We start from the raw sequence: 55,397 nt of genomic DNA on the forward strand, positions 1-55,397 counted from the left end.
AATACTTGTTTTTCGTTCCGATTGTATCTCTATAAATTTTGTAGGCACCTTCATGATTCGGCTCTAATCGTATTGCAGTTTCAGCTAGCATTCTTGCTTTTTTAAAATTCCCTTTTTCTCTTGCTACATTTGCAAAAGAGACTAGATTTGTTACATTTTCCGGATTCAGCTCTAAAGCACGTTTTTCCGCCTTTATACCCTCTTCTATTCGTTTCGGATAATAACTCAAAAGAATAAAAGCATATCTTCCTACATACATATCATTTTCAGGTTCTAATTCTATCGCTTTGTTATAGTAAGTAATACCTTTATTTAGCGATTCGATATGTATTTTTGCCTCGCCCACATAAAAGTAATATACGCCTTCTTCCGGATAATTTTTTATCCCTATTTCTGCTATCTCTTTTAATCTCTCAAAATTTTCTTGCGCATAAAAAATATCTAGTGCTGTTAACAAAACATTTTCATCTAAGTGATCTATTTTTAGTGCTTCTTCTAAATATTTACTCGCTTCATCAATTTGACGAAAACCAAAGTAGTACACATGACTTAAACAAATATAACCAGTAGCATCTTCTGGATCTTCTTTAATCATCCATTCCGCTTCTTCTTTTGCGAGCTCAACATCACCAAGCTTCAATAAGTGCGAAATTCTCCTAAGTTGCTCTTCCATCTATTCCTTTCCCCCAATCTAATATCATTTACTTCAATTGGTGTTCTTCCATATACTCTAATACTTTGTCAAAATCTTTATTTACATCACTAAACGTTGCATAATTTTTTGCGGTTGAGAACCAGTCTAAAGTTGTCGGTTGTCGCTTTTTCATTGCTGTTAATAAATCTTCATTAGATAAGGGTTGTAACTGTCCTGTTTCAAATGAACGCTGAATAGCTTCATTAATAGCATCTTCCACTAAATACGTTAAATCGGCCCCTGAAAAATGCTCTGCATACTTCGAAACAAAATCTAACTGCAATTCCATTCTCGGTTTATCCTTTGTTTTCAACTCTAGTATTGTCAGTCTTTCCTCGTTATTTGGTGGTGCCACAAAAACAAGTGAATTAAAACGGCCTGGTCGTCGTAACGCTGGATCAATATACCATGGTGTATTTGTTGCCCCAATTATATAAACACCTTCATTAAAAGAATTGCTTCCGTCCATCTCCACTAGCAATTGATTAACTAGCGTTCTTTGATGATGAGCGCCCATCTTCTGTCTATTCCCCCCATATGCGTCTAATTCATCTATAAATAAAATACAAGGCTTTGTTTTTCTTGCCTCTTCGAACACTTCATGTAAATTTTTCTCTGCTTCTCCTGACCACATCGAGAGTATTACTTGCAGCTCTAAATGAATAAAATTAGCATTTATCTCGCCTGCAACTGCTCGCGCTAAAAATGTCTTACCACATCCAGGTGGCCCATAAAATAATAAACTGCCTCCTACTTTCTTACCAAAAGCCTGAAAATACTCCGGATTCTTAATCGGCATAATAAAGTCCATATTGATTTTCTTTTTAATATCTTCCATTCCGCCAACATCATCAAAAGTTATTTTACTCTCTTCCACTTCAACCATTTGATTTTTTTCTCTATCAAAAGAAATCACTTTAATTTTCTCACGATATTTCTCCATGTCGTTCATTCTTGTATTTATCCCCCTATAAAACCCTTTAATTTAGAATACATGTATCCCTATTGCTATAAAACCTTAAACAAAATATTCCAAAAAAAATTATAACAAAGTTCTACAGATTTTTTTGTCAAATTTTGTCACATGACAAAAAAGAGACCCTTACCTATAGTAAGAGCCTCTTCTAACATTATTTCGGCTGTAAAGTTAACACTTTCCCTTCTATCCCATTCGTATTCAATGTAGTCGTATGATACGTTCCATTTACCCAATCATCTATTTGATCATGATACCAATCACTTCTAAAATGTCCTGATTGTCCTGGCCCTACGATATGATAACCGTTTGACATATCTTTCGTATCAATCACGAATCGCCAAGATGCACCGTGGTTTACAATACCGTTATCTCCGTAACTCGCTGCTTGAACGGTAACTTGACTTCCGCCAATTGGAACTGGTTTTTCACGATTAAATGCAAGTAGTGCTAACATACTAGATGATTTTGAAATTGGATGTGTAAAAGCAAGCTGATGGTAGTCGCCCCACTTCCACTCCGCAACATCGGGTCCATATTCCTTCTGTAATTTCTTCATTACATTCTCGTACGATGTATGCACAACTTTCGTGAAACCTCCGTACTTCGTAAACCAAGCGCTATTTTCTCCCGCTACTTCTTTTCGAATCAATTCGTCAACAACTTGTGACTTCCCTTCAAATAACTCCATCACATCTTTCGGTATTTCTTTTGAAAATAACGTATTTGAGATCTCTTTCATTAACAAATGGAATAGTAATGGTGCCGCTTCATCTTTACTATCGTAAAAATTCCACTTTGTTAATTGTTTTACGCCTTCTTTCTCTACTTCATTTAAAGATGCTTTATTTAACTCTTTTAAAAATATAGGAGCAAACTCTTTCCCATATAAATTTTTTTGATCCATCTGTAAATTTTCTAAATCTTTCACCGTATACTTTTCCTTCTCTTGTAAAAACTCTTGAATACGCATTTGCCTATATGGCTGCGCCCATGTATTACTAATATGGTACGGATAATTATCATCAACAATTTTATTATTCGCAGTTGAAATAAACCCTTGTTTTGGATTTATTACTTTTGGAAGCTGATCAAACGGGATATACCCTTCCCATTCATATTCATCTGTCCATCCCGGCACTGGTAAACTACCATCTCCTTTTTTACGCACTGGTATATTTCCATTCGCTTTATAAGCAATTGTGCCGTCGTTTGATGCAAACACAAAGTTTTGAGTTGGTGTATGAAAATCTTGAAGTGCAGTTTCAAACTCATTCCAATCTTTCGCCTTATTCATATTTAATACAGCCTTTAATTCAGCGGACGGTTCCAAAGCAGTCCATTTCAAAGCGAATACTGTTTTCGTTTTCTCTTTCCCTTTATCCGCAAACTCTGAAATAACTGGCCCATGCCTCGTAACCGTAACGTTATACGGAATTGTTTTCCCGCCTTTTACTTTAATAGATTCATCAACAACGGTAGCTTTTTCCCACTTATCGTTATACAGAAATTCATTTTCATTATTAGGATTTCGCTTCTCAATATATAAATCTTGCACATCAGGACCTGTATTCGTAACGCCCCATGCTATTTTGTCATTGTGTCCTAATATAACGCCTGGTACTCCAGCGAAAATAACGCCACTCACATGCAAATCTTTCATTTCAAGTTTTGATTGATACCAAATAGAAGGCGTCGCAAGAGATAAATGAGGATCATCTGCTAAAATTGGCTTACCAGACGTACTCTTCTCACCGCTTATAACCCAGTTATTACTTCCATTAAACTCTGGTGGAATGATCGTTTTTGCAAATCTTTGTGCTACATTCACATTTGTATTTTCCAGTTCAGCTAGCAATCTAGGCGCATCTTTCGGATATGTAGGAAATAGCTCATTTGCTTGCTCTTTCGGTAGATTTTTCAGCGCCCAATATCGAAACGCCTGTCCGTGCCAATGTCCTCCTAAATCAAACGCCATATACTTTCCAATCGTCAAAGAATCCACGATTGACCATTCAGCAGGCTCATAGCCTAATACAGTAAACTCAACTGGCAATTTCTTTTCCTCTTTTGCCTCGCGTATAAAAGCGTTCACCCCATCAGCAAATGACTGCAGGGCATACTTCGCGTCTCCTTCATATTGACTAACAGACGCTTCTGCCGCGCGCCGTAAACCGAGCGTTCGAAACAACTTATCTCGATCAACTGCTGCTTCCCCTACAACTTCACTCAACATCCCAGAAGCTTGCCTCCTACTTAAATCCATTTGAAACAAACGATCTTGCGCTTGTACATACCCTTGCGAAAAATATAAATCATGTGCATTTTCCGCTTTAATATGCGGTACCCCTTTACTATCCCGCTTTACCTGAACAGCATGTTGTAAATCCTCTAGCTTAATCGTTCCATCTATCTTTGGCACAGATCTAAGCGTATATATGTTCAAAAAAATCGCTATACAAATAACTAACAAAAGAACGATGCTACTAGACCAAATAAAAATTTTCTTCCCTCTAGTTCGTTTCTTCTTTATGACGACTTCCATATAACCCCTCCTTTCTCAAACAATTCGCTTCTATTTAAGGAAGAACCTTTTAGAAAAGTTGAAAAACCCATACTTTCTCATACTATGGATCATACAAACTACATACATCTCCCTTTTGTACACCTTCCTTTCCCTCAAGGAAATCTACTTGCCCTTTCTTACACCAATTCCTCAAAATCCCCTTCACATAAGCCAGCGTTCTCTTATTCTGTTCAAACGCAATTTTAAGTGCCTCTAGTACTGTCTCTCCTGAAACTATTTGTATCCATTCCTTCAATTCCTTCACGATATATGGAGATAGATTACTTATATGTCGTTCGTAAAACTTATAAACTTCACTATGCGACGTATCTTCTTCTATCTCTTCCTCCTCAGCAACTTCTTGTAAACTACTATTATCCTCTTCTTTCGGCATACCAAAATGCTGCAATAACAATGGAATCTTCCATTCTTCTTCAAGACATGTACGTAAAAACATATGTATGAATTCTTTACTTTTTACAGTCTTTAGCTCACGTAACACACACTTCTCTACATTCGTATTTAAAATAGGGTTATAATGTAGCCAATTTATTATGTATAACTCTTTCGTTTCTGCATCGTATAAAATCTTTCCATATTCAACAAACCTATTTAACAGCTTTTCAACAGTTTCCATACTGTAACCTGTTTCCAGTTCTGCTAAACGTTTCGGTAATATGTAAATTCCACATTGCTTCGTTTTCGTACCAGTTAACAAATATATGTAAAAATAACGCTCCTCTGGCGTTAAATCTAATATGAATTCATCTTGCCAAAAGTTCACCTGCACATTACGGTACACGGCCATATGTTTACCTCCCCCTTGCAATCATAAAGTGAAACTTTAATCAGTGGGGTTTTGTTCCTCCCCCACTGATTATTAGTTGAACCAATCGGGCTTTTACGGGCAGTTGATCCCCCACCTAAGTTCTTTGCTTTTGCTGAATTTTGAGGTGGGGATCTTACTACCCGTTAATGCGGGATAAAAAGGCAGATTTTAATCCTTCAATATATAAATAAGACTGAGGGCTTAGTTTTTGCATTTGAATTCAAAATTTTTTTAACTACTACAACGACGGTTTTATTTTCTCGCGCCTTTTGTTCTTGTAGTTGTTTTTGTTTTGTATTGTTTTTTCTTAGTGATTTATTACTTGGTAGGTGCTTATAAGGGGCTTGGAAGGGGCTTGGAAGGGGCTTAATAGTGGCTAATATAAAAAGGAGCTGTTCCATTTGAATAGCTCCTTTAAAATCCTTATTACTTTTTCTTGTACCAGTACCAACTACTACATACAATTCATTTATTTCTGCATAGAGTCTAACATCTTCACTAAAAAGGCAGCTGCTTCACCACGAGTTGTTGTACCTTTAGGGTTAAACTCATTATTTCCAACACCTGTTACTACCTGTAAACTGTATAATCGTTGAACAGGCTGTTTGTATGTGATCAAATGTTGATCTGTAAATGGTAATGCGACTAATTCACCTGTAACGCCTTTATACTGTAATGCCTTGTCAATCATAACCGATGCTTCTTCACGAGTGATTGGGGCATTCGGGTCAAAAATACCCCCACCACGACCGCTAATAATTCCTGCACTTGCACTACGTTTCATACCATTATGAAGTGACGGATGCGCTTTGTTAATATCTACAAATGACTTATTTCCTTCTGGTAGCTTTAGAGCATTTGAGATTAATGTCGCAAACTCAGCTCTTGTTATATTTCGATAAGGCGCAAATACACCATTACCTTCCCCATGCATAATTCCTAGGCTGTTCAGCTTACGAATATGCCCTTCAAACCATTTACCTGTAATATCATCTTTTGGTTTTTGTACTTCTTTATTTGGCACATTGTAGTTTATCTTAATCCAGCTTGGGTTATAGAAAATCCACTCATCGTTACCTACTTTATACCAACCGTTTTTAACCGCTAACACTTTGTAACGGTCTCCTTTTGAAGCTTTACGAACGGTACGATGTTCCAGTCCTGCACCACTACGTACGTTTATACCGTCACCATTCACTACAAGTTCCATGTTAGGTTCAGCTGGATTATATTCATTTGAATCAAATAGCTCGTTTCTTTCTTGTAAAGGCGAATCAATTTGTGCGTTAACATTTGCATACCATTGAACACCTTGTACAAAGCCAGTCCAATTTCCACGAGAAATTAAAATATCAGGACAGTTTTTACCGCTCCATTGTTGGTGCCTGTAGATATGGTCTGCACTAATTCCTTCTTTGTTCATTAAATAACCTGCAAGTCGCTTTGCATTCTCTAATGCTTTATTGTAATCTCCATCTTGGTTAACTGAAATTTCGATACCGATAGACTCTCTATTTCCTGAGCCATCCCCATCTCCTGCATGCCAACCGTTTTCGTTTGTTGGTAAGTGCTGATAGATTTGTTTATCGTCTACAGTAAAATGCCATGAAGCTGTTCGGAACGTACCTTCCGTTGCTTGTTTATACAAATATTTCGCATGATTTTCAGCATTCGCACCGCGAGCTGTGTTTGCAGTCTCGTGAATTGTAATATATCGTGCTTTCATCGGATTAGCAGGGCGAATATCAGGGTTTTCTGCTGGAACAATCCACTCTACAAACGGTACACCTGCAAGTGTTCCATATTTCTTTGTAGTCATCGATGCACTATACTGAATAGCTCTTGGCTTTTCAACCGGCTTCATCTCGCGAGTAGAACCATCATTTCGACCGTCTACATGTTCAAATGCCTTTTCAATATTTGAAATCGCTTCTTCATCCGCTACTTGACCTTTTTTCGCTTCTTTCATTTTATTTAGTTCTTCTGTTTCAGAATGTTTATGCTTATATTCTTCCAAAAGTATTTTCTCGTTTTCTGATACTTCCGCTTCGTTAATTTGCATGTGATCTGGAGTTTCTAGATTGAAATCAGAATAACTTAATCCGTTCGTTCCACGTTCCCCTTGTGCGATACGAAGTTGATCAGTTTTACTCTCTTCTGCTGATATCGCTATAGGTGCGCTCCCTAACATTACTAAACTTGTTGATAGTGCAATTACTCTTTTTTTTATGATTGTATTCATTGCTGTAATCGATATCTACACTGTTCGTGCAGTATCTCAACCTCCCTTTATATTCTCATTAGTGAAAAACTATGAATCTACTATGTACTTTTAACAAAACTTTCATCACCTATGTATATTCACCCTTTTATACATACTTTCATTTTATCCCCAGCAGGTGAATGATAGTTTCTATAAAATTCCTTAACAGACATTATTTTATAACCAATTGCAATTGTCGTCAAAAGCACTTATCCCCCTTACACGCCACTGCTTCTCAAAAAATAGATTAGGATACCTTTTACTCATTTTCTTCAACTAGAAGGACCTTTACGTTTTTTCATAACTACTATGTATCTATTAATTAGATCCTGATTTAATGTAATTTCTCTATTTGAAAATACTTACATTTTTCAATTTTCCACTATAATATAGTTATCATCTTTTTACATTGAAAGGAGTTTTTATATGGAAGAAATTGCTCATATTTTACTCACTAATATTGATACATGAAATGAAGAAAACCAAAAAATTGTAAAGAAACTAGCTAGTAAGTTAAAATCTTTTGCTCATGCACCACTACATAAAAATCACTGCTGTTGAAATATTAAAACAAACAGTACGAGTTTATGAGATAATACGTTAAAGGGGATGAACGAATTGTTAGATACGATAGTTTATGATAAAGCCAAGTACCATTATCAAGGTGATTTTCCTGAGGACTTACCAATCGATCAAGCTTTTGTACATACTGGCATGTTTTTAGGATGGATAATTGAACGTAATTTATGTAGTCAAGAATTTGAAGAAGAGTCTCAAGACGAAATCAACCAGTTTAAACTTAGACAAATGACTAGCACAGAAATTTATATGAACTGGGATGGCGTTTTAGCAGACGACATGTTAAATGATGAGGGCAACCAATTCACAATGTACTACTTTAACCATGACGAGGACTGGAAATATATAAATGATTACAGTAATGTTTTTATAGATGAAGGCGAAACCCTCTACCATGTGCAAGATACTTGGGACAACTATTTTAAATTAAAAGAAGTTATTGATAATAGCTATAATTTTTGGAAAGACAACTTACAAAATAAATAAGTATAAAAAGTCGATTTCTTATGTTAATAAGGAATCGACTTTCTTAATAGTAAACTTAAATATTTTTTCATTCTAGCCTCTATTACAAATTCCCTTTAACGTTTTCGACAATCTCATTTATTGTATTTCGATCAAACTTATCACTAATTTCGTATGTATCACGATCTCTTACTAATTGCACCCCTACGATATCGTTGCGATCCTTACCATATTGCACTTCTATAATAGACCCACGCTCTATTTGCTTCCAAACGAGACCTGCTTCATCTTTATTATCTAAAATAATACAGTCCGCAATATTTTCATCAATCCCTACTAACTTGTTGTCATCTATAAACCCAACCTCGTATTGTTGACGTTCTTTCGCTTTACTGCTTACTAATATACCTTTGCTACCATATGAGTAATCCATATAATCCTTTTTCTCAGATTGTACCGCTTTCGTCTCTTGTACTTTAGTCTTTTCAGCAGTTCCACAACCTGTAATAAGAACGATTGGTATAACTACAGTTAATACTAATCTCGTAAATTTCTTTATCATTTGTAACCAATCCCATATATTTAATGTGAAACTCCATTTATTACTTTATTAAAGAATAACATGATACTAAGTAGACAAAACCAAAGATAACATATTATTTACATACTCACACTTTAATTAAGGACCAGGCCATTTAAACCTAGTCCTACATAACTTTATCTTTGCTTCACATACTGAATTGTATTGAATGAAGTCTCATTAAATAATCGCAAGTTTTCTCCATCATAATCTTGAACTTTATATGCTATTTTCTTTTTTTGAATTGTATCTTCTACACCGTCTACTAAACGTTTATTGAGATGTAAATAGATTGTAAAAGCTTCCTTATCATACTCCCAAGTGCCTTCAATATAATTCTTTTTATTTGGATACTCACCTTTACCATACGTTTCAAATGTCTTATCACCTTTTAGAATAAGTGACATAATGAAACCGTCTGTTCCTTTGAATCCCCAATTACCGATTAATTCCGTACCATCTTTCACATTCTTCATAACGTTATCCGTATTAATTCCAGCATTCTTATCTAACTCTTTCAAATCTTTCATAGATACTGTACCGTCACCGATTTTAATATCCCTTTCAAGATCTTTGAATGCCTTAAGCCAGTAAATATCTCCTTCTTTCACTAACTTTTCGGATTTCTCGATTAACTCTTTATCAGTCTTATCGCCTTTTTCTCTTTTTTCTTTTCGGGTGAATACTTCATTTATTAAAGAAAAAGACTCTCTAAAATAACCAATTGCTTTTTCAAAATCCTTTTGTTGATTTACATACTCTGCAGGGGGATCTATCGACTCGAATTTATCTAACATTTTATTTAATTCTTTCACACTATCTACTACATCTGATTTCTTTTTCTTACCGTCAAAAACCTCTCTTGTAATATTGTTATGCTCCGCAAACAACTTATCAAACTCTACCCCTAATGTATACACTTTATTAGGATAGTCTTCCTTTGAAACCTTTTCTTTCTTACTATTAGACTTCGATTCTTTTACTTTAGACTCTTCCGTTTTCTCCTGTTTAGAAGTGTTCGTTTTCTCAGACACTCCACAACCAAATAACAACATGACCGGAACTGCTACCCCTAGTAGTTTCTTTGCATTCATGACTGATTTCCCCTTTTACTTGAATAAATTACTCTTACTATAGCCATCCTCTTTTTTATCTTGTAATTAAAGTTACAATCGCAATAACTCCTAGAATCGGTCCCCAATATTCCATTTTTATAAAAAATAGTGAGTGTTTTTTGTTAAACATAACTTTTTCACCAGTTTCAGCATCTATATAAACTTTCCCATCTGGTTTATTAATATATTTACCCAAATACCAAGACATAACCCCTGATATAATAAACATTACCGCCATTGGCCAACTATGGTCTTGAAAATATGTAGCGTCTCCCGTTATAGATCCAAAGATAACCTTACCTAAAAGAGCATTAATAATTACAATAATTGCGACTAAAAAACCCCAACCAGACCAAATAATCATCTATTTCTCCTCCTAGAACATACAACTTTGTACTTTATTTTAATTTGAACTGCAAACGAAAACGTTCAAAAAACCGAATATTCAGACGTAAACAATTATATTTAGCCTACATTCGATTCTAACTTTAATGTTCTAAATGCAAATGAACCAGACATAATTTGTAATATTGTTGGAATAAGTAAAAAGAATAATGACATAAATAACATAACTATAGGAATCACAATCATACAAACTCCATAAACTTTATTATTAACCTTGTTTACTAAACACGATAAAATAAGCAACCCTATTTGAACCGTTAAAATAATAGAGTAATAAGCTAAAAGTTCGTAATCAAAACCTTCCATAATATTGAACGCTACAACTATTAATAGTATGGAAATAATCATTCCCAAAATGCCACCAATTAAACCTAGTACGAATTCAAGCGTTCTTTTCAATACTATCCTCCTTTTATGAGCCACTAACAACTTGTATATTTTTCCCATTCACCATCATACCAAATATTCATTGGAAAAACTATACAAATGTATTTTTTATTCTACTGTAATTTGCTCGTAACTATAGATAACTTATAACAGTTACAAAATCAAATCCTTCAAAATCACTAACCGAATTGTCATACTGAAAATTATAAATTAAAACAATAGAATTATAGGATTTCTTTACTTTAACTACTTCCTTAATTCGAGATAGTATTTTATCATCATATGAACATCCCGTTAATAACATAGAAATGTCATCACTTGCTTCTTCTAACACTTCCTTTTCAATAAAATCCTCATCTACATCAATCATCTCTATATTAAAATCAACAAAAAACCTTGCTGGTATAGCGTCTCCTTCTTCATCATACGTAACATCCATATATGTATCCAACTGATCTTGCGTTTTCATATTACCTAACCATATTGAAACCATTCCATGTACTTCCATTCATAGCGTCCTCCATTATGAATATATATTCTCATTCAACTTACGCTTTACATACTCTGCAATTTCCATCTCTCCTCTTTCAACAGCAAACGTATAAGCATCCATTTCTTTCATATTATTACCAGAATATTTTATCGTTATATCTATCCCATTCATAACTAGCAATTTAACAATTTCAAAATGCCCACTATATATGGCAGCAAACAGAGGATTTCGATCCGGCTCACTAGTATCCATTTCAACTTGATGTTTAATAAAGTACTCTGCAATATGTAAATGCCCTTTTGTAGCTGCTCTTTCAAGTGCATTTGTAGAAAAAGTCCCACACTTTGCATGAATATCTATCCCTGAATGGATTAAATACTCTATTATTTCTAAATTCCCATAGGTCGTCGCTACATGTAACCACGTACCAAATGGTGTGACATACGATAACATTTCTGGATTTTTGCCAAGCAAATCTCTTAACGTTTCCAATTGACCACTTTTTACAGACTCTCTAATCTTTTTCGCAAATTGAATCTTATCCATATTTTTACCGCCCACTTTTTTCTATATTATACCACCTTCTCAATAGGCTCTGTTTTCATTTACAATAAAATGCAATTTATTGTATTCAAAAATCAAACCAAGTTTCGATACCTTTAGAAAGTGGACATACCTCTTGAATACAATTAGTATTAACATTAGAAATATGAAAGACTGAAAAAGGCTCTTACATGAAGGAAGGAAGTGCACAGCTATGGATTTTAAAACAGTTATGCAAGAACTTGAAGCTCTAGGTAAGGAACGAACGAAAAAAATATACATATCTAACGGCGCCCACGAGCCAGTTTTTGGCGTAGCTACAGGTGCCATGAAACCAATCGCTAAAAAAATAAAATTAAATCAAGAATTAGCTGAAGAACTTTATGCCACAGGCAACTACGATGCTATGTACTTTGCAGGCATTATTGCCGACCCAAAAGCTATGAGTGAATCGGATTTTAATCGTTGGATAGATGGAGCTTATTTTTATATGCTATCTGATTATGTAGTAGCAGTAACTTTATCGGAGTCAAATATTGCACAAGACGTTGCTGATACATGGATTGCAAGTGGGGACGAGCCTAAAATGTCTGCAGGCTGGAGTTGCTACTGTTGGCTTTTAGGAAATCGCAAAGACAATGAGTTTTCCGAAAGTAAAATTTCCGATATGCTTGAAATGGTGAAAGATACAATTCATCATTCGCCAGAACGAACAAAATCCGCTATGAATAATTTCCTAAACACAGTGGCAATTTCATATGTACCACTACACGAAAAAGCAGTCGAAATTGCAAAAGAAGTTGGTATAGTTGAAGTCAAACGTGATAATAAAAAAAGCAGTTTGCTACATGCTACAGAAAGTATTCAGAAAGAACTTGATAGAGGAAGACTAGGTTTCAAACGTAAGTATGTAAGATGTTAAACAAATTCGTATCTGGGTGTCAATTCGAGAAAGATTGACACCTTTTTCATTTAGGTTATATAATCTCCACATTTACTTTTAACTTATATTAAAAAATAATATCCTGATAACCTACTTCCATTATCTTTTCATTTAATAAACGAACTCCTACACCATTTTCTATATCCCACGTACAATTAAATGTAATTCCAACCTCTCGTCCGTCCGTAATATCTGCATACGGAACAACAATACCATCTAAACTGATCATCTCTAGTATTTGATCAGTTGTTTCAACTAATGGATAATTTTCTCGCACTCCAATACCATATCCTAATTCACATCGCCTTTGTTTGTAATAGTCTAATATAGACTGTAATAAACTTATTTGTACCTCTTCCCAATTTTTTATTAATGATTGATACGCTACATACTGCCCTTCATCAAACATCCCATCTTCTTCACCATCTATCATCAAATCAATCTCAGTTACATTGCCTATAAAAGTTATAGGCATACACTTAGCCCAAGCATAATTATATTCAATCTCTCCAAAAACTGAATCGTTCACTCTCATTTATCCGTCATTCCTCTCGCACTTATTACTAAGGTGTCCCTGCTTATTGTTAACTCCCATCAACATTTAACATTTGAAATATTCTTTCAAAAACTTATAAAACGTTGGCCAACTCTCCTTTAATTCTCCATTTAAAAGTAATTCATCTCCACCTTCAAAATTCACTGAGTAAACTTTATCAGTTACACTATCAAGGACCAATGCAGCATTTGCTGTCATTTCCGTTAATACTAAATACTTATTAGGAAATCCATGTTCCTTTCGAGCAATAATTGTGTAGTATTCAATATTATTCTCTTCATCTATAATATCAAGTAGTTCATAAGGAACGTGCTCTTCCCAAAATGGTCCTGCAAATCGATAATAAAACTCTCTAAATGTATTAGACACTTTTACACCTAATCTATTCATTACTTCATTCACCTGATCTTTATCTTCCCGTTTATATATATCTTCTTCCAAAACTTCTTCTAAACGATTTGGCAAAGCATGCATTTGTATCCCTCCTTTACAAGGTTTATCTATGTGTTTATGAAATGAATTTGCAGCTCCCTGCAAACTACCTGTACGGCATAGAACCAATAAATGTAACCTCTAAACCATCAAACATATCTTCTCTTTTCGCTTCATTATATTTAAAATCATAAAGAACAATAGCAAAGTTAATATCGTTCGCTAAACTATCTCCATTTACTAGCTTTTTTATTTTAGGAATAATTCGTTCACTATAAGAAAAATCACTTAAAATATGTTCAACTTCCCTTTTATTATTCTCATAAAAACAAATTTCAATATTATCTTCATCAAAATAACCGAATTCAAAGCTCGTCCCAAACTTTGAATGAACTGAATCACCATCTATCGTGTAATCTATATCGACATAATCCTCAAGATTTTGGAGTGATTTAGAAATTCCAAACCAAACTGAAACCATTCCACTATATTCCACTTTCCCACCCCATCTAGCCGGTCTATAATTCATATAAACATTCTTCACTTTACTATTTTTGTAACCTCAAACTAGAAATTAACTCATTTAAACTATTCGAAACCTCTGTAAACGACCCGCGTTCAAATTCCTTCAATTGAGTCTTTCCACTTACATTATTTAAAACAACTAGTGAACCATTTCCTTCTACCCTTATCTAGTCCCTTAATAACTCGTAATTAAGTCTTCGCCTTCATATCTAGGGTCTTTCTCAACTTTACCATCTTTTGTTTTTATGACTTTTAGTCTACCTAACCACTCTGCTCCGTTATATGTCTCTTCACTTACCCATACATTATGCTTTTTACTGTCTACCTCAACTACTAAGGTTGGATGTGTAAACATGAATTCCTTCTCTACATGCCTACCTACAATTTCTGCATGTAATGATGTACCTTCTTCAACTAGTTTACTATTTTGATACCCTTCGATAATAGGTAATCCAATAAATACAAAGAATATCAGCCCAAATACGGTCACTTTCTTCTTTGTACTCCATTTATTCTTTTCTTTCAATTCCTTCTGTCTCGCTTCTCTTTCTTCGCGTTCATCCAAACTCTCATTTAAAGCGTCTTCCCATGCCTTAATTTCCGCTTCGATTTCTGCTTCAGCTCTTGCTAATTTTTCTAGTTGTTCATCGGTTGCTACCATCTCATATGAGTTATCTCCAACCACACGAATTTCAGCACCATTTTCTTTTACTTTCCGCAAGTCTTTTTCTGTACAATCAAACTCTCGAATGATTTCCCCTTGTGTGTTTACAAGTCTAACGTAAATGTTTTTTTCTCCTTCTTCTTAAACATCTAAACTCCCCCTTATTTGTTTCCTATCATAGATAACCCTACTGCAATTAAGAGAAAGAAAACGATAATAAGGAAAGTCTTCCCTTTGCTTAATTGTGTTGTACAACCTTCCAAGACAGCCCATATAAGAATTGGAAAAAGAAGAATACCTAGGAGAATATCGACCAACTTGTTGCTACTCTTCTTTAGTGGTTTTTCTTCTTCTACTATCGGTTTTATCCGAACAGCTTCTTTTCTTATTTGTTTCGGCTTCTTTTTCTTGCGTCTATGATTCACCCAACATACCCCTTTTAGAATAACTTTTTACAACTATAAAAATACCATCTATTATTATCTACACTTATTCACTAAAACTCCCTATTTCTTCTGTCCAAAAACATCCTTCCGTTAAAGCAACTGCATCAATTTTTCGAAGTGCATTAGAAATCCACTCCACCAAACCTTTAGGTATATTTTTTTCAATATAAGCCTTTCTTCCATTGGCAGCCTTTACTTCTTTTATAAATTCCACATAGACAAGTAAAGATTCTGCAAACTTCTCTATCGTACTATTTATAAGAACGACTTTATTTTCATTGTCATAATCTATATATACGAGTTGTGATTTAGATTCATCAATACAGATTGGATTTCCACTACCAGTAAATCCAAAGTATATAAACTTATCATACATCGTACCTAATTCATTTTGTATCTCGCTCAACCTTATCCCGCCACCGTTATCCGCAGATTCAAATGTAAGAAATGGAGGAGCAGACTCCGGAAAACCTGCTTTAATTAAAAAGTATTTCGTTTCTTTCGAGAAGGAAAACGAGTGAATGATTTTTTCATTATAATGAATTAAACCGTATATTTCTTCATTCCAATTCACTAAAAAATCTTGTGGTGAGATCATTTTATCCTCCTGCATATCATATTATTATCTCTGCTCCATTTTTAAATTACTTATCAACTCAACTAGGGAATTAGAAAGAAACTCTTTTTCTTCTGTTTCAAAGTTTTCTATTAATACTTCTCCTGTTTCATTGTCAAAAATGATAGCCCTATCTTCCGGAGAGACAAATCCTATCTGTATATACCTAAATTCTCTCCCTTCACTCTCCTCATACCGTTTCATTATTTGAATAAATTCTACTATAGATTTATTCGGTTCCACAGGTTCAAGGACAACTAATTTTGTACCGTAAAAGCCTTGTATGTCTAAGAACCAATAAGAATTAAAGTATTCTTTTATCGCATCGTGAATATTTACACTCAGTTCTTTCTCAATTTCTATAAAATTATCTATATTATTTTTCTCAAGAGGTTTCCAATATACATATCCTTCTTCATCTGGATTACTTAAATATAATAAAGAATCCACTTCTGCATCCCACGGTACTTTAGGATACGTTCCATATTTTTTCTCCCATACATTCATAAGTGCTTTAAAATACCGATCTAACGCTTTTTTTATTTCCATGTTTTCCCCTTCCCAATAACACCTAATAGGATTTCATTTCCTACTGAATTATTAATATTTGAAAAATAATTGGATTTCATATCCCACCTTCATACTAATAGTAAAGTTATATAGCGATTCTTATTACTTTTCCACTATAAATCTCTTCAATCGATCCTGCCTTATTTACACGTATTCTCTCGATTAAAGTCAAATGCTGCTTCAACACCATTTTTTAGTAATTTTTGTAATAACGTATCTAATCCTGCTTCGTAATAACATTGGATTTCTTCTTTATATAACGGTAATAGGGTATGAAAATAAACCGACCAGTCACCCTCTATTCTTTTACCATCTTCATGAAATTCCATTTTGAATGCCCCTGAACACTGTGGAATTGGTGGTACAATCATAACACCAGAAAATTCCGTCTCTTTACTATATGGATGAATTGACGCATTGCAATCTTCCTTACCTTCATCTAATTGATTCGGAAATATAAGCCATTGCTCTAATCCATATTCCCTTGTCGTTTCTCCAAATTCTTGTAAAAGACGCAAAGGCCAACTGTATTTCGAACTCGCCAAAGCGGTTAATGAAACATCCCAATCCTTCGGTAGATGCATGACAAGTTCTGAATAACCACTATCTACACTTGATGGAGCTGGCATACGGAAATAGCTATTCCGATATGTTACTACTGTATGGTAATCAACTATTTTATTTGGTCCAACATCATATAATTCTACATCGGTAATCCTTTTTGTATTTGCTTCTATATGATTCGTAATCAGTCCATAATGCTGCTGAATATGTGATTTAAAATCTTCTATTGAGGTTGGACGTATCACTGGGTTAGTTTCTATTTTTTGTTCATGATTTTTCTCATCGGATTCCCATACTAATTGAAAATTAAACCCCTTTAGTTCACTTTCCACAACACAATCTTTAAATTCATCTGATACAAATGTTTGTACAGATACAATTGGAAAATCTCCGTATTTATGCTTTGTGTTCATTGTACAAAAAATATGTTCTCCTTTAATTTCATCTGCAATAAAAGCAAATTTATCGAATCCACCAAAATCATCAGGTTTTGCATTTTTATAATCAATACATGCCAATATGTTTAATACATGTATTGCATAGCATTCGTATACTTCATGAACAAGCGGAAGAACTTCAACTTTCCCTTTTATTAAATCAAATACTACTTCTATCGCTGCTTTTGTAAAAACAAGTGGTATTTCACTTAATAAATCAGATACTTCTCCTTTATTTGATAATTTCATTTGCAATGGATTCCACGTATTAATTACTGATTGACCTTGAAAATAGTTATTAAAAATTTCTTGTCCTTCTTCATTCTCACACTCTAATTGATCAAACTGCGAATCTCCAATAATTTTCCATATTTTCATTATACTCCGCCTTTTACTCTATATAAAATACACATTTTCCCTGTCAACAACCATTTCTCATCTATTTTATCCTTTAATGCTTTTTATCGCCCACTGCTTATATGTATTTTTTATCTCACTATCTTCTTTACTATTTCTTTTTTACGATTTAACTTCTTCTAATCATGTAACTTATTTAAAAACTCCGTAAAATTATTAGCAATATAGAATACATTTTCTCTCGCTACTTCCTCTACTTCTTCAGCCGTAATCCCTTCACTTTCCATCAATATTCCCTTTTCCCATGCCCCTTCATGTTCCCAAAAGACGACAATTGGATCTTCTTCATGATTTTTATAATCAAAGCAAATTAAATTTCCTGCTGGATCAAATGCGAATGGCACCAATTCATTTGGCAGAGTAGAAATATACTGGTTATATACTTTAACGATATATTCACTACTATCTACATCATAAGAAAGTAAAGTTCCAAATACCTTTGTTATCGTATCTATTTCAAATTTATAGGGTAATACAGCTGAACCATTATTATTTGTAGCACATTCTACATAGTCACTTGGAAATATATACCCTATCTCTTTTCCCACATTGTTTATATATTCTGTTGAAACTGGCTCATCCGGTACTGGCCATGTTAAGTCTTTTCTCATTTAACTTCACCTCCTAACAAATCACATCACGTTTATCCGAAATAACTAATTGCATCATCAACCAACCATGCGAGTCGTATGTCTTCTTTTGTAATCGTTTCATTGTTATGGAAGTCTTTCCACGCAATCAAATCAATTGACGCAGTCCACAAAATGTTGTCACCGCCTTTTGATGCACCGATTCCTAATGCCCCTGTGACAGTTGCTATTTCAATCACATTTTCTGAGAATCTATTTTCAAATCTACTTATTTCACTTGATTTACTCAATTTCGAATACATTCCTTTCATAGCCCACAGGCATAAGTACTTTGTGAGTTTTCCTGTTTTATTATAATTGGTCATGGTAACGCCTATATAGAATTATAGCTATAATTCTATATAGGCTTTTTTTTCACCTGGAATTTTAAATTTATTTACATCATATTCTTTAATTATATATACTTTTATAGCTTCAAAATCTTTACCAAAAGCAAGAAATGGATTTTTTAAGAAATATATTATTTCTTCGTCGTCATAAATTCGGGCTTTAATTATTTCTTTGTCCGAGTGAAACGATAAATTGACTCCTTTGTAAAAATATTCGTAGTATCCTTCTTCATCCTGCTCACTCTTATCTTCAAAAGGAACAGATTCAATATAATATATATTCCCATTTACATTTATTGATTTCATACAGCATCACTCCCTTTTCAAGAATATTCATAAGAAATTAAATAATCTCTGTCAATCATACCAAAAATAAGGGATTTACTTTTAGAATTTATAAAAAATATATAGGATTAAATTAAAATCTTTATATTATTTTTCATATTACTTCATTATCTCTGTACAATTGTGTAATGTGTCACAGAAGTAGACATATTGCAATGAGTTGCAGTGAAGGGGAATATCCTTTGAGAATATAAAATAAGAAGATCAATCTAGAAAGACTATCTAGTTCGATCTTCTTTTATTGAATTTATAATTAATGCATTTTTACCCTTAAAATAATATAATCAACGGGTGGATTATTATTTACATCCTCAAAACTGGGTCTAATTTTAAAGTCAAATTCATTTGTTATATTTTTCAATGAATAAAGGTTTGTTCCATCTACACTTGTACGGGGGAGCAATGTATCCGAAAACGTAAAACGCATGAAGAATATGTTGCGGAACTATTAGAAAAATGCGGGTACGATATGCCGCAGAGGTTTTAGAAGTTCATGGCGATAATATCGAAGTTATAGGAACATACAAAGGCGCTAGAAATACCACAGAACACAAATGTAACTCATGTAAAAATATATGGGAGGCAGCACCAACAAATATTTTAAAAGGAAAGGGAGAGAAACATTATGTCAAAGTTATTACGTGAATTATCTAAACCGGATAGTGAGGCCCTGCGTTCCGAAGCACTAGAACAGTTGAAAGTTACTTCAGGTAAAATTGTTGTTTGTGATCCTCTTATTTTTAATGAAAATCACTTCGAACAAACAATTCAGCCAGGTACATATCCAATTGTTGCTTGGTGGCATAAGGAAGATGGAGTCATTGCTGGTGCTGAATTGAAATTGTCGGAGTCAAAAGCGGTAGGATGGAAGATGGCAACAAAACCAGGACAAAATGTAAGTGAACTGGAAGACGGATATATTTTTGGTTACCCAGTTGATACAGGCTTAGGGTGCTTTGCAGATGTTGAAGCAATTGGTAAGTTAGAAGAAATAGAAGACAGGTTACAACAAGAACTAGGAGAAGAATTTACTAGTTTGTATGATGATCTTATAGACGACATACTAACAGAACATGATGAAGATTGGGGAAATTGCGTGGTGTGTGAGGAAACAGGAAGTAATATCATTATATTCCGTTCAGGTTATGGAGATGGATTTTATCCTTCCTATTGGGGAATCGATGAAGCAGGAAAAATCGTTTCACTTGTTACTGATTTCCAAGTGCTACATGAGGAAAATTGAGGACAACATCAATAATGATATAAGAGTCAATATTTTTTCTTTTACAGCGTCAAATATTCCTCGTCTAATATTTGTAAATAACCCGTGGGATAATCTCCTTATGTACTACTGGTTCTGATAAATAGGGTTATATTCTTAAGTGAATATAACCCGTCATTAATTCTAGTTGTTTATTAACAGTTTTTTATTTAAATAATTTATTAACTCTATACATAATGGTTGATTTTAGTGTTACTAGTGCACTGTTTTATCGCGATACAAATGAACTTCAAATACCCTTTGCTCCAAAATTACTTTTTCTATGATTTCCTGGCGATTATATTCTACCTGCACCGTTTCACAGTTCCCCCAATGAGTAGGAGCAAATTTTTCATTTGACTCAAATACATCTAAAAGACGATTTAATATCTCTTCTTCTTTAAATGCTACTGTAGGATACATTGCGATTGTAAAATTATTCGGTTTCATTTTAATCCCCACTTTATTAGGAACGAGGTTATGTAACTATTTTCATTTATCACTGCCAAATAAGTTTGAATCCTTTCCCACTATTAACCATGTAACTTATTTAAAAACTCCGTAAAATTATTAGCAATATAGAATACATTTTCTCTCGCTACTTCCTCTACTTCTTCAGCCGTAATCCCTTCACTTTCCATCAATGCTTCCTTTTCCCATGCCCCTTCATGTTCCCAAAAGACGACAATTGGATCTTCTTCATGATTTTTATAATCAAAGCAAATTAAATTTCCTGCTGGATCAAATGCGAATGGTACCAATGCACTCGGTAATGTGTCATTGTAGTCATAGAATACCTCAATAATATTTTCATCATCATCCATATCATAAGTTAGTAATGTACCAAAAACTTTTCTCTTCTCCTCAACTTCAAATACTTCTGGGCTAACATGTGCTCCATTATTCTTCATTACACATTCTATATAATCTAAAGGAAAATGAATGCCCAACTCTTTTTCCACATTCTTTACATTTTCTCGCAATAAAGGCTTATCTGGTAATCTCCATTCTACTTTACTCATCTCTTGCCCCCCCACTGAATCTCCTCAAGTCTTTTTCTCATTTATATTTGTTTGTTCGCGCCATAAGCATACTTCTATATTTCGATACCTCTTCACATTTCCTCTATATCTTTCTACGACTATCTCTCAATCGAATTATAATTCGTTATTTTATTAATATTCAATATTTTTAATGTAGTGTTCCTTACTTGTTTAAACCGCTACTGAATTTTTCCGCATATAATATATCGAATTCAGTTGGTTCTATTTTTTGTTTTACAACATTCCCTTGTTCATCATACTTTTTAAAAGTCATTTCACGTCCCGCAATATATTCAGACTCATGCTTCTTCATTCCGTTTTGAAAAAATTCAACATAGTAGCCTTCAACCGCGCTTCTATTCATATTGCTGATTCTTTTTATATTTCCATCCATGTAAAACTCCACATACTTTCCTTGTTTCACACCATTTTCTACATAGAAATAACATTCTATATTTCCGTTCTCATAAACATCATAAGCTAAGCCAGTAAACAATTTTTCTTTACCATCAACCGCACACTCTACTATTCCTAGCCCATAAGGTCCCCCATATTCTAAACACTCTTCAAACTCAAGGCCATTCTGTATTATATACTCCTTCGTTAACACATCATTTAACATTTTCAATCCTCCTTTACAATATTAGCTAACGGTTAAGCTGTTATGTAAAAGTAAGTTTTTATCGTAATATACTTCTATTTTTATTATGTAATTTCTATATACAATGAGAGATATTTTCTAATATTCGTTTATAACGTATGCTATCCATTATAGGCCTTTAAGTGTTCAAAATTCATTTACTTCTCACCATATTTCATATTTGCTTTAGAGAAGTCCGCTTCACCAAATCTACAATCTGCAATATGTATTTTCTCTAAATTACAGCTTCTGAAATCAGCAAACTCAAAATCACAATCAAAAAACGATGCTCTCATACTTGTTTTGCCATAATATCCTCTGCCATCACCTCTGACAAATCAAAAAAATAAGGTCTACATTGCTCATATCTAGCCCATCTATTATTTCATCATTGTATTGAGATCGATTTAATATTTCCATGAATCTTATTCTATTATTCTCATTCATAACTGCGATCCCTTTTCATTTATCTTGTTAAATAATCCTTCCAGGCAACATTCGGAGAAAAAGATACTCCCATCCGATCCTCATCAAAGCTTGGTAGAGCCATTACTTGAGCTGGTTCTAAATATTTCATTGCAGATAGCCAACTATCAAGCAACAAATCCATATCAGATTCTAAAGGGTTGTGTAAAAGATCTATGCAAGTTCCACCCCAATTCAGTTCTGATACCACCCCTGGGCTATTTAATAATAATTCTTTATCAAACATGTCTAAAATATGACCACTCAAATATGTTCTAGCTCCTAATCCTAATGGACCATTCGGAAGAAACCTAACTGGTATGAGTTGAGAAGATATTTCCATCCACATTTGTAAGCGCTCGCGTTCGGTATTCCATGGATAGGACAATGGCCAAAAAATTTGAGTTACTCCAATACGAGGTTTCGCGATTTCTGCGATTTGATCAGATAACTCAAAAAAAGCAGACCATAATTTTTTAGGTATCGACTTATGAAACTCAAAGTTTAAAAACGAACGATGACTCCAGTTAACTTGAAAACTTCCTGTGTAGTTCACAGACTTATCACGATACAAGTGAACTTCAGATACTCTACGCTCTGAAATTACTTTTTCTAAAATTTCCTGACGGTTATATTCTACCTTTACTGTTTCACAGTTCCCCCAATGAGTAGGAGTAAATTTCTCATTTGACTCAAATACATCCAAAAGACGCCCCAGTATCTCTTCTTCATTAAAAGATACTGTTGGATACATTGTAATAAAGAAAAAATCAGGTTTCATGCAAATTCTCCCTTCAATATATAATTTTAACATTTAAATACATATTTTCTGTTATTTTCACATGTTTTTTCTGATTTTTAAATTCACTCCTCAATCGCCTAATGAACTAACAGATCCCCTTAGTTATTTTTCATTTTGCACAGTATGTATTAATTACGCACAAATAAAAAAACTACAGTCTAGTATATCACTGTAGATTCTTACATTTATTCTTCTTGATAATGCACTATATCATAGGGATAATGTGGTGTCTCTTTCAAAACTGCATTATTTTAAGTCTATTTATAGTACTTAATGCATCTTTCTTGGAAAGGAATTCTATCATCAAGCAACACCTCTTCTTGCAGGATTTTTGTTATATTCTCTATTTTCCCAATGAATAATGCGTAAAAGTCGCCCGAATTTGGATATAAAAACAGACCATATCCCTTTGGTGACAGTATTTTGTTGGCCATCTTGATCTTATCGGGTAAAAATTCATAATTAAATGCTTCTAATCTCTCAAGTTCTTCTTGTGTTGCTAATTCAATTTGGTGGGCAAATTCGTAATCAAGAATAAAATTGACAATTTCTTGGTATTGCTCACCTTTATAGTCAACGTATAAAAACTGTTTCGTTGTCAATCCATATTTTAATAGGTCTTCATGTAAGTTATAACCTCCTTGTTCCTTCAAAAATGTTTCCAAATCCTTGCTATCAGGAAATATAATCTGCGCTATCCCTTGATCAGGCATATTAGCTTCCTCCTTTTTTATTGAAATAATTCTCCATGCTTGTTAGGAATATATTCTGGGTAGTTTTTACGATAAAATTGATCGATCATCTGAAGCACGGGATCCCACTCAGGGTATGGCTCACGTTCTCTAAATACCATTTTTGCTTCTGGAGTATTCATCAGAAAATTATCGAATTGAGTAGGTACTGGCAACCCTAGTTGTTTCCTTACATGGATCAAGAATAAGATTTCAAAAGGATAAAATCCGTATCCGAAATCGCCAAATTCACCTAGCTGTCCGATTTCAGAAGCTAATGCAGAATGATACTGTGACATTATCGAAATTAGATGTTCTATTTCTTCTAAATCACCAGTCGACCAACGTTCCAGCACTTCATCATAAATATTCAGGTCTTCAGGGATTGAGCCGCATCGCAGTTCAGCTTCCTTAAACTTATTTTTCACAGCTAGATGCAATTTTTTATTCGTTCCCATGATGGTTTTATTTCTATACTGCAAGTACAGCTCTAGCAAAAACCAAATATGTCTATCCTCTTCATTGGCATCTATTAAATGTTCACCGAAGTGATGAGTCATAAAATCATATAATATATTTTCTTCTTTCTCCCATCCATACATTGCAAAATGAACTAATGTGAGGACGACTTCTCTAAACGTATACCCCAAGATCATTCCTGGATACCTGCTTGTATAGAGATCCTGTCCCATGCACTGGTAAAATAAAACCTTCTGCATGTTCTTTAATCCTTCTACATTGTTTCCACCGCTGATCAATACATCGTTTTTCCATAATGACAAGTGATATGAGGAAATTTTGCTTAGATTTATTAATAGTATGTGATCTTTCTCTGTTTCATTTTGCTCAACGATTTTCTCAATCTTTCTTCTACTGACATTATATTTATCTTTCACATCTTCAAATTTGATTCCATCCACAAAATTTTTGCTATATCTTTTAAAAGCCATTTCTAACTTTTTTTGGTTTATCATTGTATCCTCCCTATGAATTAATCTATTTCCTTCTTTAGCCTTTCCCCTTAATTCACTCTCACCTTCAACGAACTCATATATTTCTATAAAATTTGTATTATTTATCCATTCATATAACTTATCACCAGACACACTTTTCTGTTCAATCCAAACCTCGCATTTACACAGTGCATCTCTTTCAGTAAATTAAAGCAATAGAAACTATCTTTAGTTTTTCTTCTTCTCTTATTTTTTCCCACAACTGTTTGCTAAGTGAACATGTTCATTAAAAATGTTGTTGTTAATTTGTTTTTCATATTTCTTTAATTCTTCATTGATTTTACTGCCAGTTTTACTTTCAAAACTTTTCTCTAATTCTGCTGCTATATCTCTTAGACTTGTTTGTAATTCATGAAATGCCCCTATGTTTTTTTGAAGAGCATATGTATCTTCTTTTATAATGTCTATTGATTTAAACCCTACTTCTGTTTTTAACATCATACGCTGCATTTCTCTTTCAATCTGTTTTTTAGCAGCTTGTAACTCCTCAACTACCTGATCCGCTAAATCTCCTGTAACACTTTCGATTTGCTTTTCTATCTTTTTAATTTCCCCCATAAAATCCATCATATAATTCTCTCCTTATCTAAACTGAAAATTCCCCGCTAATTGATTATCTTTATCCCTAAGTGAATTTGCTGCATCACTAATTTCGTCCCCAAATCTACTTAAACTTTTTTGTTCTTTTCTTAAAAGATGAATTAATTCTTCTGCCATGTGTACATCGTGAAAATAGTCATTCCCACCTTCTTTCGTTTTAGCAATTCGTGAGATGGCTTCATCTATTTCGTATGCTTCTAATAGATGATATTTCCCACCTGGCCCTGTTTCATATTTTAATTGACTTTTCAACTTTTGAACCGCTTCAGCTTCTCTTCTTTGAAACTCTTCTATATTTTTTGCAATATCTGATAATCGATTACTGAGCATTTGAATTTTTTGTGCTTGTCTTATAATATCTTCAGGTTCTAATTTTAATAGGGGACTTCCATTTGAATGAAAGGATCCCATAAATGTATCTCTGCCGTGTCCGTCCATAGTTAAACGTGTAAAAAGTCCTTGTTTTGTATCGTTCTGTCTCACTGTGTATTGCTTACCAATTAGAGGTGCACCGAATTGAGTGTGGTTACCAATCGGGTCATTTTCATGTGTATAATCAGTTGCTTTATTTTCCATTTCCCCTTCATTTACTCGTTTTTTTGCTTCAGGACTTAGTACACCATAGGGATTCGGTGCAGCCCATGTAGTTGCATAACAATCTAATTCTGCAGCGATAAGGTCCGCTTCTGCACCACCTTTACTATGTCCAGTAGTATGAAGAGAAGAAGGGTTATATTTTGCTACGATGTCATTTTTTGCCCATTTTAATCCAGTATCAAATGATGTTTCAGAATCAGGTTTTATAGTTTGACTGTTACTTGGAGTAATTACTTTAGAATGTGTTTTAATTCCAAACGTAATCTGATCGATATCTGTTTCGAAATCTGCTAATTGCGTAGGCTCTGTTCCACGAAATGCTAGGATTATATCATCATAATGTGTTGCATTTTCATCATATTTGTCTGCTGGTACTACTGCGATAGCTTCTAATCCATTTTTTACTTTTTGACAATCTGCATCAATTGATTCTATAACTACCCACTTTTTACCATCTGCCATTTTTATTTCTTTACCTTTTTCTAAAACTTGGTCATCATAAACTTGATCTGCTAGTTCGAAATAATTTTCATCTGTCGCAATTGGATTCTTTTTAAATTCACCCATATGTTTCAACTCGTTTCATGGTATATTTTAACTATATTTAAATACAAGGGGATTTTCTATGAAGAAAAAAACGGTAATTATTTTATCCATTATTTGTATTATAGCAGGAGGGTATTTTACAATGGAATACTTAAAACAAAAAGAAGAAGAGGAAAAGTTTTGGAAAGTACAAGAAGCAAGGGTAGAAAAGTATATTCGTTATAATATTCAGGATGTAAAATCGATTACGTTTACAGAAAAGAGTGTAAGTCCTATGGGAGTCCCTAGATTAAAAGGCTATATAAATAATAATAAAGAATTAGATTTCATAGCTCGTATAAGTACAACTGAAAACTTTGAAGGCCAATTTACGCGTTCTGGGAAATTAGGAAAACTTATAAAAGACCCTGAAAAATCCGTATCCGAAATTGAAAAGGAAGAGAAGGAAGAGAAAAAACAATAGTCTTTGCCCTATTTTTGTCTTCCCTACCCCATTTTAAGAAGAATGCAATCGTAAGTTTTTCATAAGGAGATTTCCAATGAAGAAAGTAATCATTTTGGTTGTATCTGCTTTGTTACTCATGGCAGGAGGATTTTTTACTTTAGAATACTTAAAACATAAAGAACAAGAAGAAAAGTTTTGGAAAGTACAAGAAACAAGAGTAGCAAAATATATTCATTATAATGTTAAAGATGTAAAATCGATTACATTTACAGAACACGAAACTAGTCCTATGGGCGTTCCTAGACTAAAAGGGTATATAAATAATGACCAACAATTAGATTTTGTAGCTCGTATTAGTACTACTGAAAATTTCGAAGATCAATTTGATCGTTCTGGTGAGCTAGGAAAACTTATAAAACAACCGGAAAAATCCGTTTCCAAAATTGAAAAGGAAGAGAAAGAAAAGAAATAAGAATAGTCTCTGCACTACTCTTGTCTTCCCTATCTCATTTTAAGAAGAATGTAATGGTAAGTTTTTTATAAGGGGAATTTCTAATGAAGAAAGTAGTTATTTTGATTGTATCTGCTTTGTTACTCATAGCAGGAGTTTTTTTTACAATGGAATACTTAAAACATAAAGAACAAGAAGAAAAGTTTTGGAAAATACAAGAAGCAAGAGTAACGAAGTATATTCATTATAATATTAAAGATGTAAAATCGATTACATTTACAAAACAGGATGTAAGTCCAATGGGTGTTCCTAAATTGAAAGGGTATATCAATAAAGATGAAAATTTATGGTTTATAGCTCATATTAGTACTACAGAGGATTTTGAAGATGATTTTGGATGTTCTGGGGAACTATACGATAACTATGTTAAAAAACCAAAAAAATCCGTTTCCGAAATTGAAAAGGAAGAAAAGAAAAAAATCCAAGAGTAGTCTTTACGATTACTCTTTTGTTTTCCTATAAAAAATAAACCAAAAGTTGGTTATTTGTAATATAGTAATAGCCATTTAACTATCTATAAGATAATTTTTTTATATTTGATAACCATATGCCTATCAATCTCTTTATTTTAGTCTTATTCCTTTTCCAACCTTTATTATCTCTCATCCATCTTACGTTTTATGTATGCAGCGATTTCTATTCTCTTGTTTAGCTATGTCTCTTACATTTGCAGAAACATGAATTATTCAACCAAAGATTTATAATCACTCTTTACATTTTTTAATTCTTCTATTACATTATTTATTCTTATCGATAAATCTTTTATTTCCTCTACTGTCAATTCACCTTCTGCCTCTTGAAGATTAAACATACTTAGCCTCTTTGTTATACCTTTAACACGCCCAACAAAAACCATATGATGATTGACTGCTATTTCTCCTATGGCAATATCAACGATAACATCTTCAATCTTTCCTAAATTATCAAATTCATCCGCTAGCTTTGCTATAGCATATCGATACCCTCTCTCTTCATCTAATAACTCTTCATACGCCTCCCGGATTGCATGAAATAATTCATTATACTCCCAATCTTTCATACATCCTCCCTCAAAAAAATCCCCACGCTTATGTGAAAATAATCTTTCAACACAAATATGAGGACTTCCTTATTTCATTACTATACTTTATACATTTTATTCGTTAGAATCTTCGTCTTTCAATTTATATACTCTATCTCTTTTCTCATCACTTTTGACAAAAATAAGCTTTTCTTCTTTAACAAAACCTTCTAACAGTAAGCATACTTGCCCGTATGCTTTAGGCTTATTCGTTGTGAATCTCTCATCTGATATTTTACCAGCTCGTATTAATTGTTCGCATAACTCAAGTGCACTTATTTCTTCAGAATTAATTAATTCTAAAATATCCTTTTGTAAGGGCGATAAAAGTACGGGAATCTCAGTTACCTCCACCTTTTCTGGTTTGTTTTCTTCTTCAAATAAATCTTCGAATGAAATTTGATTCATACTTCTTTTCCTTTCTAACGATTGATTTGTATAACATGAACTGAATCCTATAGCGTATGTATTATTATGTATTTACCTTTTTTCATAAATCTCAAACTCATGTACATCGTTTCATATAGTATATTTCGATTATACCAAATATACGTTCTGTTTTCTATTGTAGAATTCGTTATAATAGGAATGAAAGTAATAATGAACATTTTCTCGTTGTTAATTGTATACTCTCTGTAAAAAAATAGAAATAAAATTTATAAATTTGTATAATAACATAGTACGAGTAAAATTTTATTATAGAAAGGTTCTGGTAATATGTTAGGTATTCATGTTGAAAAAACAAAAGATGAACTAATTATTTCATGGCAATTCTCTAAAATTCATATTCCATTATGTGAAATCACTGAGGTAACGGAAGATAATACATATGCTGGTGTTGAAGAAAAAAGCGCAATCCGAATTGGAACAGCATATGGTACAACTGATCGTATTTTAATTAAGACAGTAAAACAAAATTATTTATTATTCACTACTAATAGAGTAACCATTTTAAATAAAATAAAAGCTTAATTGTTTTTCTTCCTATATTTAAGCGTTAAACACTTTCATTCTATTATAGGAAACGCTACAAAAGGTTCGTTGATTACTCCTGCTCCTAATTCGGAAGCATATGGTGAAACTATATAACACAAACACCCTAGCTCTTCGCTAGGGTGTTCTTAGTTTTATCTATAATACAGTAGTTCTACAATTCTTATTTATTTTTATGAACTCCTTGTAATTGACTAAGAACCTCATTGGCAGTCCTCTCAAATCTTTTAGGGTTATCAGCAATAATTTCATTAAGTAAATTAATTATCGTTAGTTGTATATCATGATTCATTCCTACAAGTACTTTAGCATACTCACTTCTACATAAATCACTATTTAAAATTCTTTTGTTTAGTAACATTGCCCACTCTTTTGCACTCTCAACCATTTTTGGTAAAGCTCTAGGCATCTCTGTTAGATATTTTCCCATTTCAAAATCTTCAATAAAATGAACTAGACCAAACATAACTTCTTCCTCTTGTGTTTCATCCTCAAATACTATACACAACTCTTTAATAAGCTTCTCATCATCACAATCTGCTAAGTTTTCTAATACACTGTCAAACTCTTCACATTCCGATTGATTTTTTAAAAATCTACAACTATATAATCTCTTAACCTCAGATTGATAGTCCATATAAATTTCTCCTTTTAAATAAATTGGATAATTAAATTAATATGATCATTAGTTTTCAACTTTTCTATTACATCAATATATGGCTTCCATCTCAAGTTTACATTTTTAAATATTCAGCAATTTCCACTTCTCCTCTTTCAATAGCAAATTCGTAAGCTCCCATCTCTTTCATAGTATCCCCTGTATACTTTACAGTACTATCAATACCATTCTGAACAAGATACTTTACAATATTAAGATGCCCACCATAAATCGCTGAGAATAGAGGATTTCTATTTGGGTCACTAACATCTAATATTGCACCATTATCAAATAAGTACTCTACAATACCAATTTCACCTTCACTAGCTGCATGTGCAATAGGCGCTGACTTTGGTACACCTTCATTAAGGTTAATATCCATACCAGATTCAACAAGAAATTTTATCATATCCAGTTCACCAGCTCTAGCTGCAGCATGTAGCCACGTTCCATAAGGCGTTACAAAATCAAGCAACCTTTTATCAGTAATAATGATCTCTTTCGCTTGTTCTATAGCCCCTTTTTTAATGAAATCATAGATTTTTATCGCTTTTCCCTTACTTTCCATAGAATCCCCCTGCACTATTTTCATCTAGATTAAACAGTTAGACATTGACTACGATACATTTAGCTAAGTGCTGCTGAGAGAGCAGATTTAAGCATAGTATCAAAATCGCAAAAAGTTTCCATATGCTCGCCTGAAGGCTTGTCTAGTTCAACAAATTTCTTTTTGGAAACATTATAACAATACCAAGCTATATCTGAATCTCCGAAAAAAATCAGTTCATCTTCGTCTTTAATTGATTCCCATATTTCATTAGCATCAAAAAAACTATCTACCTGATTTATTGGCTTAAAATCTAAAAAACTTTGGTCAATCCCATATATTATTAATCCATTAAATTCAATTCCATTAACTGTTTGTAAAAATTCATAGTACTGCTGTGGCAGGACATCTTCACCAAATTTTTCTACTACAGATTTACGAAATTTTGATAACTCCTTTTCGTTGATAGGTAAATTGAGTTTTCGATTTCGTTTCTTTCCTATTTTGGATATATGATTAATCTTCTCTCTCCACATAACTTCACCTTCTAATAAATATTCAATCCTTTTTTAGGCTAGAATTACACAAAGTTATCCTCAATAGTACGCCCCATTACAAGGATTGGTTTCAAATTGCCCATTGCTTTTGGCGTGCTATTCAAATATTTTTGGAAGCCACTCTAGCTAGTATTAACCATATGATTTATCTAGATTGATATTTTAATGAAATATATTAAAGCTATTTTCATGATCCTACACGCAAACTTTAGAGTTATTTTATAATTAAAGTATTAAATAACCTCTTTACAAATCAAATCAACTTTTTCAAAATATTGTTGTGGTTGTTTCTCACTTATTTCTTTCAAAATTTTAATAACGCCTTCTTTATTTGTAGTTTTAGCCTTCTTCAATACATTAATAAATGGAATAATAAAATCATCTGAAGCTAGAAGACTTCTATAGAACCTTTTAGCACAATATTTAGCTTGTGGCAAAACAATACTTATCCCTTCAATAACTTTACTTAAACCATCTTCAACTCCATTTTTTTCGATTATATAAAAAATCGATTCAATTAAATCACCAACAATCGAAGGTTCATCTATTTCATCATGAAATGCACTGCATAGATCAATAATTACTTTATTATCTGCCTTTTGCAATATTTCATTTAAGATTTCTTCAAATAGCTCAATGCTATCATCTTCATGCTCCAGAAAACGTATTCTTTTTAAAATAGATATCTTTTTTTCTAATGACATTTATTTCCCTCCATACTTTGAGTAGAGTTTATTGAAGAGTTTCAAAAAATTCATAGTTTAATAAAAGAATTAACTTCTAGAATACAAATCTATCTTTAGTTATTAATTCAAATAGATTGTTAATTGATTTAACCATTCTTCAAAATTATCGGCTTCCTTAGTTACACCATGTTCTTCATGAAAATAAAAGTAAACTCCCGTTTGCTGGCTCTCTTTTGAATGAAGACAAAAGTAATCTCCATTACCTATACTATAAAAAGGGATTAGTTCGTTTTTCCAAAAACCTTCTTTCATTTCATAATCATAAATAAATTCAATAGTATCATTTCCGTTCGTCTTACCACTAGAAACATTTAAAATATCCCCTGAAAATACATATTCAGACATTAGTTCAATAAAGCATTTAAATTCTTTAGGAAATTGACATCCAAATTTTTTCTCCAGTTCCCTCCAATCATTATCTGAAGGGGAATCTAAATCCTCTAATTCTTTATCTAACATACTGTCTAATAAGTTTGCAATTTCATCTTTTCCCACAAACTATCCCCCCTTATACTAGAAAAAAGGCTGAATTCTATTTTATTTACAAGTATTCTCTCGATTAAAGTCAAATGCTACTGAATATGTGTTTTAAAATCTTCTATTGACGTTGGGCGTATCATTGGATTATTTTCTATTTCTTATTCATCATTTTTCTCATCAGATTCCCATACTAATTTAAAACGAAATCCTTTCAATCCACTATTTGTAACTCTTTCTTTAAAAGCATCTGATACAAATATTTCTACAGATGTAATAGGGAGATCTCCTAATGAATGTTGCGTGTTACCATTACGAAATATATGCTGATTTTCTACTTTTTCTGGGATAAAGATAAACTCATCATAACCACCGTATTTAGTAGAAACTGATTTTTTATGATCCACACACTCAAAAATATTCGTTACATTTACAGCATAACAACTATATGTCTCATGCAATAGTGGCAAACACTCTACTTGATCCTCTATTAAATCATTTAAAATATGTATAGCTTTTTTTGTAAAAATAGGTGGGGTAGGAAATGACTCTCCTTCAAAACTTAACAAATCAGCTTTTTCCATATGTTTATATGTTTTCATTTGAATAGGTTTCCATGTACTAAGCATAGGTATACCATTAAATCCATCTTCAAATACTTCTTGTCCATTTTTATTACACGTAGTTAATTCATCATTGCCTAATAAATTTGTTAGTTGCCATATCTTCATAATAGCTCTCCTTATTCTTAAACATTGCAAAACTTCTCCCTTATTTGACCACTTCTTGTTTTTCCTCTATCACTATCTATTAGTTAATTCTTTGGCGATTGTTTCAGCTTTATGTAATTCTTCTAATAATGTATGTGGATAATCATTGTGACTGTCCATATATGCACGTACGCCACCCACAATGGTTATTCCCTTAATATCCTCGTTATTCTCTAATATTTCTAACGCTTTCTTATATCTTTTATATATTAATTGTAAAATACCACTATTAATATCTTTCACATAGTCTTTCTCCAACTTATGTATCACGACTTTTACTTGTTGAATTAACTGCCTTTTCTTGTTCACTATGTCCTCCTATTTAATTATCATAAATTTTATTTCTATTTTTCACCACTCCAACAATTGCCTTTCCTCAACTATTACTTGTATCTAGTTCTATACATCTATTCCTTAGTAACATTTCGTTTACCAACCAGTATGTTACTAGGAAAAGACCCTCTTTTGAAAAAACGAATCAAAAGAGAGCCTTTCTTTATGACTATATTTCCTATCCATATCTTCTGTCTAAAAGACTATTTAATTATTATGCATTTCTACGTTTCATAAATAATATTGCTCCAAGAGTTAATAACAAAAGACCGGCCCCGACTGAGAACCACGTAAAGTACATATTTCCACCTGTAGCTGGTAATGTTCCAGCTTTTGATGTTTTTCCTGTTTTAGGTTGCTCTAATTGCGGCTTTTCCTGCTGTGTTTTTTCTAATTTTTCCACTTTGAACTTCACTGTATGGTCCGCATCTTCAATGTCAACGTTGATTGCTACTAAGATATCATCTTGATATAGTTTTTCAAATACTACTACTTCTTTACCTTGTAGTTTAGAAGCATTAAATGTGAAATCAAGTGTGATAGAACCATTCTTCTCTTTTGCAGTAAATTTAGATTCTACTGCTACTTCTTTACCGTCAACTAGTAAAGGTTTCTTTGTTGCTTTATCCATTAGTTTACCTTTTGCTACATATTCTTTTCCTACGATTAAGTCTTTGTATTCCACTTTATCTTGGATCGTGACAGATTCGTTTGCATGTATCTCTTTTCCACCATCTGCTTTGTTTGTTGCTGTTGTTTTGATTGTTGGTTCTACGAATCGAACTGTTTGCCCTACATCGTTAATGTCAGATTGAACTGCCACTAAAACACCGTCTTGATATACCTCTTCAAACACTACTACTTCTCTTCCTTGCTGCTCTGCACCAACGAAAGGAAAGTCTAGTGTTACAAAACCATTCTTTTCTTTTGCTGTAAACTTAGTCTCAGCTGTTACTTCCTTTCCATCTATTAATAATGGTTTGTTCATAACCTTGTTCATTAATTTACCTTTTACAACATATTCTTTTCCTACGATCAAGTCCTTATATTCCACTTTATTTTGGATCGTGATGGAATCTTTTGCATGCATCTCTTTTCCACCGTCTGCTTTGTTTGTTGCTGTTGTTTTAATTGTTGGTTCTACAAATCGAACCGTTTGCCCCACATCGTTAATGTCAGATTGAATTGCCACTAAAACACCGTCTTCATATACCTCTTCAAATACTACCACTTCTCTTCCTTGCTGCTCTGCACCAACGAAAGGAAAGTCTAATGTTACAAAACCGTTCTTTTCTTTTGCTGTAAACTTAGTCTCAGCTGTTACTTCCTTTCCATCTATTAATAATGGTTTGTTCGTAACTTTGTTCATTAGTTTACCTTTTACAACATATTCTTTCCCTACGATTAAATCTTTGTATTCCACTTTATCTTGAATCGTGATGGAATCTTTTGCATGCATCTCTTTTCCACCATCCGCTTTATTTGTAGCTGTTGTTTTGATTGTTGGTTCTACGAATCGAACCGTTTGCCCTACATCATTAATGTCAGCATGAGTTGCCACTAAAACACCATTTTCATATAGTTCTTCAAACACTACCACTTCTCTTCCTTGTTGTTCTGCACCAACGAAAGGAAAGTCTAATGTTACAAAACCATTCGTTTCTTTTGCTGTAAACTTAGTCTCAGCTGTTACTTCTTTTCCTTCAATTAATAATGGCTTATTTATAACTTTATTCATTAGTTTACCTTTTACAGTATACTCTTTACCAACAACTAAGTTAGTGTACTCTACTTTGTCTTGGATCGTGATAGACTCCTTTGCATGCATCTCTTTTCCGCCATCAGCTTTGTTTGTAGCTGTTGTTTTCAATGATGGAATCTTTTCAATTTCTGCGCTAGCCTTTGGTAACATTAAGTTAAAGAAAAGAGATATGACAGAGAGTAAAGCTAGAATCCTAATTACATATTTCCTCCCCATATTTACAACCTCCTGTTTGATTTAGATTACAAACATTTAAAATATTCTTACCAAAACACAATTCCATTATAAAACAAATAATTACATACTTTAACATTTTATTTTAATTTTCCGAATTTTGATTATTGGGATTTGCCAATGACTTGTTATGAAATGAAGCGTATTTCCTGAAACAAACTAGGAATTACGTGCTCGATTTAATTTATACATGAAAGATGATTCGGTGAGAATCATTGAGGAAAATAGATTGTTGGCAAGAGTAAACGATGAGTTGTGTGTAACCATAGATAATAAGTATAAAAACGTATGAGATGAGATATTCGATACAGTAAAAAATGAGACACCTACCCTATGATAGGACAGCTATCATAGGATATCTATTTTCAAACACCTTATATCTATAACCCTAGTAAAGATCATTTTTGTGTATGAATATATTCTCTAATTAGTTTCACATCACTTTCTCTCTTTTCATCAGGAGAAACTCTTAACTTTTTATACTTCCATATAAGTAATCTCTCATAATAATTATAATTATTTTCTTCCTCTAATAAAGTATAATCAAATTCAACATCAAACTTACCAGTAGAGTATAACTCAAATGTTATATTAGTCCATGGTTCCTTCTTATTTCTTTTAAATTCTTCCCATAACTCTCTAAAGATACTGTCAAGAAGATTTAATTGGTGATCAGTCTCATCTTCATCAATCCCTTCCATATCTTCAATATCTAAACTGTATATCGGTTCCTGCTTATTTTTTGGATAGTAGAAAAATACCGTCGAATCACTATATTCATCAACTTCTGAATATACCATTACTTTTTCCCACGGTTCTGGAATAATACTGTTTAACTGCATAACTACTTTTTGATAAATACTTTCCACGTTCTCTACATTCATTTACTTTACTCCCTTACAGTAATATCCTTTTGTCAAAATAATAAATCTGAAAGCCTCTTTATCTTGCCTCCAGTTTCTTCGTTCATTATTCTATTGGACCTATAAATTGAGTAATGAAATAAACATGCTCGATAAGTTTAACCTTTTGTAAGTTTTCTACTTTTTCTGATCCACCTAATGGAAGTAACGGTGTGTAACCAAAACATTCATCAATTTCAAGGCTTCCGTACCTGTGTATTGCCTGTTTGTAAGGCATCCAATCCAATACTTTCTCTAAAAAATAGTCATCTTTCGTATTTTTAAAGAAAAACTTAAATTTTCCACCTGCTACATCTACCGTACCTTTTCGATACTTAAGTAATAATAAATAGTTATTTTCCCACACAAGAATATCTCCCATACCTGTTGTAAAAACCGGGATAGCCTCTTCATAACGGATATAACTTTCCTTTAATATATCTAAGTATTCTTCTGGATTTATCAACCTTAAATATCCGTTTAACATACTTCCAAATCCATATTGTTTCCATAAAGCTATTATTTGTTCAGGAACTTTACCTGTATACTTTTCAACAATCTCTTGTGACGACTTTTCGAAACATATAAAATCACTTATCTTTTCCATAGTATCTCCTTATCACAATTTCCCTAAGATTGAATTTACTTGTTCTAAATATAAATCTGGGTCGTCCTCTCTTATCTCAAGAAGAATTCCTTTAATTATTTGCTTTGTTGAACTATTTATATTTTCTAAAACATTCATATACGATACGACTAAACCTTTTGAATGTAAAAGTGTCCGATGAATTCTTTCCGCCCAGAATTCTGCATGAGGTAACATTTTAGGAATACTAATAGCTAATTTGTATAGCCCTTCCTCTACCCCGGAATGTTCAGCAATATAAAAAATCGTTTCAATAAGGTAGTCACCCGCTGATGGCTCAGCAATATCATCCTCAAAAATTATACAAAGATCAGAAATTATATCATTTGTCCCTTCATTCGCTAATTCATTGAGAATACTCTCAAAAACTTCAATATCATCCCCTTCATTCTCTAGAAAACGCATTTTATATAAAATGGAGATTTTCTCATTAAAATCCATTTACTTCTCCTCCTTTTTACAACATCGTTATTATAATTTATCACATATTTTCACATCATTATGTTCATAATACGTTCAATTAATCTATTATAATAAATTATTACTTTCTAATAACTGATACCAATCATCCTCTTTACTACCAACAGTTTCACTAATCCCTCTAAATTGAACAAACTTATTACCTAATTCACAATATTTTTTTCCTACATAAAAATGTTGTAAGAAATTATTAAAATCACCATATGATTCAATAATAAAATTTTGATTACTTAAATCTCCATACAAACAAGAAACTTCTCCATTCATCTTATTAATAAACAATGGATACCTTTCAATTTTCCCTATACAAATCCACTTATCAGCACCACCTGGCATGTCCTCCGTATAAAATTGAATACTTTCGCGTTTTAGATGACCATATATAGTAATTACTCCACCGTTCAACCTTTCATATTTTTTTATAATAAAATTATAATCTTTCAATGGGCCTTCTTCTAATTTTTCATCAAAAATTTTTTCTACCTCTATAATTTCACCAATAAGCAAACAAAATGGATTATTACCTAAAATATCCTTAATTAATTCTATTTTTTCTAATACTGATTTCTCCATTTTCTCCTCCCATTCATTATCTATCTAACTAAAATATAACTATTACTGTACCCCTTTTAAAGGTTATTATTTTTCACTTCATCAAACCACTCATCAGCAATATGGCTAGCTGTTTTAACTTCGTCATTCGTATATACTAAATCATACTTATATTGAGCTTTAAACTTGCCACTTTGAACATCATATATCAATTTCATCTCAGTTAGCATGTCACGCTCATACCCTCTGCATAATTCTTCAATTTTCTCAATATCTTCACATATAATGCGCAATGCCATAGACTGTCTTTTGATAGACACATCATATCTGCCGCCTTCATCTTCCAATGCATCATTTACTTTATGACGTTCTACATACTTATTGTTAATGCAATAAAAGAAACTTCCCGAAATAATTCCTTCCTCACGCGAAGCATAAACGTACACTTTATCCGCTCTATCTTCAACATATTCCATGCATATAGATATCATATCAGCTTGCAATTCACTAAACTTTTCCTCAAATTCTTTCATACTACTTTTTCACTCCTTAGATTAAAATTCAAATGGCAACGTCTTGATACCCCACTTCAGCTACTTTTTCATTTAGTAGACGTATTCCTAGTCCATTCTCTGTATCCCACGTACAATCGAAAGTTATCCCAATATCTCGCTCTTCATGAATATCTCCATATGGGACTACAATTCCAACTAAAGTGATTCTCCTAAGTAATTGGTCAATAGTTTCGATATACGGATAATTTTCATTAAATCCAATATCATACCCTAATTGTTGACGCTCTTGCTTGTAAAAAAACTTGCTGCAATTGTTCCCAATTTTGCAATAATGAATTATAAGCAGTATATTGTCCTTCATCAAACTTACCGTCTTCTTCACCTTTTACTATCAATGCTATTTCAACTTCTTTTCCACAAAATTCAACGTTAATGTCCTTAACCCATCCATATGTATACTCAATCTCACCAAAAACTGCATCATTTATAATCATTTTTAACTCTCCCTATTTACTCCCTTGGATCCATATCGATTTCTCTATTCGTATGAAAGTTACCCTCTGATATTAACTGTTTTTTCCAGTAGTTTCTATACTCAGTATAGTACTATCAATTGCTAATTTTTCAATGAGTTTTTTCGCCTTCCCGTATGGAAATCTCTCTACTAATATATAAGGCAGATTTTTTGAACCCTTTAGCAAATCAATTGCGGAAATCTCAAGCCCTAATACGTTCTTTATTCTTATTACATCTTTCAAACCTTCACTAGGAGTTTTCACTAACACTATATTACAAATATCAGACGACTTATGTATCGTTTTCTGTTCTATTTCACTTACACAACCACTATTTACCCATTTTTTAAAATCAGTGGTAATTACAGTAGCATGGCTTGGATTCATGTCCCCAGAATCAGTTACTACCACCTCTTTTTCCTCTGCATGTTGAGCCATTAAAAATACATTACCCCCACCGTCATCACCAATTGAGACATACCCCCTCGCATACTCATCTACTTCCCAAACCTCGTTCCTTTCTGCAATATGCTCCGTACCATAAATAAGTAACCCACCACCTATTGAAAAGCCATTTGTACATCTCAATAATTCCTTATATACATTAGGTAATGTAACATTCATGCGATTTTCTACTGCTTGAATTTCAATATCACTCGCTGCTGACTTTTCTATCAAATCTGGAATATTAAATAAATTAATCATTTAATAATCCCTCCTAAACTATCAAGATATTTAAACGTATCGCCTGTCCTCTCTCTATAATCGTTTCGCAATAGAGTTCATGAAATTCATAAAGTATGTCGGTATGTAAGCCTTCATTTTTAATTTGGTAAGTAGACAATCATTTTCCCTTTCATGTACTCACCTTTCCATCCTCCCATTTTATACACCTTAAATACCTTTTCATAAAAATTATCCACTTTTCCATTTACTAAACGATTTAGTGCACACATCTCAAGATCTCTTTCTACTTCTTCAAGAATATTTATATGATCAATAGAAATAAACGCCTGATAATAATTATAGTTATCAGAAAAAACTTCATATAACATCTCTTTTTTTGATTCCATATTAGGGTTATAAGTTCCTTCTAATAATTTTGCACTTTCATCCGATTTCATATCATCCCAAACGATTTGGGTAACATCCAAATCTTGAGACCAAGCCAATTCCTGTGCTTTATCAAAATCATGAATCATTTCAATGTCATGTAATAATTCATGTAACTTTATATCATTCCTATCAAATAAGCTTCTTTTTTGTATATACTCGATAACTTCCTCAACTAACTTAGTATTTTCACCATACTTCATCCCTGTATCCACCTTCCGCGTCCTTCGTCCTTCAGTCCCATTCTCCATACTGTATTCACTTATGGATATTCATTTGAATTTCATTGATTTTTTGTAAGTATCTTTGCTCATGCAGAGCTGCCTCGAAACCCAATGCCCTAAAGTCTAATCAAAAACAACTCTTAATCCTAGGTTTTACAATAAATAAAAAGAATCCATTTTGAAAAAAAGATTGATCAAAATGGATTCTTCTTCAGCAGATTTTTTGTTTCGGCTTTATAAAAATTCGAGCATTTTCTGCCTGTATTGCTCCATTCATCGTGCTTGATTATTCTCTTAAAAGTGAAGAGTTTCTATTAAACTTTTTTAATATACTCATACACTTCTTTAGGTTTTATATTAAGCATGTGAGCAATCTCCGTTATTTTCTTTCCTTCTTCCTTCATCTTTTTTACTTTTATCTCCATTGTTTGCTCATATTCTTCTGCAATATCAAATAATGGACTTAATAAAGAGTGCCATATTTCAAAATCAGTAAATTTATTTCTTTCCAAAAACTCATTTAGCAATATTTCCAATTCTTTAGTTTGTATCATTCTTTTACCTTCTTGTTTCTCAGTAAGAAAATCACCTATATCTTTCATAAAATTAATAAATGAGTCCATCGAATCTGCAAGAAAATCGCCACCACTCCAACTGTCCATTCCGTGCATGATGGAAGATATAGGGTATCTTTCCTCACTTAAATCAATAATAATTGGATCTCCACACATCGTTTCATATGCAATAACAATCCAATTTGCGTCCCAAGTATCTTCCTCATCGGTTACAAGGGAGTTTCCATCGGTGTCAATACTGTATCCTACTTGAAATTCATCTAATTGCTCAAAAGAACATACATCAAAATTTACATACTCTCTAATTTTTTTATGTTCTAAGTTAATAAGTTCTAAATTTCTCTTTATCTCTACTTTTTGATGATAAGAATTAAATTGTATCATTGTCATTTTTACTACATCCCTATTTATACTTTATATGTATTCTTTTGTATCTGGTTGTTTACTAACAAACTAAGCCAAGAATATTAATAATAGATATTGTTATTTTTTCTTTACCTCATATGAAGATTCTGTATATACAGTCAAAATAAAGTAATTTATATCCGAATATGTATTTGCAGGACTACTATGCCGAGGGTATAAATAAATTGTTTATAAGATCTGTGAAACCTCCTTTAATATTTCATCTTCCTAACTTAGAAACTCCCGATATCATTTTAAAATCCTTCAATTTAGTCGATTGGAGATTATTTCATTAACTCTTTAAAAAAATCAAATACTCTCCATCCTCTATACTAAAACATCTACCTCTAGATTTCTTATTAGCTATCTCTAAATACCCTCTAGCTTTAGAGAAATCTCCTACTTCATAAGCCACCTTGCCAGCCCAAAATTCTCGTTCGCCTGTATCTCCTCTTTCAGGATCTGCGACAAATATTTTATCAACCCATTTTTTCATCCGTTCAACATCACTTAATATAATCGAGATATCTAAAATACCCCATATTATTAAAAAACTTTCATCATAAGTTATTTTATCATTTGGAAGCTCTCCCCATGCTTGCTCCAATAAAAAAACAGACTCTTCTAAATTCCCTTTATCAAACTCTTCATTACTCTTATCCATTAATTTTTGTATAAAGATACCTTTTTCACCTGTTACATAAGCCATTCCTATCTACCTCCAAAATTACCTATGTAAAAAAGCACCTTTTGTCTTTTGAAAAGAAAGGCTTTTCTTTACTTCAAAAAATACTTTAATACATTTAATCCGGTGTAATATATATACGTGGTCATTACATTAAATTTCTAATCTTCATAAATTACCGACCCTATATACTTAAAGTTCCTACTATCCAGTTTTGCTTCTTCAACAAGTTCTTCATACTCAAAATCATATAACCTAATGACAGTATTGTATTGTTCTTCTAAATTTTCACCATAAAAGTCTATAAGTTCACTTATAATTAATTCAGAATACGAAGCATTCTGTAGTAATTCAGACAAAGACGATGTAACATGTTCATTATATGTACATTCTAATAAGTCTTGGTTATACTCAATGAAATCTATTTGAAAATCAGTCATAAAACACGAAGGGATTCTGTTCCCCTCATTATCATATTTTATTTCTACATACTTTCTTAACACCATTTTGCTAGTACAATTTCCAAACCAAAGAGAAACAACTCCTGGACTTTCCATATTAATCCTCCTTTCCAATTTTTCTATGTTCTAATAGTAATAAATTAGGCACACTGTTTTAGATATAGTGTAATCAGCTTCTTAAATTCTTTTTAAATATTTCAATTATTCACCAGTTAAATTATTAATAAATCTTATTTTTCCATTTTCAGAAACTAATTGTAAATCACTACCTATTGGTAGCTCGTATATTCCCAGAATGGCCAGTTCAATATTTGCTACGGCATTAAAATCACACAACGCTAAATTTTCAGAATTATTAATATAATCATCATCATCAATTTTCGAAAATAATTTCCAACCATCATCTGCTGCTTCTATTAAATTTTCTCTCAATATCCGTTTCAATTTTCCTGTTTTATTAATTATATTTTTTGAAACAATACAGGCACCAGTTTTTTAATAATTTAATAGGTTTTTTTGATTCATTTTTCCCCATTCCTCTAATTAATTATGAAATAACCCTTTCATTTTAACTTTCTATTAATCATGTAATTTACTTAAGAACTCTGTGAACGTATTAGCAACAAAAAATACATTTTCCCTTGCAACTTTCTCTGCTTCTTCTGTTGTAATCCCTTCACTTTTTATTAACACTTTTTTCTCCCATGCGCCTTCATGCTCCCAATAGATGACAATTGGATTTTCTTCATGATTTTTATAATCAAAACAGATCAAATTTCCTGAAGGATCAATTGCAAAAGGAATAACCTGATTAGGAATTGTTCCTTTATAATTTTCATAAATCTTTAATATATTCTCTATGCGTTTTTCATCATAAGAAAGTAACGAGCCAAATACCCGCTCTACTTCGTTTACATCAAAAGCTTCGGGTTCTGCACTTGCACCATTATTTTCAAGTACACATTCAATATAATCTTGTGGAAAATGAACGCCCATTTTTCGGGCTACCTCTAGCACATAATGCCGACTAACAAGTTTATCTGGGTTATCCCATTCTATATGACTCATCTAATACCATCTCCCCATAATTTATTTTCATCTAAGTGGTTGATACCAATTGCACTTTATCTGGAATTTGGTATTATCGCTATTCTACAAATGAATGCTCAAACTTTCATGAGTTATTAATTCAATTTAAATATATCTATTAATTTTGATTTTTTAAAGGTTATTATTTTTCACTTCCTCAAACCACTCATCAGCAAAATCATCCGCCGTTTTTATATCATCATTTGTATGGATTAAATCATACTCATATTCAGCTTTAAACTTACCACTCTTAGCATCGTATATTAATTTCATCTCAGTTGGCATATCTTTTTCGTATTCTTTGCATAACATTTCAATTCCTTCGATATCTTCACTTATAATTTGTAGAACCTGAAACATTTGTTCTGGAGATACATCATATCTTTTTTCTCCATTTTCCAATGCATCATTAACCTTGTGACACTCTACATACTTATTGTTAATGAAATAAAAGAAACTACTAGAAATCATATCTTCTTCACATGAAGCGTACACATATACTTTATCAGCTCTATCTTCAACATATTCCATACATATGGATATCATATCAGCTTGCAATTCACTAAATCTATCTTCAAACTCTTTCATACTACATTACACTCCTTTTATAAAATTTTAAATTTTGCATTACCTGGCTTACCACCTATATTGTAAGTAACTATAAATTTGTATAGACTCATATCATTCCCAAAGTATATTACATCAACCTTAACTGTTACTTCTTTTGGTGATTTTTCTTTTAAAGCTGCAGCTCATTTATTTTCAACTTATTTATATTTCTTCAAATTCACATCAGTTAATTGCGAAACTAAACTTTCAATTTCAGGTGAACCTTCAAATCTATCACCTGCCAAATGTCCTGCATAATCTTGCCCTTTTACGCAGCTAAACATTTAACTTTTTAATAATTTAAGATACTTAGTATTCTTCGGATTCCCAAAACATCTACCTTCTGATTTTTTATTGGCAATACTAAAAAATTCTTTTGCGGTTTCTAAATCACCTAATTCAAAAGAAACTTTTCCTGCAATAAATTCCTTATCACCGGAATCTATACGTGCAAATCCAGTTAAAAATATTTTATCTGCCCACTCTTTTGCTTTTTTTAAATCATTTAGCATAAAACAAGTGGAGATAATATCCTTAACTAAATGGTAACTCTCTTCACAATAAATACCTTTAGGGTCAGGTATTATATCCCATGCCTCTTCTAATAACACAATAGAATGATTATAGTTACCATTATTAAATTGTTCATTGCTTTTTTCCAAAAGACTTTCGAATTCTTCTTTTATAGGTGATTGTAAAATGGCCATATTTATCCTCCTCAAATCATATCCTTAATCAATTCAAAATACTTATCATCCTCATTAAAAAAGAGTTTATAGCCTTCTAAAATGTAAGCTCTTAACAGATACTCCTTAGCTTTATCAAGCTCCCCACACTCGAATAAACTCTCTCCAAGCCTCAGTAAAATAAATGGATTTGAAATACCATCCGGACAGTTTCGTGCATTATATAAATTACTTTTTGCTTTCTCATACTCACAATTTAAAAAATAAGTATCTCCTAATGCTGTATAAATCCATGTACTTGTTTCCCAATCGGTCTTCGGTAACGGAACCAAATCCAGAGCAGCTATATAGCTCTCTATTGCTTTATCATCTTTTCCTTTTTCAACAAAAGCATCTCCTTTGTTACATAATCTCACAATTCGGTCATACACTTGATCGTTGAGTTCCAATATAAATCCTCCCAATAATTATTTATTTGTTGGCAAGTAGTTTTCATTTAACTTTGTACCTGCGAATCGATTTAAACTATCATGATCTAATACATAATTATTGGAGTCTAACATCCATTCTCTAACCGCTGGGGACTTCACTCCATAATGTCTACCTGTATGTACTATTCCACCATAAAACTACATCAGTTAAATGAGTCATATCTGCTTGATCTAGAGGATACCATTTATTATCACTTGCCATAAATTCTATTTCACCATCACGTTTTGTACGGATTTTTGATGAAATTGAATTTCCCATTCTTTCCATTTACTTCTCTCCCCGTATTGGAGCCTTTCCCAGGCGTATTCCCCAACAGGTCGATGCCATTTTCCATTTGATCTTGATTGATAATAGCCTTTAGGTACATTACCCGTACCCTATGTTGTAATCTTAAAATAAAAAGCACTTGTTGTCTTTAGCTGACAATCAAGTACTCAAAGTTCATCTCTTTTAAATAGCATTAATTTTGTAAGTTTTAGAGTACTATGGCACCTTTTATATGTATTGACAACTACTACGTAAAAACTTATGGGTTTATTGGTTTCATGCCCATTCCATGTGTTTATATTCACCACTATGTAAAATTTCATTTTGCCTAAGCTCGTACTTTGTTTTCTATTCTATCATCGTACATTGTACTCCATGATGGTACTACCTTCATGGGCTCTGAATTTCAGCATATCATCTTTCATGTTGTCCAAAGTAAATATCCATAAAAAGCACATCATTAATTCATAATTTAAAAATATCCTTGTTCAATTTCGCAAATAACTACTCGAAATAAAGGTTATAATCTATCTCAACCTTACTAAGACCATCTAGTACTTTCTCTACCCTATTAGTCAAGTCTACTATTTCTTCATGTGTCAGTTCGTTTGTAACATCTAAATCTTTAAACATACTTAATCTCTTTGTTATCCCTTCAACATATCCAATAAAGACCTTATTTTTGGATAACAATATTTCACCTACAGCAGTATCAACAATAAAGTCTTCTACCTTTCCAACATTTATATATTCATTAACAGTTCTCGCTATTGCATAATCATGTCCCCTATTTAATTTTAAATAATCATTATAGTCTTCGTTAATCACCTCAAATATTTCATTATATTCCCAGTCTTCCATGATATCACTCCTCTTTTATAGTTTAAGTCTTTCATCGTTATTGCGAATAACTTCCAATTCAATATTCTTATATTTATTAGCAAATTCAGCTATTACTTTGCTACAACTATCACACGTATCTATTTATCTAAATGATATAATTTTACCAGTAATATTTACAGCATACCCCAGTTTTAAAGCAATTTCATTCAAAAACATATACTCAATCTTACAATTTTTTATATCTGTTAAAAAACCAGCATCCATGGTCAATGGATACTGGCATAATATTCTTACGTATCAAACATATTATAACAAGTAAATGTAATACCTCTAGTCTTGTTCTTTTAATCCAATGTTTTCTCTTTTAATATCAAGTACATCTGAAACACCACATTCATCAAATTTTCCTATTAAATATTCATGTCCTTTTTGTAAAGCTTTGATTCTTTCTTCTGTATAAATAGGTATTAAAGTATAAAAATTAATCATTCTATTTTCTGAATCTACAAAACTTCTTACCTCTTTAGATCTACCGATTAAAATACATGATAATTCTGTATTAGAAGCAAATGGCATTGGAGGTTCTCCATTTGGAAGAATGACCCCTTCCTCTAACCAACCATCATATTTATGAGGTATGTGAGCAGCCATTCTCACCCACTTCAAAGGCCAATAATTATCTTTGTTCGTCAATTCTGTTTTGTTTATTGGCCAATTTGCAGGCAACTTTAATACTAATTCAGCATACTTAAATCCCTTACTGTCTTCCGAATCATCCATTGCAAAATCACTCATCCCAGTAGTCACAAGAGTTATAAAATCATGTTTTTTTGATGGCAATATAATTTGAATATCAATTGATACCTTACTACCGGGTATGATTTCACTGATAGTATCCTCAATGGGGCCGAATTGTTCTGTTATATAATCTAAAATCTCAGTTTTTTCATTTTCCCCAGTATCTTTATATGCCCCTCTTTTAGTAGCATCCAATAAATTCGCTATTTCTATTTGCCCTTGTTCATGTGCAAATGCTAACGCATTCATATTTTTCATATATTCTCCCGTGTACTTAACGTGAATGTCAATTCCATTTTCAATCAGAAGTTTTACAATATCTATATATCCACCCTGAATAGCACCAAACAAAGGATTCCTTTCCGGTTCACTCGTATCCATTTCAGCTCCACAAGTCAATAGATACCTAACAATTTCAAACTGTCCTTTTGAAGCCGCTTGGTTAAGTGCCCCACCACCATATACATCACCGCGCTTATTTATATCAGCACCTAATTCTATAAGTCGCTTGACTATTTCAAGCTTTCCATGTGTGGCTGCAACATGAAGAAAAGTTCCAAACGGTCTCATCGACATATTCAAGAGCTCAGTATCTGAACCAATTAACTCAACTACACCTTTAACATTATTTTGCTTAATGGCTGTACGAATTCCTTTAGCTAGTTGAATATTTTGCATATTAATCCCCTTATCTCAACTTCTTTTTTTCTCCGTAAAGATGCCGATAATTTTCTTATAGCGTTATTCAAATTAACTCGTAATGGTACTACATTTTAAAGTTCATTGTATCCACACCCAAAACACTATTCTTTATGCTGCTCTTTTAGCATTTCCATTCCGTACAAAAATCTCTTAATAGAATCCTCGTTCTTCAATAATTTACTTAAGTATAGTAACACATCAAACTCTTCAGGATCTGCATCATAATAGATCATTCCCGGATCAATAAAAGGCTCGTAAACTATATGGCAGATATTTCGGCCTGCTATTGTTACACTAAAACATCTTTCATATTTGGAAATATACCTATTTACACAAATGAAATTGCCTATCGATGTTTCAAATGAAAGTCCATTATAGAAAAAATATAATTTGTTATTTTTAATATATATACCAACTACCTGCCCATCTTCACTAAATCCTCCAACACCTTGTCTAACCAACTCTACCTTGTTCTTTTCGACTATTGAATATCCGCTACTTTCTAACATGATATATGTTCCTACCTTGGAGTAATTATTCATTATTATCATAAATTGCCTCTCCTAATGCTTTCATTCTAATAGTATATGTATTACATCATCTTTTTACATTGATTATTAAACTAATATGAATTTGTATTAATCTACTATAAGTTTTAATATGCTCAATCCAGTACTAGTACAATCCACTGTACTCAAACTTTCTTCCCTTCATGAATGTCCAAATATTTCTTTTTGAAATTAGATTTAGGTATGAGGTTAAATTGTATATTCCCATATTGTCATTCATACGAATTTACCTCTGGAAGATACTCATAATTATAGCCAACTTTAAATTTACCATCTATCATCAATAGGTATACTATATTGATAAATTCCAACAAATTCTAATTCGTTACTTTTATATTTAACCTTTCTTTGCTTAGCATTGTATCCCATATTGTAAATTAAAATGGCTGCGTTAAATTTCTTTTCACAGTTTGTATACTTAAATCGTTGAATAAATTGATCAACGTAAGAAAAACCTTTCAATAAATCCTTTATATTATTTTTTGATTGACTAACCCATTCCTTTTCAACTAAATCACGATCATAATAAATCAAATTAAAGTCCTTTTCGAAATTAGAAGATATACTATCTCCATCTTCTGTATATTCATTATTTGTATAATTCAAAAATTCATCCTTACTCTCAAAATTTCCAACCCATATGGATACTTTCTCTTTCATAATTCTACTACCTTTCTATTCACACATTCTTTTATACATAAACCTACAAACTATTTATTAAACTTTCTTCTCATCATTATTAGTAATAGGATCGTCATTTAATACATACTTTTTGCCTATAGTTAAAAATTCAGTTCTATCATTTGAATCCTCCTAGTTATTTTGTATTAATATTACTAGCTCCTATGTTGGTAACTTCACATGAAGCGTAAATATATACTTTATCCGCTCTATCTTCAACATATTCCATACATATGGATATCATATCAGCTTGCAATTCACTAAATCTATCTTCAAACTCTTTCATACTACATTTCCCTCCTTTTATAAAATTTTTAATTTTGCATTACCTGGCTTACCATCTATATTGTAAGTAACTATAAATTTGTATAGACTCATATCATTCCCAAAGTATATTACATCAACCTTAACTGTTACTTCTTTTGGTGATTTTTCTTTTAAAGCTGCAGCTCATATATTACGAATGAATAATTAAACAATATTATTGTCTCTATAAAAATAGGCTTCAAAATTTAAAGTACAACATCCTGATAACCTACCTCTGTTACTTCACCTTTCATAAGACAAAGACCTAATCCATTTTCCATATCCCACGTACAGTCAAATGTAAGTCCAATATCAAGAAAATCGATAAGATCATTATCCGGAATAAAAATTCCAACTAAGGTTATTTTTTCAAGAACTTGAGTAGCTGTTTCTATTAAAGGATAACTTTCGTTAGGCTCAACATCGTAACCAAGTTCATCTCTTTTTTGTTTATAATAATCTAATATAGACTCTAAAATACTTTGTTGTAATTGTAGCCATCTTTCTATTAAAAAGTTATATGCCGTATATTGTTCTTTCTCAAAATGACCATCATCTTCTCCCCTAACTATTAACGTCACCTTAACTTCGTTCCCAAAAAAATCAATGTTTTTATATCCAATCCAATCATAATTATTAAACTCAAGTTCGCCAAAATCGGCATCATTTATTTTCATTACATATCTCCTTTATTGTTTACTCTTTCTCCCGAAGTTCGTTCCACCCTATTTACGTGTACTTCCATTAAGTAATGTTTCTTGATCTTTTATGAAGAATGGGGTATTGTCCATGTCTTTTGCTAATATATTTTCAATTATATAATATTAGCAAATTTTGTTAACTTGAATTCATATAAAATAATTTTATAGCATTGCATGCACTAATAAAAAAAGCACTTGGTTGCCTTAAGTTCATTTTTTTGGGTGAACATACATTTATAAGCTTTATAATAGCAGCACGATACCTTTTATATCCTACACAAATGATATATTAAAATTTATGTTTTTGTTATTTTAGTACTTGTATCATTTGAAACCCCATCCAATATACTTATTTTTTTAACTGAATGTCTAATATAAGTTGTTCAATACTATCAGCTAAAATTTCATACGTTCCATTTTCAAAGTCTTCTAATTTAACTACACCCGTATTATTATCAATTACTATCAAAAAACCAGTTTCACCTTCTACACCTAATGGTATATTATCTAATTTATCTTCATGAGTTTCTTTATAACCAATTAATTGAACAACAAAATTATTTAATTCAATCCCTGGTAATACTGGTTCGAGTATTATATTATACGATTTATAAAAACCGGCCAATTCTGCAAACCAATAAGAATTAAAATACTCTTTAATTGATTCATGAAAAATAATCCCTAGTCCTTCCTCTATATCTAGAAAATCATGAATTACATTTTTTTCAACAGGTTTCCAACATATATATTCCTCTTCGTCAATTTCATCTTCATATATAGTCGGTATAACTGCCTCATTCCATGGTACCTTAGGCAATGAATTATTAAATCCATGCCATACTTCTATAAGTTGTTCAAAATATTTCAGCATCTCTGCCTTCATCTTAATTCACTCCATTTAAAAAATTATTATTTATTAAGAAGTTTTTGGAGCATCTCTGCATACGGACTATCACTACCCTATATACCTAAACGCTTCTCGGCAGTACGAATTCCTCCAAATTCCGGATGTAAAGGTTTCGGTATTTCAGCCGCTTGTCCTCCACCACCAATAGGATGGTGAATTAATTGAGTTCCTCGCAAACCTTGTGCGTCATATTAATCAAAATATCTTTTAAAAACAGCATTATTAACCGGCGTATTTAGAGTTGGATGTTTCCCTTCATTTTCACCATCACTTTTTGTACGGATTTTCGATGAAATTGAATTTCCCATTCTTTCCATTTACTTCTCTCCCCGTATTGGAGCCTTTCCCAGGCGTATTCCCCAACAGGTCGATGCCATTTTCCATTTGATCTTGATTGATAATAGCCTTTAAGTACATTACCCGTACCCTATGTTGTAATCTTAAAATAAAAAGCACTTGTTGTCTTTAGCTGACAATCAAGTACTCAAAGTTCATCTCTTTTAAATAGCATTAATTTTGTAAGTTTTAGAGTACTATGGCACCTTTTATATGTATTGACAACTACTACGTAAAAACTTACGAGTTTGTACGAGTTCATTAGTTTCATATATTTATATTCGTCGCATAGTATTAAGGCACATGCTCCTTATTATTACTGAACTGGCCCCATAAAATGAGTAATAATACGAATATGTTCTTTCAATTTGATTTTTTTTAAATTCTCTACTTTTTCTGCTCCACCAAGCCCTAACAAAGGGATGTATCCAAAACACTCGTCATAAGACACTTCTCCATATGTTTCTACTGCTTTTGGATATGGTTTCCATTTCAAATACTCTTCTCGAAATTTTTCCGAATCCAAACTTTTAAAAAAGTATAGAAAGTTTGGCATAAGTGTTTTAAGTACCCCGTATCTAAAATTAAGCAATCTTACATAACCATCAGCCCAGATGACTAAATCCCCCATACTTGTTGCAAATAAAACTAAAGAATCCGTATATCTTTGGCTACTCTCTTGTAAGATATCAATGTACTCTTCTGGATTGACACTTTTAAAATACCCCGCCATAAATGTTCCAAATCCATAATCCTGCCATAAATCTATTATTTCTTTAGGGGTTATATTTTTATACTTTTCAATGAGTTCACTCGGAACTTTATTATGTAACTTAAAATCTTTTACATATTGCTCCATTTATACTCCTCCACTACGTTAACTTTACATTTAGTCCTTCTTTATTAATAGCGTCTTCAAATTCTGCTATCGTACCTTCTTTTTCGTGTTGCATAAACTGTTTATGGTAAGGATTTTTTTTCGTAAATCACTCGCAATTTCCTCATCCTGGTAACCATATAATAAAGAACTTATTCTCTGTATATAACCATCTGAATTTTCTATACACTTTTCAAAACACTCAATACAATGGTTTACTAATGTGTCATCAACTAAAGCAATTGGTTCTGGATAATATTTGACACCTTCTTTTTCAAATGCTTTTCTACTAGTGTAAGCAACTGCATCAATAATGCAGTTCCATGCTATGACATCTACTTCATTAACTGACATCTCTTGAATTATAGTTATACCATTTTCTTCATTATCCAATAAATCATAAAGAATATCCCCTATATTTTCTTTATCTTCTACCCACTCCCAACACTTATATATTACTTCTTGGGCAAAAATTTTCTCTTCTTTTTGAGAAAATACCGACAAAACTTTTTCTGAAAGTCCAAGAAAAAATATTACTTTGCCGTCTTCTGTTAACCTATCGAAGTTTATATTAGCCATAATCAACCTCCAACTATTCAACTTACTTTCCATTTCTTATTTCTAGATTAAGCCTACCATTTACTTTAATACTTTCGTCAATTTCTAAAGTTACTTCGATTATTAACTGAATCGCTTTAACACACCAAGTGGACCTTTATCTTTCGCCAATTCCTGATAACATTTTATACATACAACTGAAGGATTTGTTAGTTAAAATAGGATTATTCGGAAATTCCCCTATGGAGCACACTCATGAAAGTTTACTAAACATGGTAATTTTATAATTTAAACCTTATCACCAAGATCTTTGTCATTACCGTGGACAAATACTATGATAAAACCACCTTTACCTAGTTACGCTTCAAAACCAATTACAATCCACTCATCTACATAACTCCAAAAACTGATATTATATTTGGGCTTTACTTTTGCAGACCAAAAGGTAGCAGTGTTATCAATACAATTATTGTAATCTATAGCTACGTAGCTCCCCATACCATTAGTGAAAAAACCAAACGATGAATCTAGGTTGATTTTTATAGGCTCTTCTAAATCATCAATAATACTCCATTCAATATCCTCGTCCCCAAGATATGTTACTGATTCAAGTGGAACTAAGCCCATTGATTCACTCGCATAGTAATAAAATCCATCATGAACATTTTCATAAAAACTTCGAATTGAAGCAGGTATTTTATCCCATGCATCCTCTAATTCTATTTTTTTTTGTCCCTTTTGAGGATTACACCCTTCGTAATATAATATGTCTCCTTTGGAATTTCTTATTGTGTATAAAATCGAATAAGTCCCTTCTACATCCATAATTTCAACATTTGTTAGATGTTTATTTAGATAGGAGATCGTATTCCGTAATTCAGTCCCTACATTTCCCCCCCATATGTTCAGAAGTAAATCAATTCTCCCTTTAATATCGTCATTATAAAACAGTTCTCTCCATTCAATTGGTATCTCATTATCATCCAGTCTACTAATTTCATCGATTGTTAATATTCGTACATTTTTATTGTACCTTTTTAAATAATTAAGTTTTTGATCCATCTACTATTCATCTCCCATTTTTCTTTGTTTATTAAAGTCGTCAATCTGTTCCTGTATCTTTCTTTCAAGTACTTTTTCTTTAACCATCCTTTATTTGAGCTAACTGATTCTGCTTTATTTAGATTTTTATACGTTCTTATGTCACCTTCTTTTGGTAACAGTTTTTTTGAAGCTACTTCTTTTACAAGATTACCTGTGCCCTTAACAACATAACTTTCCAAGTTCGAGGTTCTACTCTGCATACTGAATACCTTCCTTAAAGGCCACAAAAACTTCTTTTTACACTTTCATTAATTCATACTTCTACACCTTTAATAAAAGAAAGTCTATTATCGAAATATTTCGTTAGTTTATTTTTAATTATATAATATTACTAATATATGTTAGCCTTAATTCATAAAAATAATTAAATTTATAACATGCCTATCTATTAAAAAAGCACTTGTCTTTAATCGACAAGTGCTTTAATTTCATATGTGCTTGTAAAATATAAAATAAGCAGTAAGTCTAATTCATTAGAACGAACCTTATACCTCTACTGGCCCCATAAAAGCAGTAATAATAAGAATATGTTCCTTCAATTTGACCTTTTTTAAGTTCTCTACTTTTTCTGCACCACCTAACCCTAATAGAGGTGTATACCCAAAACACTCATCATACT

General features: G+C 32.3%; 77 protein-coding genes and 6 pseudogenes (2 of these 83 running past the window's edge). 7 read left to right on the forward strand and 76 right to left on the reverse strand.

Annotated features, from left to right (window positions below; genetic code table 11):
• The 6 genes from ACXY7N_RS17590 to ACXY7N_RS17615 form a co-directional block, all read right to left on the reverse strand.
• Positions 1-673 carry the start of a tetratricopeptide repeat protein gene (locus ACXY7N_RS17590; RefSeq protein WP_353811146.1) on the reverse strand. Its footprint begins 1,067 nt before the window's first position, so 673 of the gene's 1,740 nt are visible here — the first part of the coding sequence; it begins with the start codon at positions 671-673; its stop codon lies beyond the left edge, outside the window.
• 28 nt (positions 674-701) lie between these two features.
• Complete coding sequence (locus ACXY7N_RS17595; protein WP_016134917.1) at positions 702-1,646, reverse strand: ATP-binding protein; 945 nt, start codon at positions 1,644-1,646, stop codon at positions 702-704.
• A gap of 178 nt (positions 1,647-1,824) precedes the next feature.
• Entirely contained in the window at positions 1,825-4,215 is a 2,391-nt protein-coding gene (locus tag ACXY7N_RS17600; RefSeq protein WP_353811145.1) for a penicillin acylase family protein, read from the reverse strand.
• An 82-nt stretch (positions 4,216-4,297) separates the two neighbouring features.
• Entirely contained in the window at positions 4,298-5,044 is a 747-nt protein-coding gene (locus ACXY7N_RS17605; RefSeq protein WP_353811144.1) for a DnaD domain-containing protein, read from the reverse strand.
• A 197-nt stretch (positions 5,045-5,241) separates the two neighbouring features.
• On the reverse strand, positions 5,242-5,466 hold the full coding sequence (locus ACXY7N_RS17610; protein ID WP_488592524.1) for a hypothetical protein: 225 nt from the start codon (positions 5,464-5,466) through the stop codon (positions 5,242-5,244).
• Between the two features lie 68 nt (positions 5,467-5,534).
• A complete protein-coding gene (locus ACXY7N_RS17615; protein WP_353811143.1) occupies positions 5,535-7,307 on the reverse strand; it encodes an S-layer homology domain-containing protein in 1,773 nt (590 codons plus the stop codon).
• Positions 7,308-7,946: 639 nt separating this feature from the next.
• On the opposite strand from ACXY7N_RS17615, the gene ACXY7N_RS17620 reads away from it, so the two are divergent.
• Positions 7,947-8,393, forward strand: coding sequence for a DUF7832 domain-containing protein (locus ACXY7N_RS17620; RefSeq protein ID WP_016087173.1), 447 nt, complete (start codon positions 7,947-7,949; stop codon positions 8,391-8,393).
• Between the two features lie 82 nt (positions 8,394-8,475).
• Here ACXY7N_RS17620 and ACXY7N_RS17625 read toward each other — a convergent pair whose 3' ends face one another.
• The 6 genes from ACXY7N_RS17625 to ACXY7N_RS17650 all read right to left on the reverse strand — a co-directional run bounded on the left by ACXY7N_RS17625 (position 8,476) and on the right by ACXY7N_RS17650 (position 11,898).
• Positions 8,476-8,934 carry a hypothetical protein gene (locus ACXY7N_RS17625; RefSeq protein ID WP_016134921.1) on the reverse strand — a complete coding sequence of 153 codons (459 nt, stop codon included), beginning with the start codon at positions 8,932-8,934 and terminating at the stop codon, positions 8,476-8,478.
• 155 nt (positions 8,935-9,089) lie between these two features.
• Positions 9,090-10,046, reverse strand: a complete 957-nt coding sequence (locus ACXY7N_RS17630) for a DUF3994 domain-containing protein (protein ID WP_016134922.1) — start codon at positions 10,044-10,046, stop codon at positions 9,090-9,092.
• Positions 10,047-10,101: 55 nt separating this feature from the next.
• Positions 10,102-10,431 (reverse strand): hypothetical protein, encoded by a 330-nt coding sequence (locus tag ACXY7N_RS17635; protein WP_016087170.1) that lies wholly within the window; start codon positions 10,429-10,431, stop codon positions 10,102-10,104.
• Positions 10,432-10,532: 101 nt separating this feature from the next.
• Positions 10,533-10,871, reverse strand: coding sequence for a DUF4064 domain-containing protein (locus ACXY7N_RS17640; protein WP_098986321.1), 339 nt, complete (start codon positions 10,869-10,871; stop codon positions 10,533-10,535).
• Between the two features lie 121 nt (positions 10,872-10,992).
• On the reverse strand, positions 10,993-11,367 hold the full coding sequence (locus ACXY7N_RS17645; RefSeq protein ID WP_016087168.1) for an immunity 22 family protein: 375 nt from the start codon (positions 11,365-11,367) through the stop codon (positions 10,993-10,995).
• Between the two features lie 15 nt (positions 11,368-11,382).
• Entirely contained in the window at positions 11,383-11,898 is a 516-nt protein-coding gene (locus ACXY7N_RS17650) for an ankyrin repeat domain-containing protein (RefSeq protein WP_488592525.1), read from the reverse strand.
• Between the two features lie 211 nt (positions 11,899-12,109).
• Here ACXY7N_RS17650 and ACXY7N_RS17655 point away from each other — a divergent pair, with 211 nt between their 5' ends.
• Complete coding sequence (locus ACXY7N_RS17655) at positions 12,110-12,817, forward strand: DNA alkylation repair protein (RefSeq protein ID WP_488592526.1); 708 nt, start codon at positions 12,110-12,112, stop codon at positions 12,815-12,817.
• 88 nt (positions 12,818-12,905) lie between these two features.
• Here the strand turns inward: ACXY7N_RS17655 and ACXY7N_RS17660 are convergent, their stop codons facing one another.
• The 12 genes and pseudogenes from ACXY7N_RS17660 to ACXY7N_RS17715 form a co-directional block, all read right to left on the reverse strand.
• Entirely contained in the window at positions 12,906-13,373 is a 468-nt protein-coding gene (locus ACXY7N_RS17660; RefSeq protein ID WP_048566062.1) for a DUF6985 domain-containing protein, read from the reverse strand.
• Positions 13,374-13,439: 66 nt separating this feature from the next.
• Positions 13,440-13,868, reverse strand: a complete 429-nt coding sequence (locus ACXY7N_RS17665; RefSeq protein ID WP_048566061.1) for an SMI1/KNR4 family protein — start codon at positions 13,866-13,868, stop codon at positions 13,440-13,442.
• 64 nt (positions 13,869-13,932) lie between these two features.
• Positions 13,933-14,355, reverse strand: coding sequence for an immunity 22 family protein (locus ACXY7N_RS17670; RefSeq protein ID WP_048566060.1), 423 nt, complete (start codon positions 14,353-14,355; stop codon positions 13,933-13,935).
• 19 nt (positions 14,356-14,374) lie between these two features.
• Positions 14,375-14,518, reverse strand: a pseudogene (locus tag ACXY7N_RS17675) (SecY-interacting protein Syd); the annotation flags it as partial.
• 8 nt (positions 14,519-14,526) lie between these two features.
• Complete coding sequence (locus ACXY7N_RS17680) at positions 14,527-15,072, reverse strand: hypothetical protein (protein WP_016134927.1); 546 nt, start codon at positions 15,070-15,072, stop codon at positions 14,527-14,529.
• A 104-nt stretch (positions 15,073-15,176) separates the two neighbouring features.
• Positions 15,177-15,440: a hypothetical protein gene (locus ACXY7N_RS17685; protein WP_001016550.1), complete on the reverse strand. Its 264-nt coding sequence runs from the start codon at positions 15,438-15,440 to the stop codon at positions 15,177-15,179.
• 64 nt (positions 15,441-15,504) lie between these two features.
• Positions 15,505-16,059, reverse strand: coding sequence for an SUKH-4 family immunity protein (locus tag ACXY7N_RS17690; RefSeq protein ID WP_488592527.1), 555 nt, complete (start codon positions 16,057-16,059; stop codon positions 15,505-15,507).
• Between the two features lie 24 nt (positions 16,060-16,083).
• On the reverse strand, positions 16,084-16,626 hold the full coding sequence (locus tag ACXY7N_RS17695; protein ID WP_048566058.1) for a SecY-interacting protein Syd: 543 nt from the start codon (positions 16,624-16,626) through the stop codon (positions 16,084-16,086).
• Positions 16,627-16,787: 161 nt separating this feature from the next.
• Entirely contained in the window at positions 16,788-18,026 is a 1,239-nt protein-coding gene (locus ACXY7N_RS17700) for a suppressor of fused domain protein (protein WP_098209241.1), read from the reverse strand.
• 158 nt (positions 18,027-18,184) lie between these two features.
• A complete protein-coding gene (locus ACXY7N_RS17705; RefSeq protein WP_048566056.1) occupies positions 18,185-18,676 on the reverse strand; it encodes an SMI1/KNR4 family protein in 492 nt (163 codons plus the stop codon).
• 50 nt (positions 18,677-18,726) lie between these two features.
• Positions 18,727-18,966 (reverse strand): annotated as a pseudogene (locus ACXY7N_RS17710) (DUF7021 domain-containing protein); the annotation flags it as partial.
• Between the two features lie 78 nt (positions 18,967-19,044).
• Positions 19,045-19,350 (reverse strand): hypothetical protein, encoded by a 306-nt coding sequence (locus ACXY7N_RS17715; protein ID WP_048566054.1) that lies wholly within the window; start codon positions 19,348-19,350, stop codon positions 19,045-19,047.
• A gap of 664 nt (positions 19,351-20,014) precedes the next feature.
• On the opposite strand from ACXY7N_RS17715, the gene ACXY7N_RS17720 reads away from it, so the two are divergent.
• The gene (locus ACXY7N_RS17720; RefSeq protein WP_048566053.1) at positions 20,015-20,632 is read left to right on the forward strand and encodes a DUF4241 domain-containing protein; all 618 of its coding nucleotides are present in this window, start codon (positions 20,015-20,017) and stop codon (positions 20,630-20,632) included.
• Positions 20,633-20,869: 237 nt separating this feature from the next.
• On the opposite strand, the pseudogene ACXY7N_RS17725 reads toward ACXY7N_RS17720, so the two are convergent.
• The 9 genes and pseudogenes from ACXY7N_RS17725 to ACXY7N_RS17765 form a co-directional block, all read right to left on the reverse strand.
• Positions 20,870-21,100: pseudogene (locus tag ACXY7N_RS17725) on the reverse strand (hypothetical protein); the annotation flags it as partial.
• 83 nt (positions 21,101-21,183) lie between these two features.
• Positions 21,184-21,672, reverse strand: a complete 489-nt coding sequence (locus ACXY7N_RS17730; RefSeq protein WP_064459888.1) for an SMI1/KNR4 family protein — start codon at positions 21,670-21,672, stop codon at positions 21,184-21,186.
• 184 nt (positions 21,673-21,856) lie between these two features.
• Positions 21,857-22,315: a toxin-antitoxin system YwqK family antitoxin gene (locus tag ACXY7N_RS17735; protein WP_048566050.1), complete on the reverse strand. Its 459-nt coding sequence runs from the start codon at positions 22,313-22,315 to the stop codon at positions 21,857-21,859.
• Positions 22,316-22,497: 182 nt separating this feature from the next.
• Positions 22,498-22,780, reverse strand: a pseudogene (locus ACXY7N_RS17740) (pentapeptide repeat-containing protein); the annotation flags it as partial.
• A 19-nt stretch (positions 22,781-22,799) separates the two neighbouring features.
• Complete coding sequence (locus ACXY7N_RS17745; protein ID WP_048566049.1) at positions 22,800-23,579, reverse strand: hypothetical protein; 780 nt, start codon at positions 23,577-23,579, stop codon at positions 22,800-22,802.
• A gap of 278 nt (positions 23,580-23,857) precedes the next feature.
• Positions 23,858-24,313: a hypothetical protein gene (locus ACXY7N_RS17750; RefSeq protein WP_046957993.1), complete on the reverse strand. Its 456-nt coding sequence runs from the start codon at positions 24,311-24,313 to the stop codon at positions 23,858-23,860.
• A gap of 17 nt (positions 24,314-24,330) precedes the next feature.
• The gene (locus tag ACXY7N_RS17755; RefSeq protein ID WP_046958103.1) at positions 24,331-25,305 is read right to left on the reverse strand and encodes a hypothetical protein; all 975 of its coding nucleotides are present in this window, start codon (positions 25,303-25,305) and stop codon (positions 24,331-24,333) included.
• Between the two features lie 225 nt (positions 25,306-25,530).
• The gene (locus tag ACXY7N_RS17760; RefSeq protein ID WP_000968638.1) at positions 25,531-25,914 is read right to left on the reverse strand and encodes a hypothetical protein; all 384 of its coding nucleotides are present in this window, start codon (positions 25,912-25,914) and stop codon (positions 25,531-25,533) included.
• Positions 25,915-25,926: 12 nt separating this feature from the next.
• Positions 25,927-27,108 (reverse strand): alpha/beta hydrolase family protein, encoded by a 1,182-nt coding sequence (locus tag ACXY7N_RS17765; protein ID WP_488592528.1) that lies wholly within the window; start codon positions 27,106-27,108, stop codon positions 25,927-25,929.
• Between the two features lie 58 nt (positions 27,109-27,166).
• On the opposite strand from ACXY7N_RS17765, the gene ACXY7N_RS17770 reads away from it, so the two are divergent.
• The 3 genes from ACXY7N_RS17770 (at position 27,167) to ACXY7N_RS17780 (ending at position 28,474) form a co-directional block, all read left to right on the forward strand.
• Positions 27,167-27,550 (forward strand): DUF1433 domain-containing protein, encoded by a 384-nt coding sequence (locus ACXY7N_RS17770; RefSeq protein WP_454497682.1) that lies wholly within the window; start codon positions 27,167-27,169, stop codon positions 27,548-27,550.
• A 76-nt stretch (positions 27,551-27,626) separates the two neighbouring features.
• Positions 27,627-28,004: a DUF1433 domain-containing protein gene (locus ACXY7N_RS17775; RefSeq protein ID WP_454497683.1), complete on the forward strand. Its 378-nt coding sequence runs from the start codon at positions 27,627-27,629 to the stop codon at positions 28,002-28,004.
• An 83-nt stretch (positions 28,005-28,087) separates the two neighbouring features.
• A complete protein-coding gene (locus tag ACXY7N_RS17780; RefSeq protein WP_016087141.1) occupies positions 28,088-28,474 on the forward strand; it encodes a DUF1433 domain-containing protein in 387 nt (128 codons plus the stop codon).
• 251 nt (positions 28,475-28,725) lie between these two features.
• Here ACXY7N_RS17780 and ACXY7N_RS17785 read toward each other — a convergent pair whose 3' ends face one another.
• A complete protein-coding gene (locus ACXY7N_RS17785; protein WP_488592529.1) occupies positions 28,726-29,082 on the reverse strand; it encodes an Imm3 family immunity protein in 357 nt (118 codons plus the stop codon).
• 96 nt (positions 29,083-29,178) lie between these two features.
• A complete protein-coding gene (locus ACXY7N_RS17790) occupies positions 29,179-29,511 on the reverse strand; it encodes a DUF3895 domain-containing protein (protein WP_046957989.1) in 333 nt (110 codons plus the stop codon).
• Positions 29,512-29,820: 309 nt separating this feature from the next.
• Between ACXY7N_RS17790 and ACXY7N_RS17795 the strand changes: the two genes are divergently transcribed.
• Positions 29,821-30,075: a SunI/YnzG family protein gene (locus tag ACXY7N_RS17795; protein WP_000900620.1), complete on the forward strand. Its 255-nt coding sequence runs from the start codon at positions 29,821-29,823 to the stop codon at positions 30,073-30,075.
• A gap of 184 nt (positions 30,076-30,259) precedes the next feature.
• On the opposite strand, the gene ACXY7N_RS17800 is transcribed toward ACXY7N_RS17795, so the two are convergent.
• The 41 genes and pseudogenes from ACXY7N_RS17800 to ACXY7N_RS18000 all read right to left on the reverse strand — a co-directional run.
• Entirely contained in the window at positions 30,260-30,733 is a 474-nt protein-coding gene (locus ACXY7N_RS17800; protein WP_000386363.1) for an Imm30 family immunity protein, read from the reverse strand.
• Between the two features lie 97 nt (positions 30,734-30,830).
• A complete protein-coding gene (locus ACXY7N_RS17805) occupies positions 30,831-31,322 on the reverse strand; it encodes an ankyrin repeat domain-containing protein (protein WP_488592530.1) in 492 nt (163 codons plus the stop codon).
• A gap of 59 nt (positions 31,323-31,381) precedes the next feature.
• Positions 31,382-31,837, reverse strand: a complete 456-nt coding sequence (locus tag ACXY7N_RS17810; RefSeq protein ID WP_016087136.1) for a YrhA family protein — start codon at positions 31,835-31,837, stop codon at positions 31,382-31,384.
• A gap of 254 nt (positions 31,838-32,091) precedes the next feature.
• On the reverse strand, positions 32,092-32,562 hold the full coding sequence (locus tag ACXY7N_RS17815) for an Imm30 family immunity protein (RefSeq protein ID WP_016087135.1): 471 nt from the start codon (positions 32,560-32,562) through the stop codon (positions 32,092-32,094).
• Between the two features lie 102 nt (positions 32,563-32,664).
• Positions 32,665-33,099 (reverse strand): SMI1/KNR4 family protein, encoded by a 435-nt coding sequence (locus tag ACXY7N_RS17820; protein ID WP_488592531.1) that lies wholly within the window; start codon positions 33,097-33,099, stop codon positions 32,665-32,667.
• Between the two features lie 143 nt (positions 33,100-33,242).
• Positions 33,243-33,812: an imm11 family protein gene (locus tag ACXY7N_RS17825; protein WP_016087133.1), complete on the reverse strand. Its 570-nt coding sequence runs from the start codon at positions 33,810-33,812 to the stop codon at positions 33,243-33,245.
• A gap of 72 nt (positions 33,813-33,884) precedes the next feature.
• Positions 33,885-34,160, reverse strand: coding sequence for a hypothetical protein (locus ACXY7N_RS17830; RefSeq protein ID WP_016087132.1), 276 nt, complete (start codon positions 34,158-34,160; stop codon positions 33,885-33,887).
• Positions 34,161-34,398: 238 nt separating this feature from the next.
• Positions 34,399-36,060, reverse strand: a pseudogene (locus ACXY7N_RS17835) (VaFE repeat-containing surface-anchored protein); the annotation flags it as partial.
• A gap of 518 nt (positions 36,061-36,578) precedes the next feature.
• Positions 36,579-37,064, reverse strand: coding sequence for an immunity protein YezG family protein (locus ACXY7N_RS17840; RefSeq protein ID WP_098560911.1), 486 nt, complete (start codon positions 37,062-37,064; stop codon positions 36,579-36,581).
• Between the two features lie 85 nt (positions 37,065-37,149).
• Entirely contained in the window at positions 37,150-37,689 is a 540-nt protein-coding gene (locus tag ACXY7N_RS17845) for a T6SS immunity protein Tdi1 domain-containing protein (RefSeq protein WP_000411576.1), read from the reverse strand.
• 12 nt (positions 37,690-37,701) lie between these two features.
• Positions 37,702-38,169, reverse strand: coding sequence for an Imm30 family immunity protein (locus tag ACXY7N_RS17850; RefSeq protein ID WP_016087129.1), 468 nt, complete (start codon positions 38,167-38,169; stop codon positions 37,702-37,704).
• 87 nt (positions 38,170-38,256) lie between these two features.
• Positions 38,257-38,781 carry a hypothetical protein gene (locus ACXY7N_RS17855; RefSeq protein WP_016087128.1) on the reverse strand — a complete coding sequence of 175 codons (525 nt, stop codon included), beginning with the start codon at positions 38,779-38,781 and terminating at the stop codon, positions 38,257-38,259.
• A 56-nt stretch (positions 38,782-38,837) separates the two neighbouring features.
• Complete coding sequence (locus ACXY7N_RS17860; RefSeq protein WP_353811139.1) at positions 38,838-39,293, reverse strand: immunity protein YezG family protein; 456 nt, start codon at positions 39,291-39,293, stop codon at positions 38,838-38,840.
• 28 nt (positions 39,294-39,321) lie between these two features.
• Positions 39,322-39,769: pseudogene (locus ACXY7N_RS17865) on the reverse strand (DUF2004 domain-containing protein).
• A gap of 72 nt (positions 39,770-39,841) precedes the next feature.
• The gene (locus ACXY7N_RS17870; RefSeq protein ID WP_353811138.1) at positions 39,842-40,495 is read right to left on the reverse strand and encodes an SMI1/KNR4 family protein; all 654 of its coding nucleotides are present in this window, start codon (positions 40,493-40,495) and stop codon (positions 39,842-39,844) included.
• 119 nt (positions 40,496-40,614) lie between these two features.
• On the reverse strand, positions 40,615-41,106 hold the full coding sequence (locus ACXY7N_RS17875; protein ID WP_098986840.1) for a cytoplasmic protein: 492 nt from the start codon (positions 41,104-41,106) through the stop codon (positions 40,615-40,617).
• Positions 41,107-41,441: 335 nt separating this feature from the next.
• Positions 41,442-42,092 carry an SMI1/KNR4 family protein gene (locus tag ACXY7N_RS17880; protein ID WP_353811137.1) on the reverse strand — a complete coding sequence of 217 codons (651 nt, stop codon included), beginning with the start codon at positions 42,090-42,092 and terminating at the stop codon, positions 41,442-41,444.
• 307 nt (positions 42,093-42,399) lie between these two features.
• Entirely contained in the window at positions 42,400-42,816 is a 417-nt protein-coding gene (locus ACXY7N_RS17885; RefSeq protein ID WP_098560913.1) for a hypothetical protein, read from the reverse strand.
• Between the two features lie 137 nt (positions 42,817-42,953).
• Complete coding sequence (locus ACXY7N_RS17890; RefSeq protein WP_000445625.1) at positions 42,954-43,349, reverse strand: immunity 22 family protein; 396 nt, start codon at positions 43,347-43,349, stop codon at positions 42,954-42,956.
• Positions 43,350-43,454: 105 nt separating this feature from the next.
• Positions 43,455-43,685 carry an immunity protein Imm33 domain-containing protein gene (locus ACXY7N_RS17895; protein WP_483299558.1) on the reverse strand — a complete coding sequence of 77 codons (231 nt, stop codon included), beginning with the start codon at positions 43,683-43,685 and terminating at the stop codon, positions 43,455-43,457.
• A 147-nt stretch (positions 43,686-43,832) separates the two neighbouring features.
• Positions 43,833-44,321 carry an SMI1/KNR4 family protein gene (locus ACXY7N_RS17900; RefSeq protein WP_016087121.1) on the reverse strand — a complete coding sequence of 163 codons (489 nt, stop codon included), beginning with the start codon at positions 44,319-44,321 and terminating at the stop codon, positions 43,833-43,835.
• A 153-nt stretch (positions 44,322-44,474) separates the two neighbouring features.
• Positions 44,475-44,930 carry an immunity protein YezG family protein gene (locus ACXY7N_RS17905; RefSeq protein WP_098413140.1) on the reverse strand — a complete coding sequence of 152 codons (456 nt, stop codon included), beginning with the start codon at positions 44,928-44,930 and terminating at the stop codon, positions 44,475-44,477.
• Between the two features lie 305 nt (positions 44,931-45,235).
• Positions 45,236-45,658 (reverse strand): hypothetical protein, encoded by a 423-nt coding sequence (locus tag ACXY7N_RS17910; RefSeq protein ID WP_000996346.1) that lies wholly within the window; start codon positions 45,656-45,658, stop codon positions 45,236-45,238.
• Between the two features lie 11 nt (positions 45,659-45,669).
• Complete coding sequence (locus ACXY7N_RS17915; protein WP_000422370.1) at positions 45,670-46,086, reverse strand: tetratricopeptide repeat protein; 417 nt, start codon at positions 46,084-46,086, stop codon at positions 45,670-45,672.
• 18 nt (positions 46,087-46,104) lie between these two features.
• Positions 46,105-46,227 carry a hypothetical protein gene (locus ACXY7N_RS17920; RefSeq protein ID WP_255290093.1) on the reverse strand — a complete coding sequence of 41 codons (123 nt, stop codon included), beginning with the start codon at positions 46,225-46,227 and terminating at the stop codon, positions 46,105-46,107.
• 10 nt (positions 46,228-46,237) lie between these two features.
• Positions 46,238-46,396 (reverse strand): hypothetical protein, encoded by a 159-nt coding sequence (locus ACXY7N_RS17925; RefSeq protein ID WP_211481063.1) that lies wholly within the window; start codon positions 46,394-46,396, stop codon positions 46,238-46,240.
• A 504-nt stretch (positions 46,397-46,900) separates the two neighbouring features.
• The gene (locus tag ACXY7N_RS17930; protein WP_098986737.1) at positions 46,901-47,257 is read right to left on the reverse strand and encodes an Imm3 family immunity protein; all 357 of its coding nucleotides are present in this window, start codon (positions 47,255-47,257) and stop codon (positions 46,901-46,903) included.
• Between the two features lie 15 nt (positions 47,258-47,272).
• Entirely contained in the window at positions 47,273-47,380 is a 108-nt protein-coding gene (locus tag ACXY7N_RS17935; RefSeq protein WP_223261054.1) for a deaminase domain-containing protein, read from the reverse strand.
• 189 nt (positions 47,381-47,569) lie between these two features.
• Positions 47,570-48,715: a suppressor of fused domain protein gene (locus tag ACXY7N_RS17940; protein WP_016087116.1), complete on the reverse strand. Its 1,146-nt coding sequence runs from the start codon at positions 48,713-48,715 to the stop codon at positions 47,570-47,572.
• Between the two features lie 125 nt (positions 48,716-48,840).
• Positions 48,841-49,290: a hypothetical protein gene (locus tag ACXY7N_RS17945; RefSeq protein ID WP_016087115.1), complete on the reverse strand. Its 450-nt coding sequence runs from the start codon at positions 49,288-49,290 to the stop codon at positions 48,841-48,843.
• Between the two features lie 285 nt (positions 49,291-49,575).
• Positions 49,576-49,968: an immunity 22 family protein gene (locus tag ACXY7N_RS17950; RefSeq protein WP_353811136.1), complete on the reverse strand. Its 393-nt coding sequence runs from the start codon at positions 49,966-49,968 to the stop codon at positions 49,576-49,578.
• Between the two features lie 157 nt (positions 49,969-50,125).
• The gene (locus ACXY7N_RS17955; RefSeq protein WP_176542258.1) at positions 50,126-50,275 is read right to left on the reverse strand and encodes a hypothetical protein; all 150 of its coding nucleotides are present in this window, start codon (positions 50,273-50,275) and stop codon (positions 50,126-50,128) included.
• 226 nt (positions 50,276-50,501) lie between these two features.
• Entirely contained in the window at positions 50,502-50,972 is a 471-nt protein-coding gene (locus tag ACXY7N_RS17960; protein WP_000700046.1) for a DUF6985 domain-containing protein, read from the reverse strand.
• 373 nt (positions 50,973-51,345) lie between these two features.
• Entirely contained in the window at positions 51,346-51,879 is a 534-nt protein-coding gene (locus ACXY7N_RS17965; protein WP_098986738.1) for a SecY-interacting protein Syd, read from the reverse strand.
• A 77-nt stretch (positions 51,880-51,956) separates the two neighbouring features.
• On the reverse strand, positions 51,957-52,079 hold the full coding sequence (locus ACXY7N_RS17970) for a hypothetical protein (RefSeq protein ID WP_255302416.1): 123 nt from the start codon (positions 52,077-52,079) through the stop codon (positions 51,957-51,959).
• A 15-nt stretch (positions 52,080-52,094) separates the two neighbouring features.
• Entirely contained in the window at positions 52,095-52,220 is a 126-nt protein-coding gene (locus ACXY7N_RS17975; RefSeq protein ID WP_262984261.1) for a hypothetical protein, read from the reverse strand.
• 335 nt (positions 52,221-52,555) lie between these two features.
• Positions 52,556-53,098 carry a T6SS immunity protein Tdi1 domain-containing protein gene (locus ACXY7N_RS17980; protein ID WP_098413139.1) on the reverse strand — a complete coding sequence of 181 codons (543 nt, stop codon included), beginning with the start codon at positions 53,096-53,098 and terminating at the stop codon, positions 52,556-52,558.
• A gap of 66 nt (positions 53,099-53,164) precedes the next feature.
• A complete protein-coding gene (locus ACXY7N_RS17985) occupies positions 53,165-53,695 on the reverse strand; it encodes an Imm6 family immunity protein (RefSeq protein ID WP_098413138.1) in 531 nt (176 codons plus the stop codon).
• 336 nt (positions 53,696-54,031) lie between these two features.
• Positions 54,032-54,736 (reverse strand): SMI1/KNR4 family protein, encoded by a 705-nt coding sequence (locus ACXY7N_RS17990; RefSeq protein ID WP_488592532.1) that lies wholly within the window; start codon positions 54,734-54,736, stop codon positions 54,032-54,034.
• Positions 54,712-54,978, reverse strand: a complete 267-nt coding sequence (locus ACXY7N_RS17995) for a hypothetical protein (RefSeq protein ID WP_098413136.1) — start codon at positions 54,976-54,978, stop codon at positions 54,712-54,714. Before ACXY7N_RS17995 ends, ACXY7N_RS17990 begins: the two co-directional genes overlap by 25 nt.
• A gap of 285 nt (positions 54,979-55,263) precedes the next feature.
• Positions 55,264-55,397, reverse strand: the final stretch of a protein-coding gene (locus tag ACXY7N_RS18000) for a T6SS immunity protein Tdi1 domain-containing protein (RefSeq protein ID WP_061672657.1). The gene runs 412 nt beyond the window's last position; 134 of the gene's 546 nt are visible here — the last part of the coding sequence; the start codon falls outside the window, past its right edge; the stop codon is at positions 55,264-55,266.

The organism is Bacillus sp. 5w2, assembly GCF_054353775.1.

Excerpts from the sequence above, each read along its gene's own strand:
- ACXY7N_RS17595 (WP_016134917.1), bottom strand. The coding sequence starts at position 1,646 with ATGAACGACATGGAGAAATATCGTGAGAAAATTAAAGTGATTTCTTTT.
- ACXY7N_RS17600 (WP_353811145.1), bottom strand. The coding sequence starts at position 4,215 with ATGGAAGTCGTCATAAAGAAGAAACGAACTAGAGGGAAGAAAATTTTT.
- ACXY7N_RS17605 (WP_353811144.1), bottom strand. The coding sequence starts at position 5,044 with ATGGCCGTGTACCGTAATGTGCAGGTGAACTTTTGGCAAGATGAATTC.
- ACXY7N_RS17610 (WP_488592524.1), bottom strand. The coding sequence starts at position 5,466 with ATGGAACAGCTCCTTTTTATATTAGCCACTATTAAGCCCCTTCCAAGC.
- ACXY7N_RS17615 (WP_353811143.1), bottom strand. The coding sequence starts at position 7,307 with ATGAATACAATCATAAAAAAAAGAGTAATTGCACTATCAACAAGTTTA.
- ACXY7N_RS17625 (WP_016134921.1), bottom strand. The coding sequence starts at position 8,934 with ATGATAAAGAAATTTACGAGATTAGTATTAACTGTAGTTATACCAATC.
- ACXY7N_RS17630 (WP_016134922.1), bottom strand. The coding sequence starts at position 10,046 with ATGAATGCAAAGAAACTACTAGGGGTAGCAGTTCCGGTCATGTTGTTA.
- ACXY7N_RS17635 (WP_016087170.1), bottom strand. The coding sequence starts at position 10,431 with ATGATTATTTGGTCTGGTTGGGGTTTTTTAGTCGCAATTATTGTAATT.
- ACXY7N_RS17645 (WP_016087168.1), bottom strand. The coding sequence starts at position 11,367 with ATGGAAGTACATGGAATGGTTTCAATATGGTTAGGTAATATGAAAACG.
- ACXY7N_RS17650 (WP_488592525.1), bottom strand. The coding sequence starts at position 11,898 with ATGGATAAGATTCAATTTGCGAAAAAGATTAGAGAGTCTGTAAAAAGT.
- ACXY7N_RS17655 (WP_488592526.1), top strand. The coding sequence starts at position 12,110 with ATGGATTTTAAAACAGTTATGCAAGAACTTGAAGCTCTAGGTAAGGAA.
- ACXY7N_RS17660 (WP_048566062.1), bottom strand. The coding sequence starts at position 13,373 with ATGAGAGTGAACGATTCAGTTTTTGGAGAGATTGAATATAATTATGCT.
- ACXY7N_RS17665 (WP_048566061.1), bottom strand. The coding sequence starts at position 13,868 with ATGCATGCTTTGCCAAATCGTTTAGAAGAAGTTTTGGAAGAAGATATA.
- ACXY7N_RS17670 (WP_048566060.1), bottom strand. The coding sequence starts at position 14,355 with ATGAATTATAGACCGGCTAGATGGGGTGGGAAAGTGGAATATAGTGGA.
- ACXY7N_RS17690 (WP_488592527.1), bottom strand. The coding sequence starts at position 16,059 with ATGATCTCACCACAAGATTTTTTAGTGAATTGGAATGAAGAAATATAC.
- ACXY7N_RS17695 (WP_048566058.1), bottom strand. The coding sequence starts at position 16,626 with ATGGAAATAAAAAAAGCGTTAGATCGGTATTTTAAAGCACTTATGAAT.
- ACXY7N_RS17700 (WP_098209241.1), bottom strand. The coding sequence starts at position 18,026 with ATGAAAATATGGAAAATTATTGGAGATTCGCAGTTTGATCAATTAGAG.
- ACXY7N_RS17705 (WP_048566056.1), bottom strand. The coding sequence starts at position 18,676 with ATGAGAAAAGACTTAACATGGCCAGTACCGGATGAGCCAGTTTCAACA.
- ACXY7N_RS17715 (WP_048566054.1), bottom strand. The coding sequence starts at position 19,350 with ATGAAATCAATAAATGTAAATGGGAATATATATTATATTGAATCTGTT.
- ACXY7N_RS17720 (WP_048566053.1), top strand. The coding sequence starts at position 20,015 with ATGTCAAAGTTATTACGTGAATTATCTAAACCGGATAGTGAGGCCCTG.
- ACXY7N_RS17730 (WP_064459888.1), bottom strand. The coding sequence starts at position 21,672 with ATGAGTAAAGTAGAATGGAGATTACCAGATAAGCCTTTATTGCGAGAA.
- ACXY7N_RS17735 (WP_048566050.1), bottom strand. The coding sequence starts at position 22,315 with ATGTTAAATGATGTGTTAACGAAGGAGTATATAATACAGAATGGCCTT.
- ACXY7N_RS17745 (WP_048566049.1), bottom strand. The coding sequence starts at position 23,579 with ATGAAACCTGATTTTTTCTTTATTACAATGTATCCAACAGTATCTTTT.
- ACXY7N_RS17750 (WP_046957993.1), bottom strand. The coding sequence starts at position 24,313 with ATGCCTGATCAAGGGATAGCGCAGATTATATTTCCTGATAGCAAGGAT.
- ACXY7N_RS17755 (WP_046958103.1), bottom strand. The coding sequence starts at position 25,305 with ATGATAAACCAAAAAAAGTTAGAAATGGCTTTTAAAAGATATAGCAAA.
- ACXY7N_RS17760 (WP_000968638.1), bottom strand. The coding sequence starts at position 25,914 with ATGATGGATTTTATGGGGGAAATTAAAAAGATAGAAAAGCAAATCGAA.
- ACXY7N_RS17765 (WP_488592528.1), bottom strand. The coding sequence starts at position 27,108 with ATGGGTGAATTTAAAAAGAATCCAATTGCGACAGATGAAAATTATTTC.
- ACXY7N_RS17770 (WP_454497682.1), top strand. The coding sequence starts at position 27,167 with ATGAAGAAAAAAACGGTAATTATTTTATCCATTATTTGTATTATAGCA.
- ACXY7N_RS17775 (WP_454497683.1), top strand. The coding sequence starts at position 27,627 with ATGAAGAAAGTAATCATTTTGGTTGTATCTGCTTTGTTACTCATGGCA.
- ACXY7N_RS17780 (WP_016087141.1), top strand. The coding sequence starts at position 28,088 with ATGAAGAAAGTAGTTATTTTGATTGTATCTGCTTTGTTACTCATAGCA.
- ACXY7N_RS17785 (WP_488592529.1), bottom strand. The coding sequence starts at position 29,082 with ATGAAAGATTGGGAGTATAATGAATTATTTCATGCAATCCGGGAGGCG.
- ACXY7N_RS17790 (WP_046957989.1), bottom strand. The coding sequence starts at position 29,511 with ATGAATCAAATTTCATTCGAAGATTTATTTGAAGAAGAAAACAAACCA.
- ACXY7N_RS17795 (WP_000900620.1), top strand. The coding sequence starts at position 29,821 with ATGTTAGGTATTCATGTTGAAAAAACAAAAGATGAACTAATTATTTCA.
- ACXY7N_RS17800 (WP_000386363.1), bottom strand. The coding sequence starts at position 30,733 with ATGGACTATCAATCTGAGGTTAAGAGATTATATAGTTGTAGATTTTTA.
- ACXY7N_RS17805 (WP_488592530.1), bottom strand. The coding sequence starts at position 31,322 with ATGGAAAGTAAGGGAAAAGCGATAAAAATCTATGATTTCATTAAAAAA.
- ACXY7N_RS17810 (WP_016087136.1), bottom strand. The coding sequence starts at position 31,837 with ATGTGGAGAGAGAAGATTAATCATATATCCAAAATAGGAAAGAAACGA.
- ACXY7N_RS17815 (WP_016087135.1), bottom strand. The coding sequence starts at position 32,562 with ATGTCATTAGAAAAAAAGATATCTATTTTAAAAAGAATACGTTTTCTG.
- ACXY7N_RS17825 (WP_016087133.1), bottom strand. The coding sequence starts at position 33,812 with ATGAAGATATGGCAACTAACAAATTTATTAGGCAATGATGAATTAACT.
- ACXY7N_RS17840 (WP_098560911.1), bottom strand. The coding sequence starts at position 37,064 with ATGAATGTAGAGAACGTGGAAAGTATTTATCAAAAAGTAGTTATGCAG.
- ACXY7N_RS17845 (WP_000411576.1), bottom strand. The coding sequence starts at position 37,689 with ATGGAAAAGATAAGTGATTTTATATGTTTCGAAAAGTCGTCACAAGAG.
- ACXY7N_RS17850 (WP_016087129.1), bottom strand. The coding sequence starts at position 38,169 with ATGGATTTTAATGAGAAAATCTCCATTTTATATAAAATGCGTTTTCTA.
- ACXY7N_RS17855 (WP_016087128.1), bottom strand. The coding sequence starts at position 38,781 with ATGGAGAAATCAGTATTAGAAAAAATAGAATTAATTAAGGATATTTTA.
- ACXY7N_RS17860 (WP_353811139.1), bottom strand. The coding sequence starts at position 39,293 with ATGAAAGAATTTGAGGAAAAGTTTAGTGAATTGCAAGCTGATATGATA.
- ACXY7N_RS17870 (WP_353811138.1), bottom strand. The coding sequence starts at position 40,495 with ATGATTAATTTATTTAATATTCCAGATTTGATAGAAAAGTCAGCAGCG.
- ACXY7N_RS17875 (WP_098986840.1), bottom strand. The coding sequence starts at position 41,106 with ATGAAGTATGGTGAAAATACTAAGTTAGTTGAGGAAGTTATCGAGTAT.
- ACXY7N_RS17880 (WP_353811137.1), bottom strand. The coding sequence starts at position 42,092 with ATGACAATGATACAATTTAATTCTTATCATCAAAAAGTAGAGATAAAG.
- ACXY7N_RS17885 (WP_098560913.1), bottom strand. The coding sequence starts at position 42,816 with ATGGCTTATGTAACAGGTGAAAAAGGTATCTTTATACAAAAATTAATG.
- ACXY7N_RS17890 (WP_000445625.1), bottom strand. The coding sequence starts at position 43,349 with ATGGAAAGTCCAGGAGTTGTTTCTCTTTGGTTTGGAAATTGTACTAGC.
- ACXY7N_RS17900 (WP_016087121.1), bottom strand. The coding sequence starts at position 44,321 with ATGAGTCATATAGAATGGGATAACCCAGATAAACTTGTTAGTCGGCAT.
- ACXY7N_RS17905 (WP_098413140.1), bottom strand. The coding sequence starts at position 44,930 with ATGAAAGAGTTTGAAGATAGATTTAGTGAATTGCAAGCTGATATGATA.
- ACXY7N_RS17910 (WP_000996346.1), bottom strand. The coding sequence starts at position 45,658 with ATGGCCATTTTACAATCACCTATAAAAGAAGAATTCGAAAGTCTTTTG.
- ACXY7N_RS17925 (WP_211481063.1), bottom strand. The coding sequence starts at position 46,396 with ATGGAAAGAATGGGAAATTCAATTTCATCAAAAATCCGTACAAAACGT.
- ACXY7N_RS17930 (WP_098986737.1), bottom strand. The coding sequence starts at position 47,257 with ATGGAAGACTGGGAATATAATGAAATATTTGAGGTGATTAACGAAGAC.
- ACXY7N_RS17940 (WP_016087116.1), bottom strand. The coding sequence starts at position 48,715 with ATGCAAAATATTCAACTAGCTAAAGGAATTCGTACAGCCATTAAGCAA.
- ACXY7N_RS17945 (WP_016087115.1), bottom strand. The coding sequence starts at position 49,290 with ATGATAATAATGAATAATTACTCCAAGGTAGGAACATATATCATGTTA.
- ACXY7N_RS17950 (WP_353811136.1), bottom strand. The coding sequence starts at position 49,968 with ATGAAAGAGAAAGTATCCATATGGGTTGGAAATTTTGAGAGTAAGGAT.
- ACXY7N_RS17955 (WP_176542258.1), bottom strand. The coding sequence starts at position 50,275 with ATGAAAGAGTTTGAAGATAGATTTAGTGAATTGCAAGCTGATATGATA.
- ACXY7N_RS17960 (WP_000700046.1), bottom strand. The coding sequence starts at position 50,972 with ATGAAAATAAATGATGCCGATTTTGGCGAACTTGAGTTTAATAATTAT.
- ACXY7N_RS17965 (WP_098986738.1), bottom strand. The coding sequence starts at position 51,879 with ATGAAGGCAGAGATGCTGAAATATTTTGAACAACTTATAGAAGTATGG.
- ACXY7N_RS17975 (WP_262984261.1), bottom strand. The coding sequence starts at position 52,220 with ATGGAAAGAATGGGAAATTCAATTTCATCGAAAATCCGTACAAAAAGT.
- ACXY7N_RS17980 (WP_098413139.1), bottom strand. The coding sequence starts at position 53,098 with ATGGAGCAATATGTAAAAGATTTTAAGTTACATAATAAAGTTCCGAGT.
- ACXY7N_RS17985 (WP_098413138.1), bottom strand. The coding sequence starts at position 53,695 with ATGGCTAATATAAACTTCGATAGGTTAACAGAAGACGGCAAAGTAATA.
- ACXY7N_RS17990 (WP_488592532.1), bottom strand. The coding sequence starts at position 54,736 with ATGGATCAAAAACTTAATTATTTAAAAAGGTACAATAAAAATGTACGA.
- ACXY7N_RS17995 (WP_098413136.1), bottom strand. The coding sequence starts at position 54,978 with ATGCAGAGTAGAACCTCGAACTTGGAAAGTTATGTTGTTAAGGGCACA.